Consider the following 57,671-nt stretch of genomic DNA (forward strand, 5'->3'; position numbering starts at 1 on the left):
GCGCACATCGAGCACGCGCACCGGCATGCCGTGCTGCGCGCAATACGCGAGCCAGCGAATCTGGTTGTCCTGCAAGCGGTCGCCCGGGCCCTTCACTTCGATCAACTCATAGCGGCGTTCGGCCGGCCAGAAGCGGATCAGGTCCGGCAAACCGGACCGATTGCCGCGCACGTCGCGCAGCAAGCGTTCGAACCACAGCTTCAGATGCGCGGCCGGCAGACAGTCGAGCGCCAATGCAACGAGTTCCGGCGTAAGCAGCCCCCAGAACACGAACGGCGATTGCAGCCCCGCCTTGCCATGCAGATGCCGCACAATCGTCTCGCGATAGGCACCGCTATCGAGTTGGTCGAGACACTCGGCGAACAGCTCCGCGCGACGCGCATGAAAATCCGGCGCGTGCAGATCGGCCGGACCGCGCTGGAACGGATGAAAAAACGCGCCGGGCAACGCCGCAAAAACCGGCTCCCAACACAACAGCCCAAACAGCGAATTGATCAGCGCGTTCTCGACGTAGTGCACCGGCGCGGTCTCGCATGTCAAATGATCGCGGGCGACGTATTCGACCGGCATTGGCGCCTCGGGTCGCGGCAGCACCAGCGTCGTGCGCTCGACCGGGCGAGCGGCAGGCACACGCGCGACCGGTTCGCCGCGCTTGCGCTGCAAACGCGGCAGCATGCGCGCGACGCGTTGCGCCTCTTCTTCGCTCTCCGGCGCGGCGGCGGCTTGCGAGGCCAGTGCGAAAGCATCGTCGAAACGCTCGCTGCGTTCGAGCACGCGCATGCGCCGATGACGCGCGCCGGGCCACGCGCAACGCTCATAAACGGCGAGCGCCGCCGCCCAGTTCTGCCGACGCTCGCACAGGTAGCCGATGCGGAACAACAATTTCGCGCGACGCGTTTCAAGCCAGGCGTTGGCCGTTTCAATGGAGGCGACAGTGGCGACGATCTCTTCGATTGCCGCCGCTTCCGCCTCGCCACCGGGTAACCATTCGAGCGCTTCACGACACGCGTGCAACGCGAGATAGACGTCGACATCCGCGCGCTGCTGGAACGCGCGCGACGACGGCGCGAACCCCACTTTCTCGTACTGGAACACGCCGAGATCGGCGAGCACGAACTCCGACCACTCCTGCTGCAAATTGCCGAAGAACATCAACCGCAAGCGTTCGCAAAGCGGCGCGATCGCCACGTGAAAAACGCGGTCTTCAGTTCGACCGTGCCATGCCGAAAGCGCAAGCGCAGTGGCGCCTCCCTCGTCGTTTTCGCTTGCATAAAACGGGCGGAGTGTTTCCAGCAAGTCGGGCTTGCGCAGGCTCCTTGCGCCCGGAATCATCGCGATGGCGTCTGAGAAAATCTCCATCAACTCGGCACGCGTGGTGAGCGCGAACAATTCGTCGAGCGTGAGTCCCGGTTCGGTGTCGACCCAGCCGAGCGCCGCAATTGGCGCCGCTGCCTGCAACGGGCAGCCGATCTCGTCGTAAGACAGGCGGCTCGCGCGGAACAGCGTGCCTTTGCGCATGAGCATGCGAACCAGCAGCGCGCGCGAAGGCTGCGGCAACGCGGCGAACTCGCGCAGAAACGCTTGCTCGTGCGCGTCGAACAGATCGTCGTAACGCTGCGCGAGCCACGCCAGGGCGCGCTCGAAATTCAGCAGATAGTAGAGGGCGTAGGGAGAGACGGGTGTCGCCACGGCACTTTCATGAAACCTGTATGTTTATACAGTGATGATAGCAAACTCCGTGGCCGGCCCGGCCACACGGCCTTGTGGCGACATCATGGCGCGGCTTGAACGTACCGCCATGCGAATCCGTCCGCGCACCGCTTTACCCTCAGTTGCTCCACAACGGCGACGAAGTATCGGAGATGCCGGAGTTCCATGTCAGCAGAGTGACAGGCTTATCGAACGGGATGCCGCATTGTGCCATTCGATCGTGCCGCCGCTACCGCATTTTCATTGCGCCGCCAGCCACACCACCGTCAACGAACGCACGCCTTGCGCGCCGCGAATCAGCACGCCCTCGATATCCGCCGTCGCCGAAGGTCCGGTAACGAGCGCCGCGTAACGGGCGTCACGGAAATCATCGCGCCGGTACACGTCCTGCAAGCCGTCGATCAGTTGCGCCGGGTCGAGCAGCACGACCAGATGCTGCACGATGTAGCCCAGCGCGTTGACCACATACTCGCGCTCGCTGAACCACACCGAGCCGGTTTCGGCGACGCCGAAGCGCGCCCGCACCACGCCCACGTCGATATCCTGTAGCGAAGCGGGTTCCGTGTCGGCGGTGAGCGGGCGCGTGCCCGACACTTCCGCGCTCGCCGAAGCCACCGACGCCTCATCGCCGAAGCGCTCGCGAATCAGCCCGCTCACCTCGGCAGCAGAAGTGGCTTCGACGCAGGTGCCGCCCATTGCCTGCAAGGCCGCCGTGAAGCGCGCGCGCAGATCGCCGCCCGCTGCGTCGAAGAGCGGCACTTCAGGCCGTGGCCGCGCCGGTGGCTGTGCCTGCCGCACCTTGTCCAGAAAAGCCTCACGCGTTGCCATTGCCGCCTCCACGATTCTTCTTGTACCAGGCGTGGAAGGTCAGCTTTGGCGCCTCCGGCAACTCGCGTTGCTTGCCCCAGATATTCAGCGGGTTATACAGCACGAAATTCGGCAGCCGCCGCAGCGCGCTGCCCATCGACGACACCGTCGCGCGATATAACGTTGGGCTCGCCAGCAAACGCCCCGCCATCTTCAGCACTTCCTGCTTCACGAACGGCACTTCATGGCGTTCGGCAATCACCGTGCGCCATTTGTAGATCTGCTCGTGAATATTGATCTGCACCGGACACACGTTGGTGCAACTGCCATTGAGCGTCGACGCGAACGGCAACGCGCTATAGCGCTTCAGATCGAAAGTCGGATTGATGATCGCGCCGATCGGCCCCGAGTAGGTGCCGCCGTACGACAGCCCGCCGCTGCGCCGGTACACGGGACAGGTATTCATACATGCGCCGCAGCGAATGCATTTGAGCGAATACCAGAAGTCCTCCATGGCGAGCCGCTCCGAGCGGCCGTGATCGACGAGGATGAAATGCATCTCCGTGCCCGGACGCGGCGCGCGGAAATGCGAGGTGTACTGCGTGATCGGCGAGCCGAGCGCGCTGCGCGACAACATGCGGATGAACACGCCGAGGTCGGATACTTTTGGAATCAGCTTCTCGATTCCAATCGACGCGATATGCAACGGCGGCACATTCGCCGACAGATCCGCATTGCCTTCGTTCGTACACACCACCACCGTGCCGGTCTCCGCCACCGCGAAATTGCAGCCGGTCATGCCGGCGGTTTTCTCGCGCACGAAGTACGGCCGCGTGTTCATGCGCTGGCTTTCCGCCAGGTAGTGAATGTCGCTGTTCTTCGGATCGGTGCCGATGGTGCGGCCGAACAGTTCGGCGACATCGGCGCGCAGTTTGTGCACGGCCGGCACCACCATATGGCTCGGGTCCTGATGATCGAGTTGCTGGATGCGTTCGCCCAGATCCGTTTCCATCACCGTGATGCCGCGCGGTTCGAGATACTCGCGCATCTTGCATTCGTCGGTGAGCATTGACTTGCTTTTGACGAGCGTGGTCATGCCGCGCTCCGACATGATCTGGTGCACGAGCGCGTTGTGCTCTTCGGCGGTGGCGGCCCAATGGACGGTCACGCCGTTAGCCTCGGCGGCCGCCGCGAACTGTTCGAGATACTGCGACAGGTTCGACAGCGTGTGCTCCTTGATACCCGACGCCAGTTCGCGCATGGTCTCCCATTCGGCAATGCCGTGCGCCTGCACGTCGCGCTTCTCGCGCAAATCCCATAGACGTTTGTCGTGAAACGCAACATGCTCTGTCTTGCCGATGAAAGCGCCCGCCGCTTTCGCGTGATCGATCCGGTTGCTCATGCGCGTGCTCCGTTGAGGACCTGCGCGATGTGGATGAAGCGCGCATCGGCTTTCATGCGTTCGGCGCAGCCTTGCTGATGCATGAGACACGACATGTCGCCCGAGACGATATATTCGGCGCCCGCGTTCAGATGATCGCGCACCTTGTCCTGCCCCATGCGCACCGACACCGGCTCTTCGGTGACGGAGAACGTGCCGCCGAAACCGCAGCATTCGTCGGGTCGCGCCGGCTTGACGAACTCGATGCCCTTCACGCCTTCGAGCAAGGTACGCGGCTTCGAAAACGGCGTGCCCGCCACTTCCGAAATCGAGGCCTCCTTCAGATGCCGCAACGCGCTGCAACTGTTATGCAATCCGACGCGATGCGGGAACTCAGCCCACGGAAATTCACGTGCACCGATCACGTCGTGCAGAAACTCGACGAGTTCATACGCGTTCGCGCGGACCTTCTTCACTTCGTCGGTTTGTTCGAGCGCGGTTAGATGCTCGCGCACGTGATGGATGCAACTCGCCGACGGCCCGACGATGTAGTCGTAACCGGCGAAGTTGCGCGCGAACACACGCTCGGCGCCGGCGGCCTCCGCATGCGCGCCGCTGTTGGCCATCGGCTGGCCGCAGCAGGTTTGCTCCTGCGGATAGTCGACCTCGATGCCGAAGCGTTCGAGCAATTCGAGCGTGGCGATCCCCACTTCGGGATAGAACGCGTCGATGAAGCACGGGATGAACAGGGCGACTTTCATAGGCTCTTTGAAAGGAAAAGCAGCAGCCGGCGATTCACCACTCTACTGCGGAATGGCGTTGGTGAACCAGCATGGCGCCGCGGCGGCGTTGCACGATCGTCAAGGATTTCGCCGCGCCAGCCTGACTGGTAAGGTTGGTCTGACCAAGAATATAAGGAAGTCCAGAAAGCGTGTCAATGGCGCGATGGCGACGGATGACAGCTTGCGTCGCGCGAATCGGAAACGCTACGCGCAGTTATCGAGACTTGTGACCAGGCGGTCCGTTCGGGTCGATATACGGGTTATGGTTTTTTCGCCTCGTGTCCGAATGCGTTTCGGACAATCCTGCGCCGCTGGGCCACATCAGCCGCGGCGATGTCGGGAAACGGAATTCGTTGGACTAGCGCGCGGTTAGTTAGAGTCGAAAGCACGGAATTGCCTGGACTATCCGGAATCGGCAGCGCCAGCTAGCAAAACCGGTCGCTGTGGCGTGATCGTTTTCGGAAGGCGACCGGCACTTGCCGAGCGGCCTCCGACCTCTCCGGCCCATGAGTCCGCTTCGTCGCATAAACCAGCCGTTCGACTGCACATGCCAGCGCAGGCGCGTCGTCGTTACGAAACCGAACAGTCATTCACGACATGGCCTTCGCGTCGCCATTAGTCTCTGGTGAGATCAAGAAGGATTGCAACTCAGTGGAAATCCGGTTAGAAGCTCCGAGCAAAACGGCTCAGCAATCTACACATTGCTGAGCCGCTCGATTATTCAGACTTTGCACACATCAATGCCCTGCGCCGCCTCCCGCGTCGTCGAGCTGGCGCATCACCGCATCGAGATTAAAGGAGGCCGCCTTTTGTCGGGGCGGATATTTCTTGAAGTTTTCTAGCTGAGCGGCCACCACGGCTTGCATCCCATAGATCAGATACGCGTGGGAAATCATCCAGTCGTAGTAGGTATTCGAGTTCTCGTCGGCGCGCTCGAATGGGTCTCGCCTCAGATTGAACATCTTGGGAATCCGTAGCGGAACAAACGGTTCAGACCAGCACGCCAACTGTTTCGCTCGCTGCTCTCGCAAAACCGCTTTCCAGTCACCGACACGGATTGCCATGATGTCACCGTCGTCGCTAATATAGAAAAACGACTGACGCGGGCTCTCTTTCACTTCGCCGGTCAGATAGGGCAGCATGTTGAAACCGTCTATGTGAACCTTGAATGTCTTTTCTCCTGCCTTATGACCATTCAGCAGTTTCGTTTTGATATCGGGTTCGCCCGCTGCGGCGAGGAAGGTGGACATCCAGTCCTGATGCGTCACGATCCCGTTCAGTATTGAGCCGGCGGGAATTTTCCCCGGCCATCGCACGAATGCAGGAACGCGCCAGCCGCCTTCCCAGTTCGTGTTCTTTTCAGAGCGGAAGGGCGTGATCCCCGCGTCGGGCCAACTGTTGAAATGCGGGCCGTTATCTGTTGAATACATCACAATGGTATCGTCGGCAATGCCGAGTTCATCCAGCTTCGCGAGCATTTTGCCGATGTTCTCGTCGTGTGCAACCATCACGTCGTTGTAGTCGCCCTGGCCGCTTTTGCCTTTGTGTTTTTCCGCGCAGTGGGTTCGGAAATGCATCGCCGTCGTGTTGTACCAGAGGAAAAACGGCTTGCCATCTTTATGAGCCTGGTCGATGAAAGCAGACGCGTGCTGAGTCGTCTCATCGTCTATCGTTTCCATGCGCTTCTTTGTGAGCGCACCCGTATCTTCGATTTTCTGCCCACCTTTGCCATCTGACCAGCAATGCAGTACACCACGCGGCCCGAAGCGCTTCTTGAACGCAGGATCTTTAGGGTAGTCCGGGTCCTCAGGCTCCTCCTCGGCGTTCAGGTGATAAAGGTTGCCAAAGAACTCATCGAAGCCGTGCATGGTGGGGAGAAACTCGTCCTTGTCGCCCAAGTGGTTCTTTCCGAACTGCCCCGTGACATAACCGAGTGGCTTCAACATTTCAGCAATGGTCGGATCCTCTGCGGACAAGCCAAGATCAGCGCCCGGCATGCCGACCTTGGTTAGCCCTGTGCGAATCGGATTCTGCCCGGTAATGAATGCGGCACGTCCGGCAGTACAACTCTGCTGTGCGTAGTAGTCCGTGAAGGCAACGCCTTCGTTGGCGATACGGTCAATATTCGGCGTTCGATAACCCATTTGCCCCCGGCTGTTAAAACTTATGTTCCACCAGCCGATATCGTCGCCCCAAAGTATCAGGATATTCGGTTGCTTTGTTGCCATGATTGCTTCCACTCCTTTCCGATAGGACCCGATCGGCTTTTCTTCAGATCGGGCGAAGAAGCTGCATTAATGACTGAACAGCAGCAGCAAAATGTCAACACGATGTCGCGCATTGGCAGGGAAGCAGCGAACATTGCCTGCTGGGCCGCTCATCACCTTGCGCTGTAATGCTATGCCCCAGGCGTTGCTGTTTCGAAGGAGGCGCGAGGCGATTTGTCGCCATGACAAAATCTGAATTTGCGGCCGCTGCCGCAAGTACATGGCGCATACGGCCCACGTCGCTTATCTTCGCTTGCGGTGATTGCCATGATGTCGGACGCAGGGTGTCCCTCGCGAAATAGCTTTGCCATCTTCTCCATGGCGGGCCGCGATCGCGTGAAAAACAGTTCGAGTCCCTGACACAGGTAGTTTTGGCCCGCCTCGCCGTCGCGCGAGAGTGCGAAGCGATCTTTCGGGCAACCACCGTTACATAAGGGCCTGACTTCGCAAGTCCTGCATTGCGCGGTTAGCGAGTCACGTTTGTCGAGGCCGAACTTGCGCTGTTCGGGCGAAGCCATGAGCTTCACCATGTGCGTCTCGTGAATATTGCCTAACCGGTATCCCGGTTCGACGAAGTGATCGCACACGTAGAGATCGCCGTTATATTCCAGCGCTGGGCCAAAGCCGCAGGTCGGCGCATGAATGCACAGCAGATGGCGACCGAAGAAGGCTTCCAGCGTGACATCGAACAATTGAACGAAGACGCGGCCGACATCGTGCCGGACCCATTCTTCGAAGACATCCATCAGGAAGAGCCCATACTGCTGTGCGCCGACGGAGCGTTCGGTGACCAGATTGCCTGTCTGCGTGTACAGCACACGTTTGCGGCCGCCCTGTTCACTCCAGCCGAGGTTGGCCAACTGAATGGTCTGTTCCGTAGCGCGTTCGATGATGGGAATGAACTGCACCCATTTCGCGCCGAGTTCGTCGCGAAAGAAACGATAAACCGCGCGGCCGTGATGCTGATTGGCGGCGTTGACTGTACACAGAATGTTGAACTCCACCCCGTGCTTGCGCAACGCGTTCCATCCGCGCATCACCATGTCGAAGGTGCCGTTGCCGTGGCGATCGACGCGATATGCATCGTGTATCGCACGTGGACCATCGACACTGAGCCCGACAAGAAAATTATTCTGCTTGAAAAACTCGCACCATTCATCGTCAAGAAGAATGCCGTTGGTCTGGAAGGTATGCTGCACGACCTGGCCGGGTTTGCGGTGCTTTTCGACCAGTTCAACCGCCTGCCTGAAGAACTCGACCTTCATCAGCGTCGGCTCGCCACCTTGCCACGCCACCGTCACCTCGGGGCTGCGATGCGACTCGAGCAGTTGCCGGATATACGTCTCGAGCGTCACTCGCGACATGCGATGCTTTTCGTCTGGGTAAAGCGCCTCCTTCGACAGGAAGAAGCAGTATTTGCAATCGATATTGCAGGTGGACCCGCTTGGCTTGGCCAGTAAATGAAAGCGTGGCGGCGCGTCGGATAACGAGGCTTCGGTAACTGATGGCTGATCTTGAACGGATGCTGCGGTGCGAGAAAGCAACGTGGCTTCCATTGCGATGGTCCCTTGTGACAGTCAGCGTGCCAGCAAGACCTTAATCCGCGTGGCGATGCCGTCCATGTGGCGGTGAGATGTCGGTCCCGATATCGCGCAATTCGCGACTCGCAACACAGACGTGTTGGTTATTTAAGGCTGCATGGTTAGGGAAAGCAAACGCAATTTTGATATTTCCCGTTTTAAACGCATTGAGCGATCTGGCTGAATACGATGCTGCGGCGGTCCTGCCGTGCGAACGGGATGGAAACGACGCTGAGCATTTCGCGACTTCGTTTAAAACTTCGCTTAAAAGACCGGAGGGTCTGGCAATCGCGTGTAAGGTGAACTAGATTAGGTTGGCGCGTATGATTGCTCGGCTCCTGCGGGGCCGCCCGGCCTTTGCGGCCTGCGCGCGGCCCCGCAATCCATTCGGAGATGGCGTGACTAACCCGGAAGCACGATCGACGAACGAACTGGCCGAGGATAGAACCGACTTAGCGGCGAAGCGCACGCTGATGGCCGCCGACCGCACGTTAATGGCATGGATCCGTACCGCGCTTTCGATGATCAGCTTCGGATTCACCATCTATAAGGTGTTGCAAGGTTTTACGGATGCCGGCGTGCATCTGGCACATCCGAACAGCCCCCGAAGCGTAGGGCTTTTCCTCACTGGCATGGGCACGGTCTCGATGGTGCTGGGCACGATCGAGTATTGGTCAGCAATTGCCCGGTTACGCGCTTTTCAACGCGTTAGCGTCTGGCGACCCACGTTTTTTATTGCACTGCTTATGGCCTGTTCGGGGAGCTTCGCTTTTCTGAGCATTATCATCAGGCTCCTCTGAGGCAAAGTGAAGTACGCGGCGCCGTCTTCATCCTGGGCAGCCCGATCGTGTCGATATTGCAACCCTGTGACTACACTCGCGGTTGCGCCTAACTAAAGTTCTCAGCGCGCGTACTACCGCTTCTATCAACCGAAGGCGCTCATGCCGTGACTGAAATTCTGATGATCCTGCTGAAGGTCTCGGTCGTCGTCACGATCGTTGGCGTAGGCGCGGGAGCGTCGCCCGCAGACGTGACCTGGTTGTGGCGGCGGCCCATGCTTATGGTACGTTCGCTTGCCGCAATGTATCTGCTGGTCCCGCTGGTTGCTTTCGGCCTTGTGCTGGCGCTCCCGATCGAGCCCGGGGTCAAAGCGGCCATGCTGGTGCTCGCCGTCTCTTCCGGCGCGCCAATGTTGCCAAAAAAGCTCCGGAAGTTGGGCAACCAGGAGTACATCTTCAGCCTGCTGGTGACGTCCTCTTTTGTGGCTATCGTCGCCGTGCCTCTTTGGATAGCAGCCCTTGACGCTTATTTCCAGGTCGCGGTGGCGCTGCCACCAAGCACCGTGTCGATAGCGGTAGCCAAAGCCATTCTATTACCGCTCGGGATAGGCATGGCGCTTCACGCGCTTTTCCCCGTGTGGTCGGAGCGACTTTCGCAGCGCCTGATTGCAATCGCCGGCCTCGTCCTGGCAATATCCGGATTCATGCTGCTGATCGTCAACAGGCAATTGCTATCCGATATGAGCTGGCCAGCCATACTCGCGCTCGCGGCGTTGATGATCTGCGCACTGGCCATCGGTGAATTGCTGGGGGGACCGGCGCGGGATGACCGAACGTCGCTTGCCATAGCTTGCGCGACGCGTCATGTGGGGGTTGCCGTGGTGGTCGCCGGGGAATTTGTTGGCATAAAAACCTCGGTGATGATCGTCGCTTACTTTCTCACGGTGATCGTCGTTTCAAGCATCTATCTCACGTGGCGCCGATGAGCGCGAGCGTCCGTCACCCGCTACGCGTTCAACACGATATTCGAAAGATATCCATCGGCTGGGCTGTGAAGTCAGGTACTAACCTTATCCACGAACCTGTGTGCAGGCTGGCGCGCGCCGACCGGTTTGCTGGTGCTGCACCGGCCACTGCGTTACGTCCTCGAAATATCTCACTCAACGTATCTCGGGAGTCACGCGAACATCCTCGGTTTCAATCAGTTGACATCGCTGGGCGCCGGTATCGAAATCGACACGGGTGCAGTGACGAAGCTCTTTGCGCGGCTTCGCATCGTTGCGCGATATGCTTTCGCAAGGACGTGACGGGCGCATCGATCGGCCTCGCGCCCAGCTTCTGATCGACTCCGAAGACGCGCCAGACTTTGTTGGTCTACCATGGCAACTGGCGCTGTATCAAGCAGCAGCGCACGCTTCTGTTTGTGGCGGAACGGTTGCTGTCGCGCTGTCAGCGGACATGGGTCGGAGAATACTGGATGGCCGTTGTGGCTGCACGCAGCCTTTCGAACCGCCGCAACGCGGGCCGCTCGCGCGCTCTGACAAATCCAACGGGTTCGCGTAGCAAATCCCGCGAGTGCAGTTTATTCGGCGGCGCGCCATCTCACGCGTGACCGAATTTGTTGCTAAGTGCTTGATTTTTGATGACGCCGCGTCCAACGAATTCCGTGTCGCCGCGGTGACGGCAATGCTGGTTTTCTTTTTGCACTGATAGCAACTGGCCGGAGCTGACCACGTGGCCCTTCCGGGGACGATTGAAGGGCGAAGACTAAACCCGACAGATGCCGGCCAGTCGGCGCGCCCGCGCGATCACGAAACCACACTCGACGAAGGCTTCGCCGCATCTTCCTTGTACATTTCGCGCACGAAGGTCAGATGACGCTCGGCGGCCTTGCGCGCCTTTTGCGCGTCGCGTGCCATGACGGCGTCGTAGATGGCCTGATGCTGGCTCATCAACTGCTTTTCCATCGCGTCGTCGTAATCGATCAGCCGATGGTACTGGCGCATGCCCTCGCGAATCAGCGTATGGATGCCGTGCATCACATGCGCGAGCGCGATGTTGTGCGTAGAGTCGGCGATCGCGAGGTGAAACGCGGCGTCCAGTTCCGCGAGATTGACGCGATCCTGAGACTGCGAGCCGGCCTTCAACGCCTCGAACGCGACGCTGATCTTTTTCAGGTCGGCGGCGGTGGCGCGCTCTGCGGCATACACCGTCGAAATCGCTTCGAGCCCCTGGCGCAACTCCAGAATATCGGCACTGGTGCGCGGATTCTGCAGCAGCAGCTCGGCGAGCGGCTTGGAGATGATCGGCGCCGTGACATCGACGACCGTAAAACCGCCCCGCCCCGATGTCTCGATGTAGCCGTCCGCTTCAAGCCGAATCAGCGCTTCCCGCAACGACGGCCGCGACACGCCGAGCTGCGTCGCCAGATCGCGTTCAGCCGGCAAGCGGTCGCCGGGCATCAGCGTGCCGTCCGAGATCAGTTGCTTGATCTGGTCGGACACCACGTCGGACAGCCGTTTGCGCGTGAAGGACTGGATCGGGAGAAATGGCATGGGCAGCGGTGAGTAAAGCCGGTTGAGCGAGCGGTTTTCAGCCCGTGGAGAGTGTCCAAACACGATGCGTTGCGACGTTGCAGTCGCGCTTGAACGTTGCAACGAATTATACCGTTCAACGGAACACGCCGAATCCGGTTGGCACGCGAGCCCGCCGGCGTTGCGTGTCGTCGGGAACCCGCTAGCGCGCACCCGCCGCGTAGAAAACCGCCAGATCGCGCCGGAGCGTGTGCAAGGCCGCGTCGTCGAGATAGATCATGTGACCGGTCGGATAGTAGGCGATTCGCACATTGGCGCGCAGCGGCCCGTCCACGCCCAGATGCGCGAGCGCGTATTCTGTCGCGTAGAACGGCGTGGCCAGATCGAAATAGCCGTTCACCGACATCACGCGCAACTGCGGATTCTGCCGCATCGCTTCAGCCAGATCGCCGGCCGCATACGGTACGGGCAAACGCTCGCCCCACCACTCGCGGTGCTTCCAGTCCCATTGCGTCAACGCTTCGTCGTTGAAGACCCGGTAGCGGTCGGCCGGCGTGAAGTGCAGGTCCTGAGCAAAATGCTGGTGCAGCGCCGCGTCGAAAGCACTCGACACGCTGCTCACCGAGGCGTCGTAGTCGGGGCGATCCGACACGCTGTCGAAGTCGATGCCCTCAAAACGCGCATCGTAACGGCCGACACTGCGCGCCTGATCGCGCAGCAATTCACTGCGATAACGCGACGGATAGAGACGCAGGCGGCTGCGCTTCACATAGGCGACATCGAGGCCGGTGAATTGCGCGACGCGCGCGGCGATCGCGTCGCGCTCGGCGTCGGGCAGCGCATCGCCTTGTGCAAGGGCTTGCGCATACGGCCCGCGTGCGAACGCGCGGGCTTCGTCGAGGAAAGCCGGCAGACTGGCCGGCTTCGGCACGATCTTGCCGTGATACCAGGCGATCGCCGCGAAGCTCGGCAGATAGCTTTCGCTTTTGAAATCCGAGCCAGCCGAAAACGCGGCCGAATCGAGCACCGACGACATCAGGATCACGCCATTAAGCGCGATATTGTTCTGCCCCAACTGATACGCGAGCATCGCGGCGCGCGCGGTCCCATACGATTCGCCGAGCAGATACTTCGGCGAATTCCAGCGCTGGTTCACCGTCAGATAGCGGTCGATGAATTGCGAGAACGCGTCGACATCCTTGTCGACGCCCCAGAAGTCTTTGCCCGTGCCATGACCGACGACGCGCGACAAGCCCGCGCCGACGGCGTCGATGAAGACGAGGTCGGTGCTATCGAGCAGGCTGTCGGGATTGTCCGCGAGCGTATACGGTGCGGGCGGCGTGATATCGGGACTCGCGGTACGCACCCGCTTCGGCCCGAAAGAGCCGATCATCAGAAAGACAGTGCCGGCGCCCGGACCACCGTTGAATAGAAACGTGACCGACCGCGTCTGCGGCGTTTTGCTGGCGACGGTGTAGGCAAGATAAAAAACGCTCGCGTTGGCCTGCCCCCTCTTGTCGCGCAACAGCAGGTTGCCGGCGGTGGCCGTGTAGTCGATCTTGCGGCCATCGAGCCGAATGGAATGCTGCGTGACCGACGAGGTTTCCGGCGGTACGGGAATCCCCGTCGGTTCCGCTTTCGCGTCGCGCTGCGCCGTGCTGCCAGACGCTTCGTTCTGCGCCGACGCGACGGCGCGTGGCTGCCGAGACGCGCGTTTCGGCGCCGCATGCGAGTCCTGCTGCGGTTGGCCGTTCGGCTCCGCGCTCTGATTGGGCTGGCCGCTCACGAAGCGGGGCGCGTCCGGCTCCGATGCCTCGGTATCGGCGCTCGCTGCGGCTTCCGGCGAGTCGCCCGGTTCAGCCGCCGCGCACAGGGTGCTGAACATGGCGAGTGCAGCAAGCACGAGCGCCATCGCGACGAGCGCGGCCGCCATGGATCCCGCCATCAAGGATTGGCGCAACCAGAAGGTAAAGCGAAGGCCCATGAGTTTCCCGACGAGTGTCGATTGGCGCCGATGTCCGCAAGGTGCAGGCTTAAGACGAACTCGGCGCTCGATTTTTGACGCAAGCATTTACGGCGTCAATCGAAAACTGGCGAGAACACGCATTCCGCCCACGACGCATCGCCGCGTTACGCCAATCGAAAAGCAAACGAAACGTTGGCGAAAGACTCAACGACCCGGCAACGCGCCGACGAATGCAGCGATGCGTTCGCACGCGTCGATCAGACGCGCTTCGTCGACGACGAAACCCAGCCGCACGAAACCATTCGCCGTCTCGCCGAACGCACTCGCGTCGAGCAGCGACACGCCTTGCGCGCGAAACAGCTGCCAGGTGAAGTCGACCGTATCGAGGCCCGTACCGCTCACGTCGACCATCATGAACATGCCGGCCTCGGGCAACAGGCACCGCAAACCCGGCACGCGATGCAAACGCTCGAACACCACGTCGCGCCGGCGCCGGTAGATCTCGCGCATCTCGGCGGCGATCCGCGCCTTGTGCTGCAGAGCCGTCAAGGCGGCCTGCTGGATGAAGCCGGGCAAGCCGTAGAGCATGGCAAGCGCGAGCCGCCCCATGTGCTCGATCAGCTCCGTGGGCCCGATCGCCCAGCCCACGCGCCAACCGGCCATGGCATGCGATTTCGACAGGCTGCCGAGCGTTACGGTGCGCTCCGCCATGCCGGGCAACGCGGCGATGCTCACGTGCTCGCGTTCGAACGTCAACTCGGCGTAGACCTCGTCGGAGAGAACCCATAGATCGTGCCGGCACGCGAGCCGTGCGATACGTTCGAGATCGGCGCGTTGCATGACCACGCCGGTCGGATTGCACGGCGTCGCGAAGAAGATGGCTTTGGTGCGTGAGGTGACGGCGGCTTCGAGCGCGTCGCAGTCGACATGAAACGCCCGTGCCGGATCCACAGGCACTGTCACGAGCGTGGCGCCGGCCGCGCGCACGCAGGCCTCGTAGGTCAGATACATGGGTTCGGGGACGATCACTTCGTCGCCCGCTTCCAGCAGACACAGCGACGCGGCGAACACGCCGTTCTGCGCCCCCGCGGTCAGGATCACATTGGCGGCGCTCGCGGCGCAGCCGGTCATGCGCGTGTGTTCCGCGGCGATCGCCGCGCGCACCGGCTCGCGGCCAGACACGGCGCTGTAGTGCGTATCGCCGCCGCGCAAGGCCTCGATGGCACGCTCGACGATCGGCGCGGGCGTGGCGAAGTCGGGGTCGCCCACGCTCAGGACGATGACGTCTTCGCCTCTCGCCTCCGCCTGCTGCGCGACACGATGGATTTCCCACGCTGAGGTGCGCCGGCCTTGCAGGCGTTCGACCAGATTCGAGTACTTCATTCACTGCACCCCGTTTCCCATGGACCCGCCAATGTAAAGGGGCGCGCGCGAAACGTCCAGATACGAAAAAGCGCCACGCGAACAAACAGTCTCGCGTGGCGCTCGGGCGTTGCCCCTGATTCGCGGGGCGCGGCGCGTTTAAATCTGGCGGCGCAACTCCGCCGGCGGAACCTTCATCAGATGCCGGTATTTCGCCACGGTGCGGCGCGCCACCAGCACGCCCTGATCGGCGAGCATTTTGGCAAGCGTGACGTCCGACAGCGGATCGTGCGTGTTTTCCGCAGCGATCATTTCCTTGAGCAGTGCGCGCACGGCAGCCGCTGAACAGGTGCCGCCGCTTTCCGTGCCCAGTTCGCGCGGGAAGAAATGCTTGAACTCGAAAATACCGCGCGGCGTGGCCATATATTTGTTGCCGGTGGCGCGCGAGATGGTGGATTCGTGCAGGCCGAGTTCGTCGGCGACATCGCGCAGCACCATCGGCTTGAGCGCGATTTCGCCGTACTGGAAGAAGGCCTTTTGATGCGCGACGATGCATTCCGCCACGCGCTGAATCGTATCGAAGCGTTGTTGCGCGTTCCGGATCAGCCAGCGTGCTTCCTGCAATTGCTGCGCGAGCGGTGAACGGCTGGCGCCGGCCGACTGCGCGAACAATTCCGCATACATGCGATGGATGCGCGCGCGCGGCTGCACCGCGGGATTGATCGTTACGACCCACTTGTTGCGGACCTGACGCACGATCACGTCCGGCACCACGTAGTTGTCTTCGGTGCGGCCGTAGCTGTTGCCCGGCTTCGGATCGAGCTTGCGCACCAGCGCGCAGGCCACGCGCAGCTCTTCCGCGCTGCAGCCGATCTGCTTCTGCAGTTCAGCCTGCTCGCGACGCGCGAGCCGTTCAAGATGATGTTCGACGACTTGCCGCGCCACGTCGCGCCCCGGCGTGTCGGCGGGCAACGCATTCACCTGCAGGGACAGGCATTCGGACAACGAGCGCGCGCCCAGACCCGGACGATCGAGCGACTGGACAAGACGCAGCGCCACCAGCAATTCTTCTTCGGTCAGTTCCGGTTCGAGATCGACGCTGGCCGCGAGATCGGAGAGTTCCTGACGCAGATAGCCGTCGTCGTCGAGCGCTTCGATGATGAAGCGAGCCACCGCGCGGTCGCGGTCGTCGAGGCGATAGAGGCGCAGCGAATCGTGCAACTGCTCACGCAAGGTCGGCTGCGAGCGCGCCCATTCGGCGGGGTCGCTGCTGTCCGAGTCGCCGTTCTGGCGCGTGGAACTGCGGCTGCTGTAGTCGCCGGAGAAGTCGCCGGGCATGTCATCCTGGCCCGCGCTTTCCAGCGTGTCGTTGGCGCCGGATTCAGACGGCAGCGCATCGGGTTCGGCGGTTGCGACCGCGTCGGTGGCGGGCAGCGCGCCGCCGTCTTCGCCGGAGGTCGCGGTTGCGAGCGCTACGTCTTCCGTTTCCGACGAGTCGTACTCGAGGAACGGATTGGTGTCGAGCGCGGTGCGCAACTCCTGCTGGAACTCCAGAGACGACAACTGCAACAGACGCACCGATTGCTGAAGACGCGGCGTGAGTGCGAGAGACTGCCTTGTGCGTAGTTCAATGGAAGGCATTGTAGTGAGGTCCCTTTGATAGCGAAAATGGGTGAGTAGCCCGTTTAGAGCAACTGTCGTACCACCTCGCGCAACGCACTGTTTTTTCTACGCTTTGTGTTTTCAGGCCCGCCAATTGCGCAGGCCGCCGGGCGCCTTTTTTACAAGGTCCCGGCAAATTCCGGTCCCTCCCGCCGACAGCCGCCACGCGTGGCGTCGACGCACTGCGGCATCGTATTCGTCAGCCTAAATACTTGTGCCGTAACGGCTTTCCCGCTATCCCCAGGCTTCTGACGCCACGCCGGGCACACCGCTTGCGTCCTTGCACTATGTGGACGGACGCCGGTCCGTGCATGCCAGGTGCGCAAGCAACCCGGAAGCGAAACGCATGCACAGACCGTCGGCCGGTGTCGATAACGGGCCCTGACGGAACCGTAGCGGCAACGATCCCACGCGTGTCATCAGCGGTTTCGACCGCGATCGACCGCAGGCAACAAGACCGCAATTTTGATCAACACCCGAAGGAGAAACCATGAAGACCATCCAACTTCTGAAGACCGCAGGTAGCATCGCTTGTGTCGCTTTCGCACTGAACGCGACGAACGCCATGGCGCAAAGCAGCGCCCCGTCGGCGGCATCGGAAACCGTCGGCGAGCATGTCGACGACGGCGCCATCACCACCAAGGCCAAGGCGGATTTGCTGGCCGCGAAGAACGTCAAGTCGACGCATATCCACGTGAAGACCCGCAAGGGCGTAGTGTGGCTCACGGGCACGGTGCCTTCGGCTGACGACAAGGCAGCGGCCGGTGAAGTCGTGGAAGCAGTGAAGGGTGTGTCGAGCGTGAAGAACCATCTCAAGATCGCCGCCGAATAAAACGGCGGGTCTGGCCGGACAGGGTCGATCTCGGTCAGCACCGTCCGGTGCTCATGACTCACAGCAACGAAAAAAGCCATCCGCAATGCGAATGGCTTTTTTTACGTGCGGCTCGCTTTGGAGTTCTGCCCGTCGCAATCCGATGCGATCCGGCTCGATCCGAAACAACCGGCGCCCTTTTCGGGCGCCGGTCACTCACCTATTTCTTAACGCTTCGCCGCCGCATATTGATCGCGCAGATCACGCACGCGATCATGATTCTGCAGCACGCCCTGATACTGCCGCTCGACGATTGCCCGCACATCCGCCGGCAATTCCTTTTCGAGTGCATCGTGATAACGCTTCTTCGCGACGTCCTCGCCCTTCTCACACTCGGCGAGAATCTCGTGGTCGCTGCGATCCGTCACAGCCGATTTCACGTCGACCCAGCCGCGATGCAACGCTCCGCTCATGCTGCCGCCCGTTTCGGGCTTACCGCCCAGTCCTTGAACCGCGTCCTGCAATTCGCGCGCGCCGCGCGCGCAGTCTTCCGCGCGCGACAGGAACAGCGTTTTCAGCTGTGCGTCGTGCGCATCTTCGGCTGCCTTGCGAAAACCCTTCTCGCCATCCTTCGACGTTTCGACCAGATCGTTAAGCACGGAAACAACGTTCGTAGCCATTCAATACCTCCAGGGGTTTCGTTAGTCACGGAATCCGCCGCCGGAGATGAGTTGCCCGAATCGCGAGGCATTCTCCTTCCGGCGATGGAGTTCATAGATGCGTTCGCACGGCGCGTGCCCGGAACATGCGGCAATGAACGTTTGCGCGCTGCGTCGACGCGCGCGTCCAATCTTGCCAACACGCGTAAATCCTGCCCGCCGCTACGCGGCGTAATCGGCGGCAACGCCCCGCGCAGCGGGCCTCCGCTCGATGGCACAACGGTTGCTTAGTATGCTCCGCCCGAGCACGCGTGCAACGCAGCAACACACTGCAAGACGTGCCAACGGATTGAAAAGAATGGGCAAGCAACAACGACAGGGAGAATCACCATGAAGATCAGGAGCGCAGAATTTCTCGCCGCCGTCGCGATCATCAGCTCGGCAACTGTGATGCAGATTCGCGAACACGTGCTGGCGCAGGAAGCGCCGGCTTCGCAAGCGCAGGCTACGTCGCCGTCATGTGGCTTGACGCATGACGGCTTGGTGTCGGCCGCTTGCGAGGCGACGCGCGACAAGCGTCAGGTCGATCGAGCACCCCAACCGCAGCGCAATGCGCCGCAAGTCTGGGTTTGAGCAGGGATTTGAGTGCTGCTTGAATAGCGACCGGACAGGCAAAAAAGAACGGCCCGATCGATATCGGGCCGTTCTGCTAATTACCGCGATGAAAGCATTCAGCGACTTAAGCGCTCTTCTCGCTGAACTCGCTAAGCGGCACCGGCTTCTTCAACGGATCGAAGTCGGCCCAGCGCCCCTGCTGCCAGCGTCCGCTCGCCCGTTCGATCGCCATGCCGCCGGCTTCGCGCAGCACCCGCGCGGCATCGAACTGATTGTCCGGCGAGACATGCACGGCGACCAGCACGCCGGAATCGCGCGTCTCTTCATGGAATGCCGAACGATGGCCTGTGTGCCCGGCATCGCGCGTCCGGGACATGGCGCCCACCAGTGAGCCGACATACGCACCGACGCCCGCGGCAATCAGCGAGACGATGATCGGCGCGGAGAATGCCGCGAAGATCCCGACGCCCACCACCGCGCCGGCTACCGCGCCGATCGTGACGCCCATGCCCGCACCTTTGGGCGCGTCCTTCGCGCCGGCATCGGTGCCGGTGTCGCCGCCGATGGGATAGCGCGCGTGCTGACCGCGCGGATTGACGAAGAACAGCGTGACATCTTCCTCGACGAAACCTGCGTTGAAGAGCTTGGCCGCCGCGTCTTCAGCGGCGGGAAAAGTCGTAAAGCGTGCAGCGACGATGAGTGACATAAGGCCTCCTTGCATCGTTGATAGCGTTTGCGGACCATGCCGCCGCATTTCGTCGCGCGGCATCGCGCGCGCGAGCGGCGGCACGCGCCGGCCTTACGCCGTAGTGCCGCGATCCGGTTCCATGCCTTCCACTCTGAACAGTCCGCTATGCAACACTACGCCTTCACCGTCGTTCTGGTCGAGTGCTTCGGCGCAAACCGAACGGATACGTTGACGACCTTTATCGAAAGCCGACATCAGCGTGGCTTCCAGGGCGGAATCGGCGCCGAAATGATCCTCGAGCGCCTCGGCGGTAATCGTACATACGACCGGTTCGCCGTCCACTCGCGCCATGAAGCGCACGGTCAGGTTCGCTCCGTCGAAGACCGGCTTGTCGTCGGAAAAAGTGATCTGCATAAGGGAATCCTCATAGGCCGGCCGCGGCCGGATCGCATTCATGGCGAACCCTTCATTGCGCCGGCGAGTTGCTGCGCCATCGCGAGATGATGTTTGATGACCGGCAGCGCGTGCGCGGCCGCGGCCTTGAGTTGCGCGTCGGTGCCGCTGGTGCTTTCCTGCTGGAAGAGATCGACCGCTCGCTGGTGTGCTTCCACCCCAACCTGCTCGACGTAGGCCTGATCGAAATCCTTGCCCTTGAGCGTCTGGAGTTTGCCGACCAGCGCGGAATCCGCCGACGGCGTCGAGGTGAAGCCCTTCTTCGAGACGAGCGCCGCCATGCCGTGCGAGAGTTTCGTGTGATCCGTAATCATCTGCTGCGCGAATTTCTTCACGTGCGGATCGCTGGAATTCTTCAGCGCGACCTTGCTGGCCGCGATTTCAGTGGCGTCGGACTGCGACGCGTCCTGCACGAATTGTTGATCCGCAGGCGAAAGCTTCGTGCCGCTGACCGGCGCAGCGCTCGCCGGAGCGTCGCTAGCTTGCGCGTAGACCGCGCCGATGGACGCCGCACTCAAACTTAGCGCGACGGTCATCGCTTGTAGGGAATACCGGATTTTCATGCATTTTCTCCCAGGTCGCCGGATACGCCGAAGCGGAACCGATTAGACGGAGCGCAGCTTCATTCCACCTTCGCGCGCGCTTCGTCACCTTCGACACAACATTCATGCCGCCTTGCGCTTCGACAATTGCGCAATCAGCGTTTTGTTAAAGGCCGGGAGGTCGTCGGGCTTGCGGCTACTGATCAGATTGCCGTCCTCCGCGACTTCCTGGTCCACCCAGCTGCCACCGGCGTTGCGGATGTCGTCCTGCAGGCTCGGCCAGCTCGTCATCGTGCGGCCCTTGACGATTCCAGCCGACACCAGCAACCACCCGCCATGGCAGATCACCGCGATCGGCTTCTTTGCGCTGTCTGCTGCCTTGACGAAGGCTTGCGCCTGCGGCAGCAGACGGATGGCGTCGCCGTTGACCACGCCGCCTGGCAACACCACCGCGTCGTAATCGTCCGCGCTAGCCTTGTCGAAGGTTGTATCCACCTCGACGGCGTCGCCCTTATCCACGTGCTTGAAACCCTGAATCTTGCCGGGCTTCGCTGAAATCACATGCACCGTCGCGCCCGCCTCGACGAGCGCGCGTTGCGGCTCGATCAGTTCCGCCTGCTCGAATCCGTCCACCGCGAGTACCGCCACCTTGTAACCATTCAACGCACTAGCCATCCCTTATCTCCTTCGTTTCAGTGCCGGGCCGGCAATGCCGCGTGGCCGGCCCTTCGATTAATTCAATGTGAGCAAAGTACGTGCCCATACGTTCGGATTGCGCGCCCGGTTTACGCGCCCGCGTGACGCCTGCCGCCCGACGCCCGTTCACAAACCTTGCGGGTCATCGTCGAGGCCGTCATCGTCATTCGCCAGCGGATCGATCACACGGTCCGGCTCGATGTCCGCATCCGGTACCAGGGTGGAATCGCCGTCGGCAGCGGCGCGTTCACCTGTGCCGGCACGATCCGTATCGCTGCCGAGTTCGGTGTCGCCGGTTTCGAGCGCGTGATTGTCCAATTCGGTATCCACGTCGAATTCATGACGCTTCGCACCGGCGACATCGCTGCCGCTATCGGACGAATCGCTCGGGCCGAGCGCGCCGGTCGTGCCGGCGGTTTGTTTGACGACCTGTTGCGGCTCTTCATCGGGATTCAGGGTGCTGCTCATGGCGCTCTCCTTGGTTGATTCGCTTCGTTCGATACACGTAGCGAGCTTCCGCAAGGACTGTTCCGCCCGCTCGCGAAGCAGATCCGAAGCAACCCAGGCACCATGCCCCGCCGTGCCGACGCGAGCGCCGGGCATTGCCGTTGCTTGCAAGCACGGTCACCGGCGCCACGCGCCTTCTGCTTGAAATTTCTACCAGCGACGATGGCTGCTACAACAACCCCGATTCAACGCCGCCCCGCACGCGCGGACGACGACAGCGCTAAACAGCCCACGCCCGCCGCCCTGCCGCCGGGCCTGCGCCACGCCGACGACACCAAGCCCGGCATCACACGTCAGCGTGAAAAGGACGGCTTCGCGTACTTCGACGTGACGGGCAAACGCATCGACGACGAAGACGAAATCAAACGCATCAACGCGCTCGCCATTCCGCCGGCATACGAAAACGTGTGGATCTGTCCGGATCCGCGCGGCCATATCCAGGCGACGGGGCGCGATGCGCGCGGCCGCAAGCAATATCGCTATCACCCTCGCTGGCGTGAAACGCGCGACGCGGACAAATACGAACGCATGGCCGAGTTCGGCCACGCGTTGCCGAAGATCCGCGCCCGTGTCGCGCGAGACCTGAATCTGCCGGGCATGCCATGCGACAAAGTCATCGCCGCGATCGTGCAGTTGCTGGATACGACGCTGATCCGGATCGGCAGTGTCGAATACGCGCGCGATAACCAGTCGTATGGTTTGACGACATTGCGCAAGAAGCACGTGAAGATCGAAGCCGGCCAGTTGCGCTTCAGATTTCGCGGCAAAAGCGGCGTCGAACACGACGTGACGGTGAACAACCCGCGCGTCAAACGCATCGTGCGGCGTTGCGCCGACCTGCCGGGCCATGACCTGTTCCAGTATCTCGACGCGGACGGCACGCGCCACACCGTCGGCTCCGCCGATATCAACGACTATCTGCGCCGCGCGAGCGGTGCGGACTTCACGGCCAAGGACTATCGCACATGGGCCGGCAGCGTTTATGCACTGGCCGCGCTGCGCCGCCTGATGTGCAGCAGTGCGGCTGAAGCACGCCGTCATATCGTCGCGACCGTGAAGGACGTGGCGGCGTTGCTGCGCAATACGCCGGCCGTTTGCAGACGTTGCTACATTCACCCCGCCGTGATTAGTTCGTTCGAAGCGGACGAGTTGCAGCGCCTCGCGCCCGCTGAATCGCGCCGCGGGTTGAAAGCGGACGAAGTCGCGCTGGCCACGCTGCTTGCGCAGGCGGAGAAACGCGCGGCGAAGCTCGCACGGCAGGCGGGTGCGAAAGGCCGCAAGGCGCGCGAATCGGCGGTGGCGGAAAGCATCGACGATTCGATCACGAGTCTGCTGAAGAAATCGCGCGTGGTGCGCAAAGCGGCAGCCGCGAAGGTCGATGCGAAGACGGGAGCGCAAGCTGCGCGGCGAGCCGCCGCGCCTCGGGCGACAGGTGCGCGCGCGGCGAGTGCGTCACGTGCAGTGAAACAGACCGCGCCTTAGAACCTTGAAACTGGAGAGATCACCGCGCAGGGCCTGTCGCGCTTTTTGAATCGTCGCGTTTGGCCCCGCCGCTTCACCGCGCGCTCACTGACCTTTCGTATCGCTGCTTGCGTCCGCGCCCGGCGTATTGGTCGAATCGGTCATCGGCTTCCTGGTTTTCGTTTTAGACATGTGATGCGATTTGGAGCCACTGGAACTCATCGCTCCCGATGGGGGTTGTCCATTCGTGGTCGGTGCCGCTGTCGCCGCGCCGTGAGCGTTCCCCGAACCGCCGGTGCCCGCGCCGCCACCGTTACCGTTGCCGCCGCCCGCTTGGGCGAACGCCGCGCCCGACATCGCAACGAGTGCCGACACCAGCAATGCTTTTGTATGTTTCATCTCCTCTACTCCGACGAAATATTTTCAATCGCGTCAGCACGCTTTACGCGTTCAACGCCACGTCCGGCACGCCGCTACGCACGCGCTTCGCGCAAAACGCACGCGTGTACGACGCATGGAGCACCTCGCGCAATATCGCGCGCAGGCCTTCCGCCACACGGAGGAACGCCGGTTGCTCAACTTGCACACACCCAACCTGTAGAGGAGGCTCATCATGGTGAACCAGACACAAACGCAAGGCGGCATGCGCCAGGAACAGGGCGCCCGGGTCATCGGCAAGGGCAGCGCGACCGCGGACGGACCCGGCCCGGACGTGATGACCGCCGCCACGCTCGACGGCAACAAGGTGCTCAGCAGCGACGGCGAGGACATCGGCAAGATCAAGGACATCATGCTCGACGTCGGCTCGGGCCGCGTTGCGTATGCCGTGCTCTCGAACGGCGGCTTTCTCGGCATCGGCGACAAGCTGCTCGCCATTCCATGGCATGCACTAACGCTCGATACCAGCCGCAAATGCTTCGTGCTGAACATGACCGCGGAACGCGTGAAGAACGCCCCGGGCTTTGACAAGGACCACTGGCCATCCATGGCGGACCAGACCTGGGCCACGTCTGTGCATCAGTACTACGGCAGCGAACCCTATTGGGGCCGCGACTCAAACTTGCGTCGCGACGACTATGGCGTGGGCGACGTTCCGCCCGCGTCGCCGGATGCGCCGGAGGCCGGCGGCCTGAAGTTGTAACGCGTGCTCACGGTCGGCGCACGTGGCCGTAGGGCGCCACGTGTGCTGACAGCGATGCGCCGGCATGCCGCCATCGCGGCAGCCGGCGCGTTTCACTTTGAGCGCACAATGAGCGTGATCAGCGCGCGCAAGATTTGATAAGGAGGCGGCAGCATGGCCACACGCAAATCCACCAGCAAGTCCAGGCGCCCGGTCACGCGCGGCAAGTCGGGCCGGCCACCGCGCCAGCGGCATGCCAAGGCTCACGCGGCGCATGCCGCTAAAAGCCCGAAGAAGTGGTCGCATCACGTAATGGAAACCAGTGACGCGATGGATATCGAGCACGATGTGTTCAAAACCGGCAGCGCGGAATCGATCGCGCAATCGCTCAAGCAGTCGTCCACGAAGAGCAGCCGCCGCAAAGGCACGCCGTTCCAGTCGGCCATGTCGATGCTGAACTTCTATATCAACCGCGCCGGCAAAAACCTGCCGAAAACGCGCCGCGATACCTTGCAGCAGGCCAAGCGCAAGCTGCGCGAAGCATTCGGGCGCGCGCCCTGAAATGACGCGCCGGTAATCGGCGCGGCGGGGCGCACCGTTGTTCAACCGGCCACGCATGCAGCACGCGCATGCGGGCCCTCACCGGATGCTCATGCACGAAACTTTGTGGTTTCTCATTGTTGGCGCAGTGCTCGTTTTCATGGGCCTGGCGGCGACCACACTGCGGCGCCTACCCGTCAGCGCCGCCATGTTTTATCTCGCGATCGGCTACTTCCTTGGGCCGCCCGGTATTGGCTTGCTGCGTCTCGATATGATCGCCGACGCGCATCTGCTGCGCACCATCACCGAAGTCGCACTGCTCGTCTCGCTGTTCGCTATCGGCCTGCGATTGCGGCTTGGCATGCTCGAAAAACTCTGGACCGTGCCACTGCGTCTGGGCTTTCTTGCGATGCTCGCGACCATTCCGCTGCTGATGCTGTTCGGCGTGTACGTCCTGCATCTCGGCTGGGGGCCTGCCTTGCTGCTGGCGGCGATCCTCGCGCCGACCGACCCGGTTCTGGCCCACGATGTGCAAGTGCACAACCCCGGCGACCACGATCTGCTGCGCTTCGCGCTCTCCGGCGAGGGCGGCCTGAACGACGGCATCGCGCTGCCCTTCGCGATGCTCGGCCTCGCGTTATGCGCGGCGCCCGCCGCCGAAGCGGGCGATCTGTTGAACCTGGCGCTCGCAGGCAGCATGGTGTGGGGCGTGGCGGGCGGAATCGCGATCGGCGGCATGCTCGGCTGGGCCACCACACACGCGGTGACGTGGCTGCGCACGCGCCACGCGCAGGCGCTCGGACTCGAAGGTTTTTTCGCGCTCGGTTTGATCGTGCTGTCGTTCGGCACCGCACAGCTCGCGCACACCTATGGCTTTCTGGCCGTGTTCGCTGCCGGTGTCGCGATGCGCCGTGTCGAACACCGCGCGAGCGGCGGCCAGTCGCCACGCGAAACCATCGGCACCGTGGATTCCGCAGACGTCGAAGCGACCGCGGCGAATCCGAGCAAGGCCCACGCGTATATGACGGAGTCGGTGCTCGGCTTCACGATCGAGCTCGAACGCATCGCCGAGGTCGCCGTCATGGCAATGGTGGGCAATGTGCTCGCCACGCTGCACACGCCGCTCTTTACCTGGCACACCGTCGCGCTGACCGCGGCGCTATTCGTGCTGGTGCGGCCGGCAGCGGTGGAGTTGTCGTTGCTTGGATCGAGCGCGACGCCGACGCAACGCCGTTTGATGAGCTGGTTCGGCATACGCGGCATCGGTTCGTTTTACTACCTCGCGTACGCGCTGGAAAACGGCGCTGCAACCGAGGTCGTCCCACTCGTGCCGTTCACGCTGGCGGCGATCGCGGCGTCCGTGGTGATTCACGGCGTTTCGGCGACACCGTTGATGAGCTGGTATCGCCGGCTGCGCAGTCGTGAAGGTTAGTTCGACCGTCAATTGGAGTCGCTAGAATACGTGACCTTCATGCCGCGACAAGGCTTCTCCCATCCGATGATCCCACCCGACGATTCCCGACGCACGGCACGGGCGAGCGCCGCCAACTCGCTGTTTGCCTTTCTCAAGTCGTTGCCGCTCGGCGAGCGCCTGATCGAAGGCAGCTTCATGGCTGTGCAGGCGGTCGCCGGCGCGAGTCTGGCGGTCGCCATCGGCCGCCTGCTGCATACGGAGCAAAGCTTCTGGGCCGCGATCACAGCGATCGCGGTCAGCCAGCATAGCTATGTCGACACCCGCAACCTGTCGCGCGATCAATTCATCGGCGCGATGCTGGGCGGCTTGTGCGGACTGGTGGGTGCCACGTTCGGCGCCGGCTATTTCGCGGCTTACGCGGCCACGGTGGGCGTGGCGATCGCCCTGTGCTGGACGCTGAATGTCGGCAGCGCGGCGCGTCTGGGCGGTATCACGGCGACGATCATGCTGCTGGTGCCGGGCATAGGGCCCGCGTGGGACAGAGCCCTGCTTCGCCTCGGCGAAGTGACGCTCGGCACGGTCTGCGCGTTGCTGGTGGCCTTTCTGATGTCGTGGATCGAGCATCGCTGGTTTGGCAAACCGGGCAAGCCGTAGCTAGTTTTCCGTCCCATCGTTTTCTTGCGGACGACGCCGGTAGCGTCCCGGCGGCACGCCGACACTTTGCTGAAACGCCTTGCCGAAAGCGGCTTCCGATTGATAGCCGACCGCCTCGCCGATCTCGGCCGCGCTGCGCTGCGTGCGGCGTAGCAGATCGCAGGCGATGGTCATGCGGATCTGCGTAAGAAAGTCCATCACCGTCATGCCCGCGCGCTCGTTGAAATGGCGTGCGTAAGTGGCGCGCGACATGGCGGCGAGAGCGCCGAGTTCGGCGATGGTCCACGCCCGTTCGGGCGCGCTCAGCATGCCCTGCACAGAAGCGCCGAGGCGTGCGTCGGCAAGCAAGGCGAGTACGCTTGACGCCGAGGCGTTCTGCTCGCCGTGCGCCCTCAGCGCGATGGCGAGCAGCGCGTGGCTCAACGCGGTGACGATCGCGAGCGCGCCCGCCTGGCGCCGTTCGGCCTCGCTGCGCATCAGCGCGATGACCGTTTGCAGCGAGCCCCGCGTTTCCATGCCGCTCAGCGAGACATGCAACGGATCAGGCAGCGCGTTCAGTAGCAAGGCCGACGAACCTGGCGAATAGACGAAGCGTCCGCACAGAAGATCGAGGTCGGCGGGGATGCGCGCGCTGTCGTTCCCGTCGTTGCGTCGCAACGGCAGCATGCCGTCATGGCTTTGCGTCAACGGTGCGGCTGCGTTCGAGCGCCGCATATCGCGCACCCGATGCGCCGCGCCGCGCGGAAACAGCATGAAGTCGCCCGTGCGCAACTCGCGCTGGGCGCCGTCGGCGGTTTCGACGACGCACGCGCCGTCCAGCACCAGATGAAACGGCGCAATGCCCGCTTCCAACTGCCCATGATCGATGTCGAAGGCGCCCGACAGCAGGCAACGCAGGTCGAGACTGGCTTGGGGCCGGGCAAGGTCGATCAGTCGGCTAAGCGTATCCATGAGACGATCGCGCTAAAAGTTGAGCGAATCGAGTATTCAGGATATCGCGGCGCGGCGCAATACTTGTCTCACGACGCCGGCACCTGCCGACGCGCATCACCCCAAGGAGCACTGCCATGTTGAACTGGATCGATTACCGTCAGGAACTGTTCGGCCGTATCGGCGAAATCGCCAAACTGTCGCCGGATACCGTCAGGGGCTATCAGGCGCTTTCGACCGCCGGCCAGAAGAAGGACCTGCTCGGCGCCAGGACGCGCGAACTGATCGCACTCGCGGTCGCGGTCAGCCTGCGTTGTGACGGCTGTATCACCGTCCATACCGCCGAAGCGCTCAAACATGGCGCAACGCGCGAGGAAATCGCCGAAGCGCTGGGCGTGGCGATCGCCGTCAATGCGGGCGCCGCGATGGTGTACTCGGCTCGCACGATGGATGCCACAGCGGCTTATACAGCGCAGGCGTCTGACGCAGCGCAGGCTGCCACGGAATGACTGCCGGCATCGCGAGATGCCGGGCTGCCGCTACACCGCCGGATGCCGCGCCTCTTCAAGCTGTTTGCGGCGCGGCTCGCCCTGACGCTCCAGCATCCAGCCCGGATATTCCGTCGGCAGCGCACTGACCTGATCGAGTTTCACGAGGTCATCCGCGGTGAGCGAAACGCCGGTCGCGGCGATATTGTCGTCGAGCTGCTCGACCCTCTTCGCGCCGACGATCACCGTGGTGACCACCCGCTGATGCAGCAGCCACGCGAGCGCAATCTGCGCGACCGATACCTGCTTCGCCTCGGCGATCCCGCGCATCACGTCGATGCAGTCATAAGCGCGCTCGCGATTGACTGGCGGGAAATCGAACGTCGTGCGACGGCTGCCCGCCTCGCCCTGTTGCTCACGCCCGTACTTGCCGCTCAGCAGTCCGCCCGCGAGCGGACTCCACACCATCAGGCCGAGGCCTTCGCTGTGCAGCATCGGCGCGAGTTCGCGTTCGAGGTCGCGGCCCGCCAGCGTGTAATACGCCTGCAACGTTTCGAAGCGCGCGAGCCCGAGGCGCTCGGAAATGCCGAGCGCTTTCGCAATCTGCCACGCGGCCCAGTTCGACACGCCCACGTAGCGCACATGGCCGTGCTGCACGAGCGTGTCGAGCGCGCGCAGGGTTTCCTCGATCGGCGTGGCCGGATCGAAACCGTGGATCTGATACAGGTCGACGTGATCGAGTTGCAGCCGCTTCAAGCTCGCCTTCACGCCGTCGATGATGTGATAACGCGAAGCGCCGCGCGCATTGGGGAACTCGCCCGTCTGGCCGAAGACTTTGGTGGCCACCACGATCTTGTCGCGCGGCACCTTGAGGTTTTTCAGCGCCTGGCCCGTGATCTGTTCGGACAGGCCCTCCGAGTAGACGTCGGCTGTGTCGATGAAATTGATGCCCGCGTCGAGCGCCCGGCCAACCAGCCGCTCCGCGTCCGCCTGCTGCAGATCGCCGATCTGCTTCCAGATGCCCCCGCCGCCGCCGAAGGTCATCGTGCCCAAACATAGCTCTGAGACAAAAACACCGGTACGGCCCAACTGGTTGTATCGCATCGTCGAGACTCCATCGTGGTTCGTGGATGGGTGAGGCGTAGAGAGTACTGCAATCGGCGGAATCCGGCAGCGCGTGACCCAGGCGCGCGTCACACGGCAAAAATTTCCGCAACGCGGCTTTCGCTCGCGACATAAATGCCGACCCGCGGCCCTCGGCAAAACCGGTGTAAACCTGCCAGACTGATTCCTGAACCATGCAACCGGCTGCTTTCGCCGCCCTCTGGATATGGCACGCCCCGCCCCCAACTATGCAAGCATGACTTCGGCTTCCACCACTACTGCTGCTTTGGGCGCGGCGCCCGCCGCCACGTCCGTCGCGACGCGCGCCCTCGGGCTCTCGACGGCCGGCGCGCTCGCCGATTTCCATCCCGCGGTCGCGAGCTGGTTCCTCAAGACCTTCCCCGCGCCGACCGACGCCCAGGCCGCCGCGTGGCCGCAGATTCGCCGTGGCCGCTCCACGCTGGTGGCCGCGCCGACCGGTTCGGGCAAGACGCTCACCGCCTTCCTGTCCGCGCTCGACGATCTGGTGCAGCAGGGCCTCGCCAACGGCGGCGCTCTGCCCGACGAAACGCTGGTGGTCTATGTGTCGCCGCTGAAGGCGCTCTCCAACGACATCCGCCTCAATCTGCAGTTGCCGCTGCAAGGCATCGCCGCGGAACTCGACGCGCGAGGCTTGCCGCCGCTGGATGTCCGCACCGCCGTGAGAACGGGCGACACCACGCAGCAGGAACGCAATGCGCTGAAGAAGCGCGCGCCCCATATTCTCGTCACCACGCCGGAATCGCTTTACGTGCTGCTCGGTTCGGACTCCGGCCGCCGCATGCTGTCGACCGTGCGCACGGTGATCGTCGACGAAATTCACGCGCTCGCCAGCGGCAAGCGCGGCAGCCATCTCGCGCTAAGCCTGGAACGCCTCGACGCGCTGTGCCAAAGGCGCTTGCCGCGGATCGGTTTGTCGGCGACGCAAAAACCGGTGAGCGCGGTCGCGCGCTTTCTGGTGGGCGGCGGCCGCATCGACAGCGGCATTCCAGCCGACTGCGCGATCGTCGACGTGGGTCATATTCGCGAACGCGATCTGGCGCTCGAGATTCCGCCCGTGCCGCTCGAAGCGGTCATGCCCAACGAAGTGTGGGAGCGCGTCTACGACCGCCTCGCCGAATTGGTGGCGATGCACCGCACAACGCTGATCTTCGTCAATACGCGCCGCATGGCCGAGCGCGCCGCGCGTCATCTGACCGAGCGGCTGGGCAAGGACGTGGTCGCCGCGCATCACGGCAGTCTCGCGAAGGAACATCGTTTCGACGCCGAACAGCGCCTCAAACGTGGCGAGCTGCGCGTGCTGATCGCCACGGCTTCGCTGGAACTCGGCATCGATATCGGCGACGTCGATCTGGTCTGCCAGATGGGTTCGCCGCGCGCGATCGCACCGTTCCTGCAACGGGTCGGACGCTCGGGTCACCATGTCGGCGGCATGCCGAAAGGCAGGCTATTTCCGAATTCGCGCGACGATCTGATCGAATGCGCCGCGCTGCTCGATTGCGTTCGGCGCGGCGAACTCGACGCGCTGCGCATTCCGCGCGCGCCGCTCGATGTGCTGGCCCAGCAGATCGTCGCGGAAGTCTCGAGCGCCGAATGGAACGAGGACGCGCTGTTCGACCTGATGCGGCGCGCGGCCCCGTACGCGGACCTGACGCGCGAGCAGTACGACGCTGTGCTGCGCATGCTTGCCGAAGGCTACACGAGCCGCAACGGTCCGCGCGCCGCTTACGTGCATCGCGACGTAGTGAGCGGCACGCTGCGCGGCCGGCGCGGCGGCAAGCTGGTCGCCGTGACGTCGGGCGGCACGATTCCCGAAAACGCCGACTATGCCGTCGTGCTCGAACCGCAGGCCATCAATATCGGCACCGTCAACGAGGATTTCGCTGTCGAAAGTCTGGCCGGCGACGTGTTTCAACTCGGTAACGCGTCATATCGGATTCTGCGGATCGAAAGCGGGCGCGTGCGGGTCGAAGACGCGCAGGGCCAGCCGCCGAATATTCCGTTCTGGCTCGGCGAAGCGCCGGGGCGCAGCGACGAGTTGTCCTTCGGCGTCGCGCGTTTGCGCGAACAGATCGCTCGCCTGCTCGACGATAAAAACGCGGCGGCGGACGAAACCGGCGCCGAAGCCGACACGCTTTCCGCCCGCATCGACCACGCGATCGACTGGCTGGTCGACAACCTGCATCTCGACGAAGCCGCGGCGCGCCAGATCGTCGACTATCTCGACCGCGCGCGCGCCGCGCTCAGCGTGCTGCCTACGCAGAACACGCTGGTCATGGAGCGTTTCTTCGACGAATCCGGCGGCACCCAGCTCGTGATCCACGCGCCATTCGGCAGCCGGGTCAACCGCGCGTGGGGCCTCGCGTTGCGCAAACGGTTTTGCCGCACGTTCAACTTCGAGTTGCAAGCCGCCGCCACCGAAGACGCGATCGTGCTGTCGCTGACCGGCAGCCACTCCTTCGTGCTCGACGAAGTATGGCGCTATCTGCATTCGAACAGTGCCGAGCATCTGCTGATTCAGGCGCTGCTCGATGCGCCATTGTTCGGCGTGCGCTGGCGCTGGAACGCGACGACCGCGCTCGGCCTGCCGCGATACACGGGCGGGCGCAAAACCGCGCCGCAATTGCAGCGCATGCGCAGCGAAGATCTGCTCGCGAACGTGTTTCCCGAACAGGCCGCGTGTCTGGAGAACGTCGTCGGCGAACGCGAACTGCCGCATCATCCGTTAGTGGACCAAACCGTCGACGACTGTTTGCACGAGGCGATGGACAGCGAACGCTGGATCGCGCTGCTGCGCCGTATCGAACAGGGCGACGTGCAACTGGTCGCGCGCGATTTGCCGACGCCCTCCCCGCTCGCCGCCGAAATCCTCAACGCGAAACCGTACGCCTATCTCGACGACGCGCCGATCGAGGAACGCCGCACGCAAGCCGTGCTGAACCGGCGCTGGACCGACCCGTCGAGTGCCGACGATCTCGGTGCGCTCGACGCGGAAGCCATCGAAAGCGTGCGCGATGAAGCATGGCCGCAAGCGCGCAACGCCGACGAGATGCACGAAGCGTTGACCGGACTTGCGTGTGTCACCGAGAGCGAAGCGCACCGCAACGAAGGCTGGCCGGCCTGGCTAGCGTCGTTGGCCGAATCCGGGCGCGCCACCCGCTTGCAGCTCGCCCACGATTGCGCCCTGTGGCTGCCGGTCGAACGCGTCACCTGTTTTCAGGCGCTCTATCCGCACGCCGAATTCGCGCCGCCGCTCGCCGCGCCGAAAGGCTACACGGAAAGCTGGAACGAAGACGATGCGCTCATCGACGTGCTCCGTGCGCGTCTGACCGGCTTCGGTCCGCTGCCTGTCGGCGCGATTGCCGAAGCGCTGCAGTTGCCGCTCGCATCGGTCGAACAGAGCCTGACGCGCCTCGAAGCCGAAGGCTACGTGATGCGCGGCCGCTTCACGCCGCAAGCCGCCGAAGAAGAGTGGTGCGAACGACATCTGCTCGCGCGGATTCACCGTTACACCGTTAAACGCTTGCGGCGCGAAATCGAGCCCGTGGAGCGGCACGATTTCATGCGCTTTCTGTTCGAGTGGCAGCATCTGACGCCGGACACGCGCAGCGAAGGTCGCGACGCGCTGGCCGCGGTCCTCGAACAGCTCGAAGGCTTCCAGGCCGCGGCGGCTGCGTGGGAGGAAGACATCCTGCCCGCGCGCGTGAAGGCGTATGCGAATACTTCGCTCGACGAACTATGCCGGGCCGGCAAGATAGTCTGGACGCGCCTGACGGAACGCGCGCGCGGCACCGGCGGGCCGATCCGCAGCACGCCCATCGTCCTGCTGCCGCGTGCGCAAGTGCGCGTATGGAGCGCGTTGCTCGATCCGTCGAAACAGCCGGAGTTGTCGGCGCGCGCGCAGAGCGTGCATGAAACGCTCGTGCAACACGGCGCAATGTTTTTCGATGAGTTGCTCGCCGAAGTTCGCGTATTGCGTATGGAATTGGAGAGTGCGCTGGGTGAGCTGGTGGCGGCGGGCCTCGTGAACTCCGACAGTTTCGCGGGCTTGCGCGCGTTGCTAAAACCGGTTGCCAAACGCAACGCGTTTTCCGGCAACCGGCGCGCGCGCTCGAGTGCGCTGATCGGCGGCATGGACGATGCGGGACGCTGGGCGCTCGTCAGCCGGCCCACCGCTGGTGCCGCTGCCGCGACGGAGAATGTGCCGGAGCGCCGCCGGCAATTGCCGCCCGAAGTGCTGGAACACGTGGCGATGACGCTGTTGCGCCGTTATGGCGTCGTGTTCTGGCGTCTGCTCGAACGCGAAGCCGAGTGGCTGCCGCCGTGGCGAGACCTGCTGCGCGTTTTTCAGCGGCTCGAAGCGCGCGGCGTGATTCGCGGCGGACGCTTTGTGAATGGCCTCGCCGGCGAACAATTTTCGCTGCCCGAAGCAATTCCCGTGCTGCGAGAAGTGCGGCGACATGCGAACGACGGTGCTTTTGTCTGTGTCGCCGGGACTGATCCGCTGAATCTCGCCGGCACTTTGCTGGTCGGCGAACGGGTGCCCGCAGTAGCGGGGAACCGAATTCTGTATCGCGACGGGATCGTGGCCGCGACCCTCGTGGCAGGGACTTTCTGGTTCGAACCGTCGTTGGAAGCGGTTCCCGCCGAAAGAGAAAAGGCTCGGGCGTGGCTGGCGCGGCGGTTTTAGCTTTTGGAATGCGCGCGGATCGCCGTAAATTACCTGAGTGTGACGGAAAAAATAGCATGTAAAAAAGGATGTGGAAAAGCCTAAAGCCACAAGTTTTACTGACCGTTAATCTTTATAAGCCTTATTCCAATCGCTTCGCTACAATGGGGACAGTCTTAAGTATGATGAAGACTGTTTGCCGCCTCCGCCTTCAAGGCGGCCACCGGCACACACCGCCCGGGGAGCTCATGAACGACGACCAACACGAGCAGGTGCTATTTGCCCAGTTCGGCACAAGCAGCCCATGCTGGCGTCTGTCGAACGACAGCAACGCGCTCGAACTCACGCCCGTCACTGGCGACGTGCCGGCCAGTGTCGCCATTCCGTTGAATCCTCAGCAGGCTTCGCAAATCCGTTGCCTCACGGGCGTGACCTCACACCTCGTCCTCGACGTGCGGCTGTTCGGCGAACCGTTGCGTCTGCATCTGGTCGGTAAAAAACTCAGCAGCAACAGTTGGGCCGGCACCGCCTCGGCCTATGACGACACCGAATCCGTCGCCCGCGATCTGGTCCACGGCCTCTCGTTTGCCGAACAGGTCGTGTCCGAAGTGAATTCGGTCGTCGTGATCGTCGACCGGCATGGTCGGATACAGCGCTTCAACCGTCTTGCCGAAGAACTTACGGGCGTCAAGGAAGAGAACATTGTCGGCCGCAACGTCTGGGCGTTGTTCATGTCCACCGAAGACGGCGCGGCCTCCAGCCAGAACATTGCGGGCTTCTTCAATCGCGGCGTGTCGTACGAAGTCGAGCGGCGCGTCAAAACAGTGCATGGCGAGCGGCTATTTCTGTTCCGCAACAAGTTCGTGCAGAGCGGCAGTGGCATCGACGAACAATTCCTGATCTGCTCCGGCACCGACATCACCGAGGAACGGCTCGCGCAGGAACGCCTCACCGAACTGGCCAATACCGACTCGCTCACCGGCCTCGCGAACCGCAACGCGATCCAGGACAAGATCCGCGCCGCTATCGAAGACGCAGCGCCAGGCGAAGCCGTCGGCGTGCTGTTCCTCGACCTCGACAACTTCAAGAAGGTCAACGACCACTACGGCCACGTCTTCGGCGACCGCCTGATCCGCGACGTGTCGTCGGCCATCGGCGAGTGCCTGAATGAAGGCGATACGCTCGCGCGTCTCGGCGGTGACGAATTCATCGTCCTCGCCGCCAAGGGCACGGCGCACGAACTCGAAACCACCGCGCAGCGCATTCTTGAACGCATGCGCACACCGTTCGCGCTTGGGCTCGTCGAGGTCTACACGGGCTGCTCGATCGGCATCGCGCTGTATCCGGAACATGGCGACAGCCTCGAATCGCTGATCCGTTCGGCCGACACGGCCATGTACGTCGCCAAAGACGAAGGCAAGCGCACGCACCGCGTGTTCTCGCCGGAAATGAACCGCCGCGTCGCCGAGTACATGTGGCTCGACACCAACCTGCGGCGCGGCCTCGAAGAAGGCCAACTGACGCTGCACTACCAGCCGAAGCTGTCGCTCGCCACCGGCGTGGTGCAGGGCGTCGAAGCGCTGGTGCGCTGGAATTCGCCGGAGCGCGGGCAGATCATGCCGAACGAGTTCATCCGTTACGCGGAAGAGTCCGGGCTGATCGGCGTACTGGGCCGCTGGGTCATGGAAACGGCCGCGAAACAGGCCGCCAAATGGAAGGCGGACGGCTACAACCTGCGCATCGCGATCAATGTGTCGGCGCGGCAACTGGTCGATACGGCCGTGGTCCGCCATTTCAGCGAGGCGTTGCAGAACGCCAGGCTCGACCCCTGCCTGATCGACCTCGAACTGACCGAGAGCTGCCTGATTGAAGACGAAACGGCCGCGATCGATCTGATCAAGCAGTTCCGCCAGCTCGGCGCGCAGGTTCATCTGGACGATTTCGGCACGGGTTATTCGTCGCTGTCGCAACTCGGCCGGATTCCGCTCGATGTCATCAAACTCGACCGCAGCTTCGTGCGCTCGATCAACGCCGACACCAAAGCGCAGGCACTGGTGCGCTCCATGGTGGCCGTCGCGCAGGAATTGAATTTCAAGGTGGTCGCCGAAGGGATCGAGACCGAGTCGGAAGAAGTGTTCATGAAGGGCCTGGGCGTGGATTACGTGCAGGGTTTCCTGTACGGTCAGGCCATGCCGGCGGCTGATTTCGAACGCTGGTTGCAGGATAGACAGAAGCTCAGGCTGATTGCCTGAGCTTCCGGTGCCGCCGCCCTTGTGGCTCGTTGTGGTCGAACCTCTGGTCGAACCCGTCGCCGAGCTCGGGTCAATTCAGGCGAAATTGGCCGCGCTGGCCGTCTGACGCAGGTTCGAGGTGCGGCGGTTCTGCAGCGTCACCAGCCGCTCCATGAAGGCGAGGTCCTTCTCCTCGATCGTGAAGGCGGCGTCGACCCAATCCTCGGTGATTTCCATCAGCTCGGCGCGCGAGAGTTGCAGCACGCGCTGGCGCGCCCGCAGCATCGCGCGGATGCCGTTCATTTTCGGCTTGAGCGTGTCGATGAAAGTACGGGTCGCCATATAGGCTTCGCCGGGTTCGAACAGCTGATCGACCAGACCCTTGCCGTAATGCCATTCGGCCGTATGCGATTCGCCGACGCCGATCAGCTCCTCCGCGAGCCGCATGCCGGCCTTGCGCGCCACCAGTGAATAACCGCCCATGCCCGGAAACAGGTTGAACGCGATCTCCGGGAAGCCCATGCGTGCGTCGCTCTGCGCGAGCAGGAAATGATGCGCGAGCGCGGCCTCGAAGCCCCCACCGAGTGCCGTGCCCTCCACCATCGCGATCGAAATCGCCCCCGTGTCGAATCCCCGCGACGCCGCATGCACGCAATCCACACAGGCGCGCGCATAGGACATCAACGCCTGACGCTTGCCGGCGCGGATCGCGTCCGCGAAGAAATCCAGATCGCCGCCGACGTTGTACATGGTCGGAATCAACGAACCGGTGACCCAGAAATCGATCGGCAATCCTGATTCCCGTGCTGCCTGCGCGAGTTCCAGGATGTCATGGACCAGGTCGAGATTGAAACAGGGACGCGGCTGCGCCCGCAACATCATCCACATGACATTGCGGCCTTCTTCGTAGTAAGCCGAAATTTGCGAAAGATTGCCGGCTTCGAGGAACGGACGGCAGGCGTGATGGTTATGCAGATTCATTTTGAACGGTCCTTTTAAGGTTAAACACTGGTATTGCTATGCGAGCCTAAAGCAGACCGGAATTGGATGGGAGCGGGGTAACCAACAGATGAATGCAAGCCGCGTTCAAAATCCCGCCAGCAGGCGGTCTGCGAGAAAGAGAACGCACAGAGGCATGTCGCATCGGCGCAAACGCTTGCGCACCGAAAATGGGCGAAATCGACCCGCAAACAGGCGCGCGGCGCGCAATCAGTTGCGCACGGCCGGGGATTGAATGTCTTGCCGGAATGGCAAGACAGAGAAATTGTTTTCGATTAGAAAATGCAATCGAAAATGATAAGCAGCGAATTATTTTCTTCTGTGATGGGTTGGCTAACAGACGGTGTATGCGCTTCGCATAATCAAAACGCGGGCGACCCATCGCGCCCGCGCTTTTGCATCAAAATCGTTTATTGCAAACGCGCGGACCAGCGGCCGGCTTCTTCCGCGCTCATGCCGACGGCGAGCGCCGCGGCGAGAATCTGCGCCCATGTGGCCGAATCCACGGGAATACCCTCCGCCTCGCGCTGCGCGCGCGTCACGCGCTCGGGTTCTCCGGGCTCATAGATACGGTCGGTGCCGGCCGCGAGCGGCGAGTCCTTCACCCAGTCGACGAACGCGTCGGCTTCGGCTTGCGCATCGGGCGCGTCGAACGCGGCCGGATCGATGATCACCGACAGCATGCAGTTGATGATCGCGTTGGTCGTGCCGAGCGTGGTCGAGTGCGTGGTGAAGCCGCCCGAGAGCGCGCCGCCGAAAATCTCGCACATGGCCGCGAGCCCGAAGCCCTTATGTCCGCCGAACGGCGTCAGCGAACCGAACGGCGCTTCGTGCATGACTTTGGGTTCGAGCGTGGCGCGGCCCTCGTGATCGATCAGCGCGCCGGGTTGAACCTGCTTGCCCTGGTTATAGGCGACGCGCGTCTTGCCATAGGCCACCGTGCTGGTCGCGAAGTCGAGCACGAGAGGCGGCTTGCCGGGCCTCGGATACGCGGCGCAAAACGGATTCGTGCCGATGCGCCGGTCCGCGCCGCCAAACGGCGCGACGAGCGGATCGCCCGCCACGTTGACGAAGTGGAACGACACGAGACCCGCTCGTGCGCACTGTTCGGCCCAATGACCGATACGCCCGATGTGATGCGCGCCGCGCAAGCCGACCGCGCAGATGCCGAGGCGTCTGGCGCGCCCGATACCCTGCTCCATGGCCTCGAACGCCACCACTTGGCCGAAACCTCTGCCGCCTTCGACGGTCAGCACGGCGCCCGCGTCTTTGACCACGTCGGCATGCAGGTTCAACTGAAGCTCGCCGTCGGCAAGCGACGCCACATAGCGCGGGATCATGCCCACGCCGTGCGAGTCGTGGCCCGTCAGATTCGCCGCCACCAGATGATCGGCGACCAGTTCCGCTTCGCGTGGCGTGCTGCCCGCCCGCTCCCAGATTGCCCTCACATAGGCATGCAATTGATCGGCCGGAATCCGGGGCGTGACGGGTTGAGCGGTCGACTTATCGGTCATTCACAAGGTCGGCGAACGTGACGGATTCAGGGCAAGCAAAAGTTAAAGAACTCGCTCAGGGCGCGGCGGCGATCACCTCGGCAACCGCGGCCGTGAGCTTCTTGCCGTACGGCACGTGCAGGAACTCGTTCGGCCCGTGCGCATTCGACTTCGGTCCGAGCACGCCGCACACCATGAACTGCGATTTGGGGAAGCCTGCCTTTAACACGTTCATGAGCGGGATGGTGCCGCCCTGCCCCATATACGCGACGTCGGCGCCGTAGTGCCGGCGCGACGCGTCGTTGAGCGCGGTGGCGAGCCACGGTGCGAGATCGGGCGCGCTCCAGCCGCTCGCCGCGCCCGCGTCCGGCTTGAACGTCACCTTGGCGTTGTACGGCGGATCGACTTCGAGCAGCGCCTTCAGGTCGGCGACGGCCTTCTCCGCTTCGATCATCGGCGGCAGACGCAGCGACAGCTTGAACGCCGTGCGCGGACGCAGCACGTTGCCGGCGTCAGCGAGCGCGGGCAAGCCGGCCGCGCCGGTCACCGACAGCGACGGACGCCATGTCGAATTGAGCAAGGCCTCTTTCGGATCGGTGGTGGTGGGCAGCACCTGGCGGCCGTCCTGGCCGCACGCCCATGGCAGCTTCTTCCAGACGTCGTCGCCGAGAATCCTGGCGGTGGCTTCCGCTTCGCGCAGACGGTCCGCGGGGATCTCGATATGGAAACCCTTCGGCAGCAGCGTGCCGTTGGCGGAGTCCTCCAGCCGGTCGAACAGTTGCCGCATGATACGGAAGCTCGACGGCGCGATGCCGCCATAGCCGCCCGAGTGAATGCCTTCGTCGAGCACCTGCACTTCGAGATCGCCGGCGACCAGGCCGCGCAACGACGTGGTGAGCCACAGCTGATCGTAGTTGCCCGCGCCCGAATCCAGGCACACCACCAGACCGACCTTGCCGAGCCGCTCGCGCAGCGCGTCGACATAAGGCAGCAGATCGTAGCTGCCCGACTCCTCGCAGGTTTCGATCAGACCCACGCAACGCGGACGCTCGACACCTTGCGCGTCCAGCGCGGCGAGCGCGGTGATGCTTGCGTAGATGGCGTAACCGTCGTCGGCGCCGCCGCGGCCGTAGAGCTTGTCGTTCTCGAGCTTGGGTGTCCACGGTCCGAGGTCGTTGCGCCAGCCGTCGAACTCAGGCTGCTTGTCGAGGTGCCCGTACAGCACGATGGTTTCCTCGCTGCCCGAACGCGTCGCCGGCGACTCGAAGAAAATCACCGGCGTGCGGCCCGGCAAGCGAATGATTTCGAGTTTCAGACCGCGCACGGGCTGCTGTTCGGCCCATCGCGCCGCGTCGGTGATCACGCGTTCCAGATAGCCGTGCTTGACCCACTCGGGATCGAACGCCGGACTCTTGGCCGGCACGGCAATGTAGTCCGTCAACGCGGGCACGATCTCGTCGTTCCACTTGCGGTCCACGAATTCGCGTAGCGTCTCGGGGTTGATGCGCTGAGCCTGCTGGGTATCGTCGGAGATCATGATGGCGGTCCGTGGGATCTGTTCTGTCGAAACGATCATCATAGTCCGGTTGCGGGATTGGCTGAACCCCTCGCAATACATTGGCCTCGCTGGGCGGGCGGCGCGACTGCCGGTGGCGGTCATCCCACGCACGGCGCAACGCCTTTGCGGCGAGCTTACGCAAACAAAATAATCGCGCGACAATCGCAGCATGGGTCGCCTATCGCGAGGGAGCCGCTTCATGGGAGGCAATGTCGTCGTGCAGGCCATCGCCGCGGTGCTGGCGCTGGCGCTCTACTTTTTGCCGGCCGTGGTGGCCGACCGGCGCAAGCGTCATGACGTGCTGACGCTGGCGCTGTTCAATGCCTGTCTCGGCTGGACCGTGTTCGGCTGGCTGCTCGCGCTCTACTGGTCGTTGCAACCGAACCCGCCGAAGAACATTGCGGGCGAAGTCGTGGAGACGCGCAAGCTCGTGAGGATGCGGGCGTTTTCCAGCGCGCTGCTGGTGCGCGTGCAACGACGCGCGAGCGAGCGGGATCGCTCCGGCAAGTAAATCAGGCGTGGTGTGGCGAGGCGGAAAACGAGCTGGTCGGCCAAGGCGCCGGCCGACCCTGCTGCGGGCCGTTCAGGCCGCGCGGCTCATGCGGTTCCACAAGACGGAACCAGCGGGAATGGAGCGCGGCTCGACGCGTACGCTCGCGGGTGAAAACATCTCGCGGCGCAGTTCGCCGTGCTCATCGAACCATTCGCAAATCAGCCAGTCGCCGGGATTGAGCGCCACAGGGCCTGCGTAGGTTACCGTCATGCGCGAGCCGCCTTCCTTCAAGGTGACGACGTCGCCGATGTTGATTGGGGCGGTGAGCGGTGCCTGGAATGCGTCAATGGTAGCGGTCAGCATATTCGTCCCCCTACGGAACCGTTGAACGGTATTTAAGTCATTGCGCCGGTTTTTTCGACTATGGATCTGCTGAAGGAAAACTCTAAAGGACTGGGCAAGATTAACAATCGAAATTAATGGCCGCAAGCGCTTTTTATTGATACCGTTTTCACCGGAAGTGGAATGGCTTCCACTGCCGGCTGTGGATGGGTAAAAACCGGGAAAACCCTGCAATCGGCTGTCAGGCCGCCTTTCCATGCCGCACTGCACGATCGCAAGGCTTACTGCGGAGTGCCCGCGCCGCCCGTAGAAAATGCGAATGCGGTTTCGTCATATCTAATGCTCCAGCGGACAGCGATTCAGGGTTTATTCTGATCCTGCATAGCAAAATTACCTGTGAATAACGAACTCACCGGTAAATGCACCATGCTTAAAATCACTCTCGTTTAAAAAAATGCCTAATACCCTCGGGCAATCTTTGTTGAAAACGATTGCCGCCGCCGGATTTTCAAACCGGCTTCTTCGCCGGGCGGCGCAGTGCGAGTTGCTGGTGCCGCACGAGCAGCACGCTCAAGCCGATGCACACGAACATCAGCAGTGCGTTGATCGCGAGGCTGAGCTGGAACGCGTGCGCGTAGTCGCCAGGTGCCGCGCGCGCGCCGATCGCGCCGAAGAACGCACCGCTGATGGCTGCCGTGCCGAACGCCGAGCCGATCTGCAGCGTCGACGACACCACGCCCGAAGCAAGCCCGGCTTTCTCCGGCACGACCTCCAGCAATACGATGCGCATGATCGACGGCAGCAGCAGGCCATGACCGACGCCCGCGCACACCAGCCCGCAATAGAACAGCAAATCCGGGGTGGCTGATTGGGTGGCGGACCAGCCCGTGACCATGAAGCCGACCGTCATCATCGAAAACCCGAGCGTGAGCACATGGCCGCCGATGCGCCTGACCACCGCCGGCGAGGCCAGCGGCCCAACGACGAAACCGATCGCGAACGGCATGATCGCCATGCCCGAGGCGAGCGGCGTCCAGTGCAAACCGGTCTGCAGGAATATCCCGTAGGTCAGGAAAAACGCGCTGTTGCAGTAGAACAGAAACGCGAGCACGAGCCCTAGCGCGAAGGCCCGGTTGCGGAACAACTGCAGATCCACCAGCGGATGGCCGCCGCCGCGCTCCACGCGCTGCTCGGTCATCACGAAGAGCGCGAACGCCGGCACCGCAAGCGCGAACATCACGAAGGTCCACGCCGGCCAGCCGGCTTCGCGGCCGTGCGTCATCGGATAGATGACCAGCAGCAGCACGGCGGACAGCAGCGCCACGCCCTTCACGTCGATGCCGGTGCGCGTGGCCGGCTGATTCTCCGGCACGAACTTCCACGTGCCGAGAAACGCCGCGATGCCGATCGGAATGTTGATCAGAAAAATGATGCGCCAGTCGAGCCCGAATGGGCGATAGGTGATCAGCGCGCCGCCGCCCAACTGCCCGACGATCGACGACAAGCCGAACACGAATCCATACAGGCTCATCACCTTGGTCTGCTGATGCAGCGGCACCACCGCGCGAATCGTGGCGAGCACTTGCGGCGCCATGACGGCGGCGGCGATGCCCTGCACGATCCGCGAGATCACCAGCATGTGTCCGCTGGTCGCGAAGCCGCACAGTGCTGAGGCGACCACGAACGCCGCCATGCCCGTCATGAACATGCGGCGGCGGCCGAACAGATCGCCGAGCCGCCCGCCCGTGATCAGCAGCACCGCATACGCCGACGCATAGGCGGAGACGACGAGTTGCAATTGCGCGTCGGTGGCGTTCAGGCCGGTATGAATCGAGGGCAGCGCGAGATTGACGATGAAGTAGTCGAGCGGCGCGAGGAATGCGCCGACAAACAGCACCGCCAGCGCAAGCCCTTGCCGTTCGAAGCGCGGCTGGGTCCTGTCGGCCGCTGGTGCGACGCCTTTTGGCACGCCCGCGGCCGAACCCGTCGCCAGATTCGCGGCCGCAGAGCCAGGACAGATCACCACTGAAGCTGCGGCGCCTTGAGGTCCAACGCATGCCGCCGCAGCGGACTGGATCGCTTCGCTTTTCATGACTGATCGTTCAAAAATTCGGCAAAAAAATTTAGACGAGCGCGCGCATGGCCACGTCCACGATTCCAATCAGCGCGTCTTCCTTGTGAGCGACCCGCCCCAGCACGCGCAGACCTTGCATGACGCAGAGCAGAAAATCGCCGACAGCTTTTTCGTCGAGCGTGGAGTTGAAGGCGCCGCTCGCCTGACCGCGTATCACCGACGCCGCCAGCAACGTGGCCATGCGGCGCTGAATCGCGGCGACGCGGGTGCGCAGTTGTTCGTCGCCCGGTTGCATTTCAAGCGTGGTGTTGGTGATGAAACAGCTACGCTCGCCAGTTAGCGCGCACGCGACCCGAGCGTAATGCAGCAAAGCGTTGCGCAGTGATTCCTCCGGCGGCACGGGTGCGTTCAACCGCTCTGCGAGCCGTGCGACCGACCCTTCCGCGTAATGATCCAGCGCGGCCAGCATGATGCCGTGCTTGTCGCCGAACACGCCGTAGAGACTCCCCCGCAACAGGCCGGTGGCTTTGCACAGGTCGTCGATCGAGGTGGCGTGGTAGCCGTGATTCCAGAACACCTGGCTCGCACTCGCCAATACCGTGTTCGTGTCGAACTCGCGCGGCCTGCCGCGCGAGCAGACCTCGCCGGCTTTCTTCGTGGATTGTTTCGAATCGCCTGATTGTTTCATGCACCCGATATTATGACTAACCGTTCAAGAAATCAAGACGAGTTTCCGTAGGCGTGAGTGTCGAAGAGTGTCCCTGCACAAAAGACTCGAAAAATTGAGCAATAGACTCCGAAACGCCGTCGAATGGCCGTGCAATAGAACCCAAAAAATGAAAGCTGTCTTTATTCTTTCACGCACCCATTCGCTTCCGCGCGGGGCGGACCATGAGGGTTCAGCGTTGCGGTAATCCATAGCTGTCTCGCACATCACGACTGACTCCGGACACGCGCACGGGCTCCATGAACCCTACGGTAGATTAAACGCAACGATATCGCCATCGCACTTTGCACACGCCAAATAGACGCCTTCAAAGCAGCGGCTTTCGGAGCGTACCGACGATCGGTAGTCTGCTAGCGTGCGCTCGCAGCGTCGATGGATACGGGCAATCCCAGCGGCAAACCGGCAAGCCGATTGACTCGATATCGGCCAATGCGGTCATTGGGCCGATCGTCAGTCAAGGGTCGCTGTAGATTGCTCCGCGGTCATTGGACCACCTGTGACGTTGAACGACAGCCGTCCTCCTGCCGGAGCACAGCACCCGACCCCTAGCAGCCAGTCGCCTGCCGCATTAGCAGCCATTCAATCTCGCAATTTTCACCGCGACGAAAGCCCCGACTCTCAGGAGCGGAGCGCCGCGAGTTACTTCGCCGCAACCTGCGGCGGAGACGCTCGTGCGGGTTGGACCGCAGGTTGCTCCTGCGGCACGAACCACAGTAGCGCAATCATCCCGATCAGTAGCAAACCAGCGACTACCGCGAGCCCAACGTAGATGCTGCCGGTCTGTTCCTTCAGTATGCCGACGAGCGCCGGACTCACAGCGCCTCCGAGCGCGCCGACCGTGGTAATCAATGCGATGCCGCCCGCCGCCGCGTTACCGGACAGGAACATGGGCGGGATCGTCCAGAAGATGCTCAGCGTCGCGTAAATGCATATCGACGCCACGCACAACAACGCGACCGTCAATGCAATGCTATGCGCGCTGAGAGGCAGCAACAGCAGGCTCGCCGCGACCCCGATCCCGTTGCCAGCAACGTGCCAGCGCCGCTCACCGCGCCGGTCCGAACTGCGCCCGATCACCACGATCCCGATCGCGGTCAGCACCGACATACCGCCGCTCAACCAGCCGATATCCGTGATGCGCGTGACGCCGACCTGGCGCAGCACCGTGGGAATCCAAAAGCCGACGACGTTCAGTCCCATAAACACCGTCAGGTAGACCGCACACAGCAGATAGACTCGCGGGCTCCGCAGCAGCTCCCGCAAGCTCGACGGCGCCGGGGTCGCTTCGCGGCGCGCGCGCTCTGCCCCGAGCGCAGCCTGCACGCGGGCTTTTTCATCGTCGGTGAGCCAACGCGCATCCGCGGGGCGATCGTCGAGCAGCAATAGCGCGAGCACTCCGAGCACGACGGCCGGCACGCCTTCGATCAGAAACAGCCATTGCCAGCCGTGCAGTCCCTGCGCGCCTTCGAGCTGGCTCATGATCACGCCGGACAGCGGCCCGCCAACAATGCCCGCGAGCGGCACCGCCATTACGAACAGGCTCGTGATTCGCCCGCGCTGTGCATTCGGAAACCACTGGCTCAGATAGAAAATCATGCCGGGGAAGAAGCCGGCTTCGGCCGCACCAAGCAGAAAACGCAGCAAGTACAGCGATTTCGCACCTTGCACGAACATCAGCGCGATCGTCACGAGACCCCAAAGCGCCATGATCCGCAGCAGCGTCTTCCGCACGCCAATCCGCGCGAGCAGCAGATTGCTCGGCAACTCTAGCAGCAGGTAACCGACGAAGAACATGCCCGCCGCGATGCCGAACGCGGCGTCGTCGAGCTTCAGGTCGCGCAGCAGATGCAGCTTTGCGAAGCCAATATTTACACGGTCGATGAAGTTGACCACGTAGCAGACGAACAGAAACGGCACGATGCGCCAGGCGATCTTGCGGTAAAGCGCGCCGTCGTCCAGCCGTGTAGATGGGATGTTCATGGGTTGTCTCCTAATCGCGTGCCAGTCGTTGCCGGACGTGGATCTTCTCGAATGGTCGGTTTGCGTGTCCGATTCGCCGCTTTTCTACCACTCGCCGAAAAATACACCCCATTCCTTGTGCGTATTGGTTTTCGCCGCGACCGTCGGATTGTCGATGGTGACGCGCTGCTTCAGGCTGCATTGCCACCGCACAAGCTTGTCGTGCATCGCGGCGCGCACGGAGGCATGCGCGGTTGATTCGCCCAGATCGACAAACTCATCCGGGTCCGCTTGGAGGTCGAACAGTTGTGGTCTAAATCCCATCCAATGTATGTATTTCCAGTGCGTATCGCGGACCATCCACGCGCGACATTCGTCCGACTTGCGCTCGAGCGTGAGCCGCGCCGCGCGAAAACTGAAGTCCAATTCGGAGACGACGAACTCGCGCCAGTGTGCACTGGCGACCGCGTCGCCGCGCGTCAGCGGCAGCAGCGAGCAGCCCTCGATCCGCTCATCGTAAGAGGGCAAATCCAGCGCGTCGAGAATCGTCGGCACGACGTCGACGCCAGATGTGAAGCGCCGTTCGACGCCGCCGCGCGTCGCATCAGCGCGCGGCGACGGATCGTAGACAATCATCGGTACGCGCTGCACGGTGTCGTAGAACTGCTCTTTCTCGCCGAGCCAGTGATCGCCAAGGAAATCGCCGTGATCGGCGGTGAACACGATCAATGTGTCCTTCCAGCGGCCGAGCTGCTCAAGCGTGTTCCACACATGGCCGAGATGATCGTCGATCTGCTGAATGAGACCCTGATAGACGGGACGCACTGTATCCGAGACCTCGTCGCGCGAGAAATTGACCGACTCTTCATGCCGGCGATACGCGGCCAGCACCGGATGAGCGCAGTCGAATTCGTCGGGACGACGCACCGGCGACAGACACTCGTCGAGCGAATACATGTCGTGATATGGACGCGGCGCGACGTACGGCCAGTGCGGCTTCACGTAGGACAGATGCAGTGCCCAGGGCGTGTCGCCTTTTTCCTCGATATAGCGGATTGCCTGCGACGTCATGTACGCGGTTTCCGAATGCGCTTCAGCGACACGCGATGGCCATTTGACGTTGCGCATCTGCCAGCCGGAACGCGTGTCGCCGTTGTCGTCCTCGACGCTGACGACAAAGTCGGTCCACGGCCTGTCGCTGTTGTAGCCGTTCGCGCGTAAAAACGCTGGATAGCCGGTTTCCGCGCCGGGTTCGTGATGGCCATCGTATCGATCCAGTTCTTCGAAGAAGCCGGTGGACAAGCGCTGCCCCATTGGGCTCGACCTGGCGATTTGTAGACGCTTCATGCCGTCGACGTCGGCGAGGACATGCGTCTTGCCTGCGAGCGCGAGCGTGCGGCCATGCCAGCTCAGGTATTCGCCGAGGGTGATTTCTCCGAGTCCGAGCGGCACGCGGTTCCAGTTCGCGCCGTGGCTCGTCATCGTGCGTCCGGTGTAATACGACATCCGCGACGGCCCGCAGACGCCGGACGTGACGAACGCATTGTCGAAACGCACGCCGCGGGCGGCGAGCGCGTCGATGTTTCGTGTGCGCAGGAAAGGGTGTCCGTAACAGCCGAGATGGTCGCGCCTCAGCTGGTCGCACATGATGAACAGAACGTTGCGAATGGCAGTCATGATCTGGGTTCGTCGCGTCGTCAGAAGATGCCCCAGATCGTAAGCACGCGCGCGATGATTGACCAAATCAAACGTATGTGCGGTCGCACCAAAATGCGCGGCACAATGGTGGCTTGCACATTCCCCATCGCCGCCATGCCACGATCGAACTCGCCGGACACCGATCCGTCGCCGCCCGTCGTCAAGGACCCGCAGCACATCGATGACTTCCTGATGTACCGAATGCATAATCTGACGCGCGTCGCGACGCGCGGTGTCGGCCTGATGTTCCGGCGCGATATCGGCATCAGCCGCCGTGACTGGCGGCTTCTCGCTTTCGTCGGACGATTTCCGCACGTGAGTCTCACGCGGCTCTCACAGATGGCCGCGCTCGATACGGTGATCGCAAGTCGGGGCGTCGCAACTCTGGTAGAACGCAAGCTGATAGCGAAATCTCGCCTACCGTCGAATAAGCGGTTGACGGTGCTGACCCTGACGGAAGCGGGGCAAGCTATCTACGACAAGGCGCTCGAAGGCGGGCGAGCCTACAACACGGAACTCGCCTCCTGTCTGACCGACGCCGAAGCCCACATGCTCGACACGCTGCTGTCGCGGCTGGAAACGCAAGCCGCGAAGCTGACGGCGCGACAGGAGTCGTACGGAACCCTCGACGGAGAAGACGGTTGAAGCGCGGCACGCAGTCGGCGCGTTGGTGGTGGGTGACGCAGCGCGCCCGAAGCCTGGATTTACAAGGCAACGCGTCTGACGCACGCCGGTCGTCGCTAGCATCTGATTGTCAATCGAACATCTCACGGGCATCCGCTGCCGTGATTAGTAGCGAATTGTCATCTGCGCTATGAGTGACTGAGATGCGAGCAACCATTTCAACAAAATCGGCTTCCTTCACTGACTTGTCTCCAATGTGTCTGACCGCAACTCATAATTGTTGTCGATTTCGGTGTCCCCGGCGGGTGTCCGCTCGTGGCCGCCATGGAAACTACAGGCCGAGGATCGTGACGCAGCTGTGCCTGAGACGATTGTCACTGGTCCACGTCTCAATTTGCGAAATCATCGCGCCGAGCGCGACACAATTCGCGTTCATACTCTCAGTAATTCTTTCTTTCGGATCAGTGAAGAGGAAGCCAATCTGCGGCAGCGTGTCCGGCCTGAATGTCTCCATTTCCAGCCTGCTTCAAACGTCCGCGAGGGCTTTTATTATCTTTTCCCAGTCAAGCATGCTGATTTGGGTGAGTGCGTAGTGATCGTAGGTCGGCTCGTATTTTTCGATCGTCGGCTCGATATACCCAAACACCTCTTCCTCGAAAAACAGCGAACCATCGTTCCAGCATCGATTCGTACAGGCACCTGCCATGACTTCGACATAGGCAGTACCTTCCAGCGATGAGAGGTCTGTTATCGCCCGGACCCGGCAAGCCGAACTCATTGATCGGACCTCATCGAAAATGTGCAGGCCCCCGATTGTTAGCGATCCAGCCACCGATGTCCAACGGCAGATTTTGGCCGGCAATACGCGTTCATCCACGTCGCCGGAAAGCAGGCGTTGACGACTCCAACGTCGGCTCTGTAGAACGTTCACGGAACTGGTGCTCGCGGCCAGCGGAGCTTTTCGCCACCAGTCGAGTTCCAGCCGGCTTCGGTAGCGGCGCCCGCCCAGCTTGGTGCACGCCCAGGCGGGGCACCGGCTTGCCCAGTCTTCAACACATGCCGAAGTTGGGCGCGCATTAAGCAGCGGTGCCGGTGTGGGCACACCACAGAGGGAAGCAGGCGAAGATGCTACTGGCCTCCAAAATAGAGTTGCTTCATGTCTTCGGTCGAGGCGGGACGACCGACAGCGTGGGAACCGGACGCCGATGAGCCGGGGGATACGCCGCCGTACGCCGTTGGGCTCTGGCTCGATATCCGTGCCTCCGCCGCCTGAATGTCGCTCGGATAGCTCGGATCCTCGCCTTTGGCCGGATCATATCCGGCCTGTTCGAGCTGCTGAAGCTCCGCTTGCACCTGGGCGCGCGTCGGTGCCGGATCGGTCTGGGAGAACGTGGCAAGAGGGATGGAAAGGGCCGACGCTGCGGCGACCGCGATAACGACTGATTTCATGGCGACCTCCTCGTAAATGCCGGGAAGCAGGAATTCTCAACTCTCGTTTCCCGGCGCTGTCATTTTGATTTTCGACCAGAGCCGACGCCATCGACACCCACATAGGTAGGCGAGCACGCGAAATCGAGCTGCGAAAGATGTAGGAATTCGGAACCAGACAGGTACATCCGTACTGCTACATTTGTGTATTCGGATGCGAACGACGTCCTGCTATTCTGTTTGAATGTCACGCTGCCGTATCCGCAGACGGCGACATTTCTGATCGGGCATCGCTATGAGATCGTCGGACCTCTGGGTGCGCAGATTCAGATCGGCGGCTCAGGAGCGTGCGTTCCGGATGGACTACGCGCGGCGCTTCTCCGGACAGCGAAGACTGGCCATCGCAATCTTTACTGCGTTATGGATCGTTTTTTCCATCCGCGATTTCGCTCGGCTCGACATACTCGATCCCGCCAACTTGCACCACACCGAACTCATTTTCGTGAGAGCCGCTGCGGCGATTGGCATGGGCGTGTCCGTCCTGTTGTGGACCCCGCGCGCACTGGACGAACGCTGGGCCGTCGGCCTGCTCTGCATGTGGACGCTTAGCGCCTGGTTCGCCACCCTGAGAATGATGCAGATCGTAGACCTGCCATGGCGTGAAGTCTATTCGATCCTGACACTTACCCTGTTCACGATATTCATGGCTTTCCGGCTTCGCGCGATCACGGCAGCGTGGCTGGTCGGGCTCTGCGTCGCGGGTTACCTGCTCATGCTCTATCTCCAGCCTCCAGGCGAGAGGTTCGGCATGCACCTGTCGTCAGTGATTGCGCATGGCATGAGTGTGCCGCTGACGTACCTCATCGGGCTGGTTGTCAGTATTCCGTTGGAACGTTCGGCGAGGCGCGAATTCATGTATCAGCGCAATTTGCGCGCAGCCAAGGGGCGCGTCGAGGCTGCATCGCGTGCGGTCAACGAGCAGAACAAACGCATGCAGGAACTCGTCAAGGAAAAGGAACGGTTCTTTTCGTCGGCGTATCACGACATCCAGCAGCCGCTTGCCGCGATCAACCTCTTCATCCGCAGCGCCCGGACGAGGATCCGAGAAGGACAAAAGGTGGATCGTGACCTTGATGTCATCGAAGAGACCGCATCTGACATCCTCGACATGTTCAAGGATATTCAGGACTATACCGAGTTGGGCTCGTATGTTCCCCGCCTGACATCGGTCAACACGCTCGACCTGTTGACCGAGGTTCTCAACCAATATCGGGCGACGGCACAGATTCGCGGAATCGATCTCAGACTTGCGCGGCGACGAGTGGACCCGCCGCCCATCGAAACCGACCGGTCACTCTTCAAACGGGCCGTATCCAATCTCGTATCGAACGCGATCAAGAGCACGTCGTCGGGCGGCGTCGTGCTTGGCTGGGTGCATCTGGATGACCGACTGCGGGTTGATGTATGGGACACCGGAATCGGCATTGCGCCCGCCCATCGGGAGGCGATTTTTGCCGAGTACTACCAGATCAACAATCCGGGGCGCGACCGTTCGAAAGGGCTGGGACTGGGGCTATCGATCGTGCAGCGTGCGGTTCGTATTCTGCCGGGACACGCGATGAGTTTTGCATCGGTTGAAGGGCGCGGATCGCGCTTTTCCCTCTACGCGACCATTTCCGCGTTGATGCCGGCCACCGGGACGAATCAGTACGGCGACCTCTACAGTCCCGATCTCAACGGCACGTTCATGCTGCTGTGCGACGACGAACCAACCGTCCTCGAAGGCCTGCGACGCCTTTTCTCGAGCGCGGGCTCGCTCGTGCATGCCGCGGAGTCGATGGCCGGATTCGAAGCCATTCTCGCCGATGATAGCCGCATTCCCGATCTCATCGTGACCGACATCCGGTTGCGCGATGGAGCCACCGGTAAGGAGGTTGCCGATCGGATCAGGCGTCACTTCGCGTGGGCGGGCGTTATTCCGGTCGCATTCATCACGGGCGAGTTACTCTCCGTTCAAGTGCTTCGCGACTTTCCGGAGCCGTTCGTGCTGCTGCGCAAGTCCTCTGCACCGGAAGATCTGGTGGCGGATATCAGCCGGTTCGTTGCCGCCCATCGGAAGGTGAAGCTCGATCTCGCAAAGAATCTGTGACCGACGGCGTGCCGAGCGTGATGCCCTTGTCCGCGAGCATCACGATGAGTTCAGTGCGGCGCCGCAGGTTGAAGTGCGCAAGCAGATGACTGATGTACTTGCGCACAGTGATGTCTTCGAGCCCCATCTTCGACGCGATGGCTTTGGAAGGGAGCCCGCGTACGAGCCACGTGAGTGTTTCGTGCTCACGAGGCGTAAGTCCAAGTAGCGGAGCGTCCCACGCGGTAGCGGCGCCGTTCGTTGGCTGTGCCCGTCCTGATTCGCGTGCCGGTGCCTCGGCGATGTCGATAGCACGCCTTAGCCCGGCGATGCTCGCTGCGGGCAGGTACACGCCGCCTGATAGCACGGCAACGATCGCGGCATGGAGTGCTTCGGGCGACGACGATTTCGGCACGTAGCCCATCGCGCGGAGTTCGAGGCATCGACTGACTGTCTCCGTGCTCTCATCGGCCGATATCACTACTACGGGCAAGGATGCTCGTGCGTCTTTCAACCGGGCCAGCGCGTCGCAACCGTGCCCGTCAGGGAGTTCGAGGTCCAGAAAAACGATGTCCGGATGTTCGGCCATCGCCAGATCGACTCCATGCGACAACGTACTCGCATGCAGCAGTTCGACGTCCGGGAAAAGTTCCTTGACGAGCAGCGCTAGACCGGCTCTGAAGAGTTCGTGATCATCGACGAGCAGTACGCGCATTGCATCGTCTCCCGGCAAGACATGCGATTCCGTACGGATGGGGCAAGCGGTGTTCGAGTCACAGCAATCTGCCACCGCGGCAGTATTCGAACGATCTTACACGCGGTTCGCTGTGGAGAGCGGCCTTTTATGCGACGTGAAAAGCGAACGAGTGTGTCGAAGTCCGATCGTCTCCGGCTTGACTGGGCTGCGAGTGCTGATGGTGAAAAATTTCAGGCGTTCGCCAGTGTCGGCGCTTGATCTTCCGGGCGGCGGCTCTGCTTCCGGCAAAAGGCATCAAGACGACCAGCTATCGACTGGCTGGTGCGGGTCCGACCTGAGCCAGACGCTGTCGGACTCAGTTCGGCGAGGACGAACGGCCGACACGGGCCGCCCAGGATTGTTCACAAGCTCGGTCGGTCGCATAGAAGTGGCCGCCGGAGCAGGCACGCGTGCACCCCTTTTAGACGAATCGCCAGCACCTTGGATCTGTGCGGCTAGCCCAGTAAAGGCACCGACGTTGGAGGGAGCATTGTCTCGCGCCCTTCGCAGATCCGCCGACGGGTGCCGCCGGCTTTCGGTGCTTGCGTGTTTTCGCGGCCCCTAGCCTTCGACGAGAATGTCCGCGTCTCCCGACCCGGCAGATTGGCACGTCAGCCGTTGGCATATAAGCTTGCTCTTGAACCACGGTTGGTGCTGTCACGCAGCCGGGCAACATTGCGGCAGTGCAACAGACGGCGTAAAGCTCTCGGGTCGTCCGATCGCAGACTCACGCTGAACTTTCTGTCCACATTTCTTTCAGTTCCTGGCACTTCTTCACATAACCTTGTGCAGGTTGGTACGGGATCGAATCATGTTAAGCATCAGTCTCAGGTCACAGCTGCAGACGTATCTGCGAAACATCCGCAGACCAGTCGAATTGATTGTGTCGCCGGGCGGTGGTCAAACGTCGCACGAGATGCGGACGATGTTGAACGAAATCGCGTCGTTGACAAATCTGGTGACGGTAATCGAGGAGCAGCATGGCGACGAACGTAAGCCATCGTTTTCAATCAGGCAGGTCGGAGAAAAAGCTGGCATACAGTTTGCCGCCACTCCGACAGGACCTGAATTTTCGTCTCTTGTCCTCGCAATACTCCAGGTGGGAGGACACCCCGTAATAGCCGACCGTACGACCATTGAACAGATCCGAACGCTAGAACGTGACTATTATTTCGAGACCTATATTTCGCTCTCTTGCGCAAGCTGTGTGGACGTTGTGCAAGCCCTGAACATGATGACGGTGATCAATCCACGGATTCACAACATTACGATCGACGGAGGAATTTTTCAAAGCGAGGTGTCGGCGCGTGATATTAGCGTTGTGCCGACGATCTACATGAACGGCGAGATATTCGGCGAGGGGCGCAGCAGCTTTGCGGAGCTCGGCGCGAAACTTCTCGACATAGAAATGAGCCTGAGAGCGGCACTGCGCGCGGCAGGTAGGCCGTAGCACCGCGCTGAAGGTCATATCGGTGGGGCGTAATTCGGGGGAATCTGCACCGGGGGCGCGGTGCCTGAAACGCTGAAGGACGCAACGGGCGGCCCTCAGTTGGGTGCGTCGGGGCGGTAGTCGTTAAGGCTTATTCGATGCCTGCCATCGGCCGCAGGAATGTGAATGCCTCCGCGCATGCCGGCAGGCGTCGAATAAACCTTAACGATCACGGTCGGCCCGAAACCGGCGAACGTGCTAGAGCGCAGGGGAATGCCCGTCAAGGCGCAGATGCACCTGTTCCTTTGACGAAACCGCTGGCCGCGCGCAGCCCAGGCATCGCTGTCTTGTCCGTCATCTGTTTTCCGGCGAGCGCGCGTTATTGCGGCCTGAGGTGTAGATCGTTGCTCACCGATTGCACCCCCGCCACGCCGCGCGTCACGGCAAGCGCTTGCTCAATCTGTACCTCTGCATCCACGTATCCTGACAACTGCACGACGCCTCGATACGTGGCGACGCTGATCGGCAAGGATCTCAGCCCTGGGTCCGCGACGAGCGCCTGCTTCACCTTGGCGGCGAGCGCAGCGTCGTCAGTGGCGACCTTCGCCGGCGCGGTCACAGCCTGCGTCGCTGTCGACTTGCAGCCGTTGATGAACACGAACGCGGGGATCGCGAATGCCGCGACCATCAGCAACCGGCTTTTGATGTGTTGCACGTCCCGCATGTCGGCTATGACATCCTGATTCGTGAGCAGTTGGCGTCGTTCGGGTTGGCTTCGAGGTACACATGTGCGCCCTCGTCGAGTCCACCATGATAGCGCAGGGCGGCGAACTTGCGACCGAGCCGATGACCTAGACGGCATAGCGAATGATGCTTTGATCCTGAACATTTGTGACCAACTCGTCCGCACGAGATAACAGCCGAAGAAGCAACGGGTTTGTATTTGCATCGCTATATCCCAAGACGAGATCAATCGTCGGAGGCACGCCGTCAAGCGCCCTTGCAACGACGTTTGGTGTCAGCATATTTTGCGCGTACAGCGGGATAAGCGTGACGCCACCCGTTGACGTAACAAGCGACATTGCGGACGGGAGGTTTTCGCCCTCGTATCCCGCCTTGAGCGTTATTCCGACACTCGATGCGTACTGCTGAATCACGGATTCCAGTACGGGAGAAATCTTGGATGAACTGACGTAAATCTGGCTGGCCAGATCCTGCGACCGGATTTTCTTGCGTGACGTCAGCCGATGGTTTGCCGGCAGTACCGCGATCAGCGGCTCTTTCGCCAGGACTTTGAATGACAGGCCAACAGTCTGTCTCTCGGGACGAAGGAAAGCGACGTCTAGCTTTCCTCGCATCAGCCCAAGAGCGAGCTCCGGAGACGACTGGCTGCACAGTGTGATCTCCGCATCCGGTGCCTCCTCGCGAAGGATTCGCAGCGCGTGTGGCAACCATACGACTTCCTGCCCGGCAAGGAAGCCCATGGCAAGGATCGGTTTTCCAGTTTGCTCCGTACGCCGTGCGCCGTCGATACCCGCTTCGACTTGAAGCAGCGCCAGACGCGCGTGATCGAGGAAGATTTTTCCGGCAGCGGTAAGCCTCACACCGCGTGCCTGGCGCTCCAGTAATTTCACACCCACTTCGGACTCAAGATCGCGGATCTGCCGGCTCAGGGACGGCTGCGACGTGTGTAGCCGCCGTTGCGCGGCTGTCAGCAGACTTCCTTCCTCCGCAACCGCAATGAAATATCGCAGATGTCGAAGTTCCATTAGTTCTCCCGTATGCCTTTGAGGCATAGGTCAAATCATAGAAAGTCTTTGTCATCGAGGCAAGGGATACCTATATTGGAACGGCTGCCGTATCGACGAGCCAAGCGCCCAAGTGGAGTTCTCACTGGCGTGGTCACCGCATCCGAGTGCTCAATCACAGGCCGATTCTTGTACTCGATGCGTCCAAGCGCCAGAAGCAAGGGCGTGGCGCCGAGAGACATTTAGAGATCCATCGCAGCTTGGTCGGAGTGCGCCCCGCTCGCACGTTTTCGGATGCGCATGAAATAAGACTTCGAAAGAAGCCGCTGGCAGCATTCTCGATGTCTCGCGGAGAACCAACACTTCAATCAGTCTCTTCCAGGAGGTACCAGCTATGCCTACGATCACCACTCCCGACGGCGTAAAGATCTTCTACAAGGACTGGGGATCCGGTCAGCCGATCGTCTTCAGCCACGGCTGGCCCCTGTCGGCTGACGACTGGGACGCCCAGATGATGTTTTTCCTTCATCACGGCTACCGGGTGATCGCCCATGACCGGCGCGGACACGGTCGGTCCGAGCAAGTCGGCACCGGCAACGACATGGACCACTGGGTCGCCGACCTCGCTGCACTGACCGAACACCTCGGCATCCGCGACGCGATCCACATCGGGCACTCCACCGGCGGCGGCGAGGTGGCCCGCTACGTGGCTCGCCACCAGGAGCGGGTCGCCAAGGCAGTGCTGGTGGCCTCGTTGACGCCGAACATGGTGAAAACCGACGCGAACCCTGGAGGTCAGCCGCAGGAGTGGTTCGACGCGGTTAAGTCAGGCATGCTTGCCAACCGCTCGGAGTTTTACCGGGCAGTCCCGGAGGGTCCGTTCTACGGATTCAACCGTGCGGGCGCCAGGCCGTCTGAGGCGGTGATCGCGAACTGGTGGCGCCAAGGCATGGCCGGCAGCGCCCAAGCCCACTACGAGACCGTATCCTCCTGGCTGGAGGACTACACCGAAGATCTGAAGAAGATCACTGTGCCGGTACTGGTCATGCATGGCGAAGATGACCAGATCGTCCCGTTCGCCAGCGCGGTGCCCCGCGCGGTCGACCTGCTCGCGAACGGCGCGTTGAAGACATACCCTGGCTTCCCGCACGGCATGCTGACCACCCACGCGGACGTCCTGAACCCCGACCTTCTCGAGTTCATCAAATCCTGACGGGACGCCAGCCCGAACCAGATCCAGGCAATTCGAGTGGCGCGTTCAACCGGTGCGCCACTCGGCACAGGCGTCCGCTTAGGGTCCGCAACGTGCCATAGCCCCCGCATTTGGACGACCGGCGGCGAAGGGACCCGGAACGGACAATCGAGGGTCGGCAACCCCGCGTCCGCTCTTCGAAGTACAACTGCCGCTCAATGACCGATCCGGTCCCAAGGCGGTTCATCCCCGAACGTCTCGGCAAGATAGTCGACGAACCGACGCACTTTGAGCGGTATGCGCTGTACGCTCGGATAAACCGCCTGAATCGCGAGATCAGCTGCGCGATAAGCTGGCAGTAGCGCCACAAGTTCGCCACGCCGGAGATGCTCTCCGAACACGAAGGTTGGGCCATAGGCGATGCCGGCGCCGGCGAGGGCCGCGGCAAGCAGCATTTGCGTATTGTTAGCGGCCATCCGGCATGGTCCGTCGATGACGTGCGCGTGATTTTTCGCATCGAGCAACGTCCAGTCGCCGGCCGACACGGCCTCGCTGAAAACCAGTCGCTGCACGCGTTGCAAATCTTCGGGCT

General features: G+C 62.2%; 51 protein-coding genes (1 of these 51 running past the window's edge). 17 read left to right on the forward strand and 34 right to left on the reverse strand.

Translation table 11 applies throughout. The annotated features are described in order from the left end of the window. The 6 genes from B0G82_RS19895 to B0G82_RS19920 form a co-directional block, all read right to left on the reverse strand. On the reverse strand, positions 1 to 1,689 hold a 1,689-nt coding region (locus B0G82_RS19895; RefSeq protein ID WP_147439536.1), incomplete at its 3' end, for a VRR-NUC domain-containing protein. 261 nt (positions 1,690 to 1,950) lie between these two features. Next, positions 1,951 to 2,538: an LUD domain-containing protein gene (locus tag B0G82_RS19900; RefSeq protein ID WP_121308773.1), complete on the reverse strand. Its 588-nt coding sequence runs from the start codon at positions 2,536 to 2,538 to the stop codon at positions 1,951 to 1,953. After that, positions 2,525 to 3,919 (reverse strand): lactate utilization protein B, encoded by a 1,395-nt coding sequence (locus tag B0G82_RS19905; RefSeq protein ID WP_121308774.1) that lies wholly within the window; start codon positions 3,917 to 3,919, stop codon positions 2,525 to 2,527. Before B0G82_RS19905 ends, B0G82_RS19900 begins: the two co-directional genes overlap by 14 nt. Continuing rightward, entirely contained in the window at positions 3,916 to 4,659 is a 744-nt protein-coding gene (locus B0G82_RS19910; RefSeq protein ID WP_121308775.1) for a (Fe-S)-binding protein, read from the reverse strand. The genes B0G82_RS19905 and B0G82_RS19910 overlap by 4 nt, the downstream gene beginning before the upstream one ends. Before the next feature lie 758 nt (positions 4,660 to 5,417). Further along, on the reverse strand, positions 5,418 to 6,908 hold the full coding sequence (locus tag B0G82_RS19915; protein ID WP_116145167.1) for an arylsulfatase: 1,491 nt from the start codon (positions 6,906 to 6,908) through the stop codon (positions 5,418 to 5,420). A gap of 170 nt (positions 6,909 to 7,078) precedes the next feature. Next, positions 7,079 to 8,491, reverse strand: a complete 1,413-nt coding sequence (locus B0G82_RS19920; protein WP_241974982.1) for an anaerobic sulfatase maturase — start codon at positions 8,489 to 8,491, stop codon at positions 7,079 to 7,081. A gap of 434 nt (positions 8,492 to 8,925) precedes the next feature. On the opposite strand from B0G82_RS19920, the gene B0G82_RS19925 reads away from it, so the two are divergent. Together B0G82_RS19925 and B0G82_RS19930 are read left to right on the forward strand one after the other, a co-directional pair. Beyond that, on the forward strand, positions 8,926 to 9,327 hold the full coding sequence (locus B0G82_RS19925) for a DUF202 domain-containing protein (RefSeq protein WP_199730143.1): 402 nt from the start codon (positions 8,926 to 8,928) through the stop codon (positions 9,325 to 9,327). Between the two features lie 146 nt (positions 9,328 to 9,473). After that, the gene (locus tag B0G82_RS19930; protein ID WP_147308705.1) at positions 9,474 to 10,292 is read left to right on the forward strand and encodes a hypothetical protein; all 819 of its coding nucleotides are present in this window, start codon (positions 9,474 to 9,476) and stop codon (positions 10,290 to 10,292) included. Positions 10,293 to 11,114: 822 nt separating this feature from the next. Here B0G82_RS19930 and B0G82_RS19940 read toward each other — a convergent pair. The 4 genes from B0G82_RS19940 to B0G82_RS19955 all read right to left on the reverse strand — a co-directional run bounded on the left by B0G82_RS19940 (position 11,115) and on the right by B0G82_RS19955 (position 16,809). Beyond that, a complete protein-coding gene (locus B0G82_RS19940; protein WP_116145175.1) occupies positions 11,115 to 11,861 on the reverse strand; it encodes a FadR/GntR family transcriptional regulator in 747 nt (248 codons plus the stop codon). A gap of 181 nt (positions 11,862 to 12,042) precedes the next feature. Then, positions 12,043 to 13,824: a peptidase S10 gene (locus B0G82_RS19945; RefSeq protein ID WP_121308778.1), complete on the reverse strand. Its 1,782-nt coding sequence runs from the start codon at positions 13,822 to 13,824 to the stop codon at positions 12,043 to 12,045. 186 nt (positions 13,825 to 14,010) lie between these two features. Next, on the reverse strand, positions 14,011 to 15,189 hold the full coding sequence (locus tag B0G82_RS19950; protein WP_121308779.1) for an aminotransferase class I/II-fold pyridoxal phosphate-dependent enzyme: 1,179 nt from the start codon (positions 15,187 to 15,189) through the stop codon (positions 14,011 to 14,013). Positions 15,190 to 15,327: 138 nt separating this feature from the next. Further along, positions 15,328 to 16,809 (reverse strand): RNA polymerase factor sigma-54, encoded by a 1,482-nt coding sequence (locus B0G82_RS19955; RefSeq protein ID WP_116121838.1) that lies wholly within the window; start codon positions 16,807 to 16,809, stop codon positions 15,328 to 15,330. Positions 16,810 to 17,320: 511 nt separating this feature from the next. Here B0G82_RS19955 and B0G82_RS19960 point away from each other — a divergent pair. Next, the gene (locus tag B0G82_RS19960) at positions 17,321 to 17,662 is read left to right on the forward strand and encodes a BON domain-containing protein (RefSeq protein WP_116145181.1); all 342 of its coding nucleotides are present in this window, start codon (positions 17,321 to 17,323) and stop codon (positions 17,660 to 17,662) included. A 206-nt stretch (positions 17,663 to 17,868) separates the two neighbouring features. Here the strand turns inward: B0G82_RS19960 and B0G82_RS19965 are convergent, their stop codons facing one another. Further along, the gene (locus B0G82_RS19965) at positions 17,869 to 18,321 is read right to left on the reverse strand and encodes a PA2169 family four-helix-bundle protein (RefSeq protein ID WP_106278314.1); all 453 of its coding nucleotides are present in this window, start codon (positions 18,319 to 18,321) and stop codon (positions 17,869 to 17,871) included. A 369-nt stretch (positions 18,322 to 18,690) separates the two neighbouring features. On the opposite strand from B0G82_RS19965, the gene B0G82_RS19975 reads away from it, so the two are divergent. Continuing rightward, complete coding sequence (locus tag B0G82_RS19975; protein WP_116145185.1) at positions 18,691 to 18,933, forward strand: hypothetical protein; 243 nt, start codon at positions 18,691 to 18,693, stop codon at positions 18,931 to 18,933. 106 nt (positions 18,934 to 19,039) lie between these two features. Here B0G82_RS19975 and B0G82_RS19980 read toward each other — a convergent pair whose 3' ends face one another. The 5 genes from B0G82_RS19980 to B0G82_RS40125 form a co-directional block, all read right to left on the reverse strand. Next, positions 19,040 to 19,621: a hypothetical protein gene (locus B0G82_RS19980; protein WP_121310731.1), complete on the reverse strand. Its 582-nt coding sequence runs from the start codon at positions 19,619 to 19,621 to the stop codon at positions 19,040 to 19,042. 93 nt (positions 19,622 to 19,714) lie between these two features. Then, positions 19,715 to 20,059, reverse strand: coding sequence for a DUF1488 domain-containing protein (locus tag B0G82_RS19985; RefSeq protein ID WP_106278318.1), 345 nt, complete (start codon positions 20,057 to 20,059; stop codon positions 19,715 to 19,717). Continuing rightward, on the reverse strand, positions 20,056 to 20,619 hold the full coding sequence (locus tag B0G82_RS19990) for a DUF4142 domain-containing protein (RefSeq protein WP_121308780.1): 564 nt from the start codon (positions 20,617 to 20,619) through the stop codon (positions 20,056 to 20,058). The genes B0G82_RS19985 and B0G82_RS19990 overlap by 4 nt, the downstream gene beginning before the upstream one ends. Positions 20,620 to 20,721: 102 nt before the next feature. After that, positions 20,722 to 21,273 (reverse strand): type 1 glutamine amidotransferase domain-containing protein, encoded by a 552-nt coding sequence (locus tag B0G82_RS19995; RefSeq protein ID WP_121308781.1) that lies wholly within the window; start codon positions 21,271 to 21,273, stop codon positions 20,722 to 20,724. Between the two features lie 147 nt (positions 21,274 to 21,420). Further along, the gene (locus B0G82_RS40125) at positions 21,421 to 21,762 is read right to left on the reverse strand and encodes a hypothetical protein (RefSeq protein ID WP_012427309.1); all 342 of its coding nucleotides are present in this window, start codon (positions 21,760 to 21,762) and stop codon (positions 21,421 to 21,423) included. Between the two features lie 201 nt (positions 21,763 to 21,963). Here B0G82_RS40125 and B0G82_RS20000 point away from each other — a divergent pair, with 201 nt between their 5' ends. Next, positions 21,964 to 23,283, forward strand: a complete 1,320-nt coding sequence (locus B0G82_RS20000) for a DNA topoisomerase IB (protein ID WP_121308782.1) — start codon at positions 21,964 to 21,966, stop codon at positions 23,281 to 23,283. A gap of 84 nt (positions 23,284 to 23,367) precedes the next feature. On the opposite strand, the gene B0G82_RS20005 is transcribed toward B0G82_RS20000, so the two are convergent. Together B0G82_RS20005 and B0G82_RS39775 are read right to left on the reverse strand one after the other, a co-directional pair. Further along, positions 23,368 to 23,661, reverse strand: coding sequence for a hypothetical protein (locus B0G82_RS20005; RefSeq protein ID WP_121308783.1), 294 nt, complete (start codon positions 23,659 to 23,661; stop codon positions 23,368 to 23,370). A 43-nt stretch (positions 23,662 to 23,704) separates the two neighbouring features. Further along, entirely contained in the window at positions 23,705 to 23,848 is a 144-nt protein-coding gene (locus B0G82_RS39775) for a hypothetical protein (protein ID WP_158608171.1), read from the reverse strand. 27 nt (positions 23,849 to 23,875) lie between these two features. Between B0G82_RS39775 and B0G82_RS20010 the strand changes: the two genes are divergently transcribed. From B0G82_RS20010 to B0G82_RS20025, 4 genes are all read left to right on the forward strand, one after another. Continuing rightward, on the forward strand, positions 23,876 to 24,403 hold the full coding sequence (locus tag B0G82_RS20010; protein ID WP_121308784.1) for a PRC-barrel domain-containing protein: 528 nt from the start codon (positions 23,876 to 23,878) through the stop codon (positions 24,401 to 24,403). A gap of 153 nt (positions 24,404 to 24,556) precedes the next feature. Then, on the forward strand, positions 24,557 to 24,943 hold the full coding sequence (locus tag B0G82_RS20015) for a DUF3175 domain-containing protein (protein WP_121308785.1): 387 nt from the start codon (positions 24,557 to 24,559) through the stop codon (positions 24,941 to 24,943). Positions 24,944 to 25,034: 91 nt separating this feature from the next. Then, entirely contained in the window at positions 25,035 to 26,354 is a 1,320-nt protein-coding gene (locus B0G82_RS20020) for a cation:proton antiporter (protein ID WP_121310733.1), read from the forward strand. A gap of 66 nt (positions 26,355 to 26,420) precedes the next feature. Continuing rightward, a complete protein-coding gene (locus B0G82_RS20025) occupies positions 26,421 to 26,990 on the forward strand; it encodes an FUSC family protein (protein ID WP_116148877.1) in 570 nt (189 codons plus the stop codon). On the opposite strand, the gene B0G82_RS20030 is transcribed toward B0G82_RS20025, so the two are convergent. After that, positions 26,991 to 27,941, reverse strand: a complete 951-nt coding sequence (locus B0G82_RS20030; RefSeq protein WP_121308786.1) for an AraC family transcriptional regulator — start codon at positions 27,939 to 27,941, stop codon at positions 26,991 to 26,993. It abuts the gene before it with no gap. A 116-nt stretch (positions 27,942 to 28,057) separates the two neighbouring features. Between B0G82_RS20030 and B0G82_RS20035 the strand changes: the two genes are divergently transcribed. Then, positions 28,058 to 28,429 (forward strand): carboxymuconolactone decarboxylase family protein, encoded by a 372-nt coding sequence (locus B0G82_RS20035; RefSeq protein WP_106278336.1) that lies wholly within the window; start codon positions 28,058 to 28,060, stop codon positions 28,427 to 28,429. 30 nt (positions 28,430 to 28,459) lie between these two features. On the opposite strand, the gene B0G82_RS20040 is transcribed toward B0G82_RS20035, so the two are convergent. Next, complete coding sequence (locus B0G82_RS20040; protein WP_121308787.1) at positions 28,460 to 29,512, reverse strand: aldo/keto reductase; 1,053 nt, start codon at positions 29,510 to 29,512, stop codon at positions 28,460 to 28,462. A 256-nt stretch (positions 29,513 to 29,768) separates the two neighbouring features. Between B0G82_RS20040 and B0G82_RS20045 the strand changes: the two genes are divergently transcribed. Next, positions 29,769 to 34,241, forward strand: a complete 4,473-nt coding sequence (locus B0G82_RS20045; RefSeq protein ID WP_199730144.1) for a DEAD/DEAH box helicase — start codon at positions 29,769 to 29,771, stop codon at positions 34,239 to 34,241. A gap of 227 nt (positions 34,242 to 34,468) precedes the next feature. Beyond that, positions 34,469 to 36,472, forward strand: a complete 2,004-nt coding sequence (pdeR, locus tag B0G82_RS20050) for a cyclic di-GMP phosphodiesterase (protein WP_116145204.1) — start codon at positions 34,469 to 34,471, stop codon at positions 36,470 to 36,472. A 75-nt stretch (positions 36,473 to 36,547) separates the two neighbouring features. On the opposite strand, the gene B0G82_RS20055 is transcribed toward pdeR, so the two are convergent. From B0G82_RS20055 to B0G82_RS20065, 3 genes are all read right to left on the reverse strand, one after another. Further along, the gene (locus B0G82_RS20055) at positions 36,548 to 37,432 is read right to left on the reverse strand and encodes a crotonase/enoyl-CoA hydratase family protein (RefSeq protein WP_106278344.1); all 885 of its coding nucleotides are present in this window, start codon (positions 37,430 to 37,432) and stop codon (positions 36,548 to 36,550) included. 428 nt (positions 37,433 to 37,860) lie between these two features. After that, positions 37,861 to 38,964 carry a malate/lactate/ureidoglycolate dehydrogenase gene (locus B0G82_RS20060; protein WP_121308789.1) on the reverse strand — a complete coding sequence of 368 codons (1,104 nt, stop codon included), beginning with the start codon at positions 38,962 to 38,964 and terminating at the stop codon, positions 37,861 to 37,863. A gap of 55 nt (positions 38,965 to 39,019) precedes the next feature. Beyond that, complete coding sequence (locus B0G82_RS20065; protein ID WP_121310734.1) at positions 39,020 to 40,480, reverse strand: M20 family metallopeptidase; 1,461 nt, start codon at positions 40,478 to 40,480, stop codon at positions 39,020 to 39,022. A 220-nt stretch (positions 40,481 to 40,700) separates the two neighbouring features. Between B0G82_RS20065 and B0G82_RS20070 the strand changes: the two genes are divergently transcribed. Next, on the forward strand, positions 40,701 to 41,012 hold the full coding sequence (locus B0G82_RS20070; protein ID WP_116121853.1) for a superinfection immunity protein: 312 nt from the start codon (positions 40,701 to 40,703) through the stop codon (positions 41,010 to 41,012). 72 nt (positions 41,013 to 41,084) lie between these two features. Here B0G82_RS20070 and B0G82_RS20075 read toward each other — a convergent pair whose 3' ends face one another. From B0G82_RS20075 to B0G82_RS20095, 5 genes are all read right to left on the reverse strand, one after another. Continuing rightward, complete coding sequence (locus B0G82_RS20075) at positions 41,085 to 41,357, reverse strand: YodC family protein (RefSeq protein WP_106278351.1); 273 nt, start codon at positions 41,355 to 41,357, stop codon at positions 41,085 to 41,087. Between the two features lie 487 nt (positions 41,358 to 41,844). Beyond that, positions 41,845 to 43,428: an MFS transporter gene (locus B0G82_RS20080; RefSeq protein ID WP_121308790.1), complete on the reverse strand. Its 1,584-nt coding sequence runs from the start codon at positions 43,426 to 43,428 to the stop codon at positions 41,845 to 41,847. Between the two features lie 31 nt (positions 43,429 to 43,459). Next, positions 43,460 to 44,098, reverse strand: a complete 639-nt coding sequence (locus tag B0G82_RS20085) for a TetR/AcrR family transcriptional regulator (protein WP_121308791.1) — start codon at positions 44,096 to 44,098, stop codon at positions 43,460 to 43,462. Positions 44,099 to 44,776: 678 nt separating this feature from the next. Then, positions 44,777 to 46,117 carry an MFS transporter gene (locus B0G82_RS20090; protein WP_121308792.1) on the reverse strand — a complete coding sequence of 447 codons (1,341 nt, stop codon included), beginning with the start codon at positions 46,115 to 46,117 and terminating at the stop codon, positions 44,777 to 44,779. 84 nt (positions 46,118 to 46,201) lie between these two features. Further along, positions 46,202 to 47,773, reverse strand: a complete 1,572-nt coding sequence (locus tag B0G82_RS20095; RefSeq protein WP_116145214.1) for a sulfatase-like hydrolase/transferase — start codon at positions 47,771 to 47,773, stop codon at positions 46,202 to 46,204. 135 nt (positions 47,774 to 47,908) lie between these two features. On the opposite strand from B0G82_RS20095, the gene B0G82_RS20100 reads away from it, so the two are divergent. Continuing rightward, positions 47,909 to 48,439, forward strand: a complete 531-nt coding sequence (locus tag B0G82_RS20100; protein ID WP_121310736.1) for a MarR family winged helix-turn-helix transcriptional regulator — start codon at positions 47,909 to 47,911, stop codon at positions 48,437 to 48,439. Between the two features lie 505 nt (positions 48,440 to 48,944). Here the strand turns inward: B0G82_RS20100 and B0G82_RS40485 are convergent. Continuing rightward, positions 48,945 to 49,349 (reverse strand): hypothetical protein, encoded by a 405-nt coding sequence (locus tag B0G82_RS40485; protein WP_147308706.1) that lies wholly within the window; start codon positions 49,347 to 49,349, stop codon positions 48,945 to 48,947. A gap of 197 nt (positions 49,350 to 49,546) precedes the next feature. Next, positions 49,547 to 49,867 carry a DUF4148 domain-containing protein gene (locus B0G82_RS20115; RefSeq protein WP_121308794.1) on the reverse strand — a complete coding sequence of 107 codons (321 nt, stop codon included), beginning with the start codon at positions 49,865 to 49,867 and terminating at the stop codon, positions 49,547 to 49,549. Positions 49,868 to 50,204: 337 nt separating this feature from the next. Between B0G82_RS20115 and B0G82_RS20120 the strand changes: the two genes are divergently transcribed. Then, a complete protein-coding gene (locus tag B0G82_RS20120; protein WP_158608172.1) occupies positions 50,205 to 51,995 on the forward strand; it encodes a hybrid sensor histidine kinase/response regulator in 1,791 nt (596 codons plus the stop codon). Here the strand turns inward: B0G82_RS20120 and B0G82_RS20125 are convergent. Continuing rightward, positions 51,937 to 52,689, reverse strand: coding sequence for a response regulator transcription factor (locus B0G82_RS20125; RefSeq protein ID WP_121308795.1), 753 nt, complete (start codon positions 52,687 to 52,689; stop codon positions 51,937 to 51,939). The genes B0G82_RS20120 and B0G82_RS20125 overlap by 59 nt on opposite strands. Before the next feature lie 946 nt (positions 52,690 to 53,635). Between B0G82_RS20125 and B0G82_RS20130 the strand changes: the two genes are divergently transcribed. Continuing rightward, entirely contained in the window at positions 53,636 to 54,160 is a 525-nt protein-coding gene (locus B0G82_RS20130; RefSeq protein ID WP_241974749.1) for an alkyl hydroperoxide reductase, read from the forward strand. A 358-nt stretch (positions 54,161 to 54,518) separates the two neighbouring features. On the opposite strand, the gene B0G82_RS20135 is transcribed toward B0G82_RS20130, so the two are convergent. Then, positions 54,519 to 54,863 carry a BON domain-containing protein gene (locus tag B0G82_RS20135; RefSeq protein ID WP_116145228.1) on the reverse strand — a complete coding sequence of 115 codons (345 nt, stop codon included), beginning with the start codon at positions 54,861 to 54,863 and terminating at the stop codon, positions 54,519 to 54,521. A gap of 127 nt (positions 54,864 to 54,990) precedes the next feature. Continuing rightward, complete coding sequence (locus tag B0G82_RS20140; RefSeq protein WP_121308797.1) at positions 54,991 to 55,908, reverse strand: LysR substrate-binding domain-containing protein; 918 nt, start codon at positions 55,906 to 55,908, stop codon at positions 54,991 to 54,993. Between the two features lie 373 nt (positions 55,909 to 56,281). On the opposite strand from B0G82_RS20140, the gene B0G82_RS20145 reads away from it, so the two are divergent. Continuing rightward, entirely contained in the window at positions 56,282 to 57,100 is an 819-nt protein-coding gene (locus B0G82_RS20145; RefSeq protein ID WP_116145232.1) for an alpha/beta hydrolase, read from the forward strand. Positions 57,101 to 57,294: 194 nt separating this feature from the next. On the opposite strand, the gene B0G82_RS20150 is transcribed toward B0G82_RS20145, so the two are convergent. Further along, positions 57,295 to 57,671: the final stretch of a LysR family transcriptional regulator gene (locus B0G82_RS20150; RefSeq protein WP_121308798.1), read on the reverse strand. Its footprint extends 538 nt past the window's final position; 377 of the gene's 915 nt are visible here — the last part of the coding sequence; the start codon falls outside the window, past its right edge; its stop codon occupies positions 57,295 to 57,297.

This window comes from Paraburkholderia sp. BL17N1, assembly GCF_003634175.1.
Taxonomy (GTDB): domain Bacteria; phylum Pseudomonadota; class Gammaproteobacteria; order Burkholderiales; family Burkholderiaceae; genus Paraburkholderia.

Coding starts and splice junctions, on each gene's coding strand:
- B0G82_RS19940 (WP_116145175.1), bottom strand. CDS start 11,861: ATGCCATTTCTCCCGATCCAGTCCTTCACGCGCAAACGGCTGTCCGAC.
- B0G82_RS19910 (WP_121308775.1), bottom strand. CDS start 4,659: ATGAAAGTCGCCCTGTTCATCCCGTGCTTCATCGACGCGTTCTATCCC.
- B0G82_RS20065 (WP_121310734.1), bottom strand. CDS start 40,480: ATGATCTCCGACGATACCCAGCAGGCTCAGCGCATCAACCCCGAGACG.
- B0G82_RS20085 (WP_121308791.1), bottom strand. CDS start 44,098: ATGAAACAATCAGGCGATTCGAAACAATCCACGAAGAAAGCCGGCGAG.
- B0G82_RS20075 (WP_106278351.1), bottom strand. CDS start 41,357: ATGCTGACCGCTACCATTGACGCATTCCAGGCACCGCTCACCGCCCCA.
- B0G82_RS19990 (WP_121308780.1), bottom strand. CDS start 20,619: ATGAAAATCCGGTATTCCCTACAAGCGATGACCGTCGCGCTAAGTTTG.
- B0G82_RS19905 (WP_121308774.1), bottom strand. CDS start 3,919: ATGAGCAACCGGATCGATCACGCGAAAGCGGCGGGCGCTTTCATCGGC.
- B0G82_RS19980 (WP_121310731.1), bottom strand. CDS start 19,621: ATGTCACTCATCGTCGCTGCACGCTTTACGACTTTTCCCGCCGCTGAA.
- B0G82_RS19960 (WP_116145181.1), top strand. CDS start 17,321: ATGAAGACCATCCAACTTCTGAAGACCGCAGGTAGCATCGCTTGTGTC.
- B0G82_RS20135 (WP_116145228.1), bottom strand. CDS start 54,863: ATGCGGGACGTGCAACACATCAAAAGCCGGTTGCTGATGGTCGCGGCA.
- B0G82_RS20060 (WP_121308789.1), bottom strand. CDS start 38,964: ATGACCGATAAGTCGACCGCTCAACCCGTCACGCCCCGGATTCCGGCC.
- B0G82_RS20070 (WP_116121853.1), top strand. CDS start 40,701: ATGGGAGGCAATGTCGTCGTGCAGGCCATCGCCGCGGTGCTGGCGCTG.
- B0G82_RS20025 (WP_116148877.1), top strand. CDS start 26,421: ATGATCCCACCCGACGATTCCCGACGCACGGCACGGGCGAGCGCCGCC.
- B0G82_RS19965 (WP_106278314.1), bottom strand. CDS start 18,321: ATGGCTACGAACGTTGTTTCCGTGCTTAACGATCTGGTCGAAACGTCG.
- B0G82_RS20045 (WP_199730144.1), top strand. CDS start 29,769: ATGACTTCGGCTTCCACCACTACTGCTGCTTTGGGCGCGGCGCCCGCC.
- B0G82_RS20125 (WP_121308795.1), bottom strand. CDS start 52,689: ATGCGCGTACTGCTCGTCGATGATCACGAACTCTTCAGAGCCGGTCTA.
- B0G82_RS20055 (WP_106278344.1), bottom strand. CDS start 37,432: ATGAATCTGCATAACCATCACGCCTGCCGTCCGTTCCTCGAAGCCGGC.
- B0G82_RS19945 (WP_121308778.1), bottom strand. CDS start 13,824: ATGGGCCTTCGCTTTACCTTCTGGTTGCGCCAATCCTTGATGGCGGGA.
- B0G82_RS40125 (WP_012427309.1), bottom strand. CDS start 21,762: ATGAGCAGCACCCTGAATCCCGATGAAGAGCCGCAACAGGTCGTCAAA.
- B0G82_RS20115 (WP_121308794.1), bottom strand. CDS start 49,867: ATGAAATCAGTCGTTATCGCGGTCGCCGCAGCGTCGGCCCTTTCCATC.
- B0G82_RS19915 (WP_116145167.1), bottom strand. CDS start 6,908: ATGGCAACAAAGCAACCGAATATCCTGATACTTTGGGGCGACGATATC.
- B0G82_RS19950 (WP_121308779.1), bottom strand. CDS start 15,189: ATGAAGTACTCGAATCTGGTCGAACGCCTGCAAGGCCGGCGCACCTCA.
- B0G82_RS20090 (WP_121308792.1), bottom strand. CDS start 46,117: ATGAACATCCCATCTACACGGCTGGACGACGGCGCGCTTTACCGCAAG.
- B0G82_RS19975 (WP_116145185.1), top strand. CDS start 18,691: ATGAAGATCAGGAGCGCAGAATTTCTCGCCGCCGTCGCGATCATCAGC.
- B0G82_RS20005 (WP_121308783.1), bottom strand. CDS start 23,661: ATGAAACATACAAAAGCATTGCTGGTGTCGGCACTCGTTGCGATGTCG.
- B0G82_RS20030 (WP_121308786.1), bottom strand. CDS start 27,941: ATGGATACGCTTAGCCGACTGATCGACCTTGCCCGGCCCCAAGCCAGT.
- B0G82_RS20095 (WP_116145214.1), bottom strand. CDS start 47,773: ATGACTGCCATTCGCAACGTTCTGTTCATCATGTGCGACCAGCTGAGG.
- B0G82_RS20020 (WP_121310733.1), top strand. CDS start 25,035: ATGCACGAAACTTTGTGGTTTCTCATTGTTGGCGCAGTGCTCGTTTTC.
- B0G82_RS20100 (WP_121310736.1), top strand. CDS start 47,909: ATGCCACGATCGAACTCGCCGGACACCGATCCGTCGCCGCCCGTCGTC.
- pdeR (WP_116145204.1), top strand. CDS start 34,469: ATGAACGACGACCAACACGAGCAGGTGCTATTTGCCCAGTTCGGCACA.
- B0G82_RS19955 (WP_116121838.1), bottom strand. CDS start 16,809: ATGCCTTCCATTGAACTACGCACAAGGCAGTCTCTCGCACTCACGCCG.
- B0G82_RS20035 (WP_106278336.1), top strand. CDS start 28,058: ATGTTGAACTGGATCGATTACCGTCAGGAACTGTTCGGCCGTATCGGC.
- B0G82_RS19985 (WP_106278318.1), bottom strand. CDS start 20,059: ATGAATGCGATCCGGCCGCGGCCGGCCTATGAGGATTCCCTTATGCAG.
- B0G82_RS20080 (WP_121308790.1), bottom strand. CDS start 43,428: ATGAAAAGCGAAGCGATCCAGTCCGCTGCGGCGGCATGCGTTGGACCT.
- B0G82_RS19995 (WP_121308781.1), bottom strand. CDS start 21,273: ATGGCTAGTGCGTTGAATGGTTACAAGGTGGCGGTACTCGCGGTGGAC.
- B0G82_RS20140 (WP_121308797.1), bottom strand. CDS start 55,908: ATGGAACTTCGACATCTGCGATATTTCATTGCGGTTGCGGAGGAAGGA.
- B0G82_RS20145 (WP_116145232.1), top strand. CDS start 56,282: ATGCCTACGATCACCACTCCCGACGGCGTAAAGATCTTCTACAAGGAC.
- B0G82_RS20000 (WP_121308782.1), top strand. CDS start 21,964: ATGGCTGCTACAACAACCCCGATTCAACGCCGCCCCGCACGCGCGGAC.
- B0G82_RS20130 (WP_241974749.1), top strand. CDS start 53,636: ATGTTGAACGAAATCGCGTCGTTGACAAATCTGGTGACGGTAATCGAG.
- B0G82_RS19900 (WP_121308773.1), bottom strand. CDS start 2,538: ATGGCAACGCGTGAGGCTTTTCTGGACAAGGTGCGGCAGGCACAGCCA.
- B0G82_RS20120 (WP_158608172.1), top strand. CDS start 50,205: ATGGACTACGCGCGGCGCTTCTCCGGACAGCGAAGACTGGCCATCGCA.
- B0G82_RS20040 (WP_121308787.1), bottom strand. CDS start 29,512: ATGCGATACAACCAGTTGGGCCGTACCGGTGTTTTTGTCTCAGAGCTA.
- B0G82_RS20015 (WP_121308785.1), top strand. CDS start 24,557: ATGGCCACACGCAAATCCACCAGCAAGTCCAGGCGCCCGGTCACGCGC.
- B0G82_RS20010 (WP_121308784.1), top strand. CDS start 23,876: ATGGTGAACCAGACACAAACGCAAGGCGGCATGCGCCAGGAACAGGGC.